At 44.3% G+C, this 57,671-nt stretch carries 61 protein-coding genes, 3 rRNA genes and 1 riboswitch (2 of these 65 running past the window's edge); of the genes, 52 read left to right on the forward strand and 12 right to left on the reverse strand.

Annotation, left to right across the window (positions count from 1 at the left end; all coding sequences use genetic code 11):
• The 6 genes from FFL34_RS15525 to FFL34_RS15550 form a co-directional block, all read left to right on the forward strand.
• On the forward strand, window positions 1–46 hold the 3' portion of the coding sequence (locus tag FFL34_RS15525; RefSeq protein WP_171046445.1) for a metal-sensing transcriptional repressor. Its footprint begins 245 nt before the window's first position; 46 of the gene's 291 nt are visible here — the last part of the coding sequence; its start codon lies off the left edge, out of view; its stop codon occupies window positions 44–46.
• Between the two features lie 11 nt (window positions 47–57).
• Window positions 58–2,439, forward strand: coding sequence for a heavy metal translocating P-type ATPase (locus tag FFL34_RS15530; RefSeq protein WP_138604236.1), 2,382 nt, complete (start codon window positions 58–60; stop codon window positions 2,437–2,439).
• 100 nt (window positions 2,440–2,539) lie between these two features.
• Window positions 2,540–2,746, forward strand: coding sequence for a copper chaperone CopZ (copZ, locus tag FFL34_RS15535; RefSeq protein WP_138604237.1), 207 nt, complete (start codon window positions 2,540–2,542; stop codon window positions 2,744–2,746).
• Window positions 2,747–2,901: 155 nt separating this feature from the next.
• The gene (locus FFL34_RS15540; RefSeq protein WP_138604238.1) at window positions 2,902–3,084 is read left to right on the forward strand and encodes a PspC domain-containing protein; all 183 of its coding nucleotides are present in this window, start codon (window positions 2,902–2,904) and stop codon (window positions 3,082–3,084) included.
• 405 nt (window positions 3,085–3,489) lie between these two features.
• Complete coding sequence (locus FFL34_RS15545) at window positions 3,490–3,903, forward strand: hypothetical protein (RefSeq protein WP_138604239.1); 414 nt, start codon at window positions 3,490–3,492, stop codon at window positions 3,901–3,903.
• 48 nt (window positions 3,904–3,951) lie between these two features.
• Window positions 3,952–4,281 carry a hypothetical protein gene (locus FFL34_RS15550; RefSeq protein WP_138604240.1) on the forward strand — a complete coding sequence of 110 codons (330 nt, stop codon included), beginning with the start codon at window positions 3,952–3,954 and terminating at the stop codon, window positions 4,279–4,281.
• A gap of 166 nt (window positions 4,282–4,447) precedes the next feature.
• On the opposite strand, the gene FFL34_RS15555 is transcribed toward FFL34_RS15550, so the two are convergent.
• Entirely contained in the window at window positions 4,448–5,008 is a 561-nt protein-coding gene (locus tag FFL34_RS15555) for a DUF3231 family protein (RefSeq protein WP_138604241.1), read from the reverse strand.
• Window positions 5,009–5,410: 402 nt separating this feature from the next.
• Between FFL34_RS15555 and FFL34_RS15560 the strand changes: the two genes are divergently transcribed.
• From FFL34_RS15560 to FFL34_RS19075, 3 genes are all read left to right on the forward strand, one after another.
• Window positions 5,411–6,475, forward strand: coding sequence for a DUF3231 family protein (locus FFL34_RS15560; RefSeq protein WP_138604242.1), 1,065 nt, complete (start codon window positions 5,411–5,413; stop codon window positions 6,473–6,475).
• 175 nt (window positions 6,476–6,650) lie between these two features.
• Complete coding sequence (locus tag FFL34_RS15565) at window positions 6,651–7,187, forward strand: CBO0543 family protein (RefSeq protein ID WP_138604243.1); 537 nt, start codon at window positions 6,651–6,653, stop codon at window positions 7,185–7,187.
• Between the two features lie 82 nt (window positions 7,188–7,269).
• The gene (locus tag FFL34_RS19075) at window positions 7,270–7,665 is read left to right on the forward strand and encodes a CBO0543 family protein (RefSeq protein WP_411712881.1); all 396 of its coding nucleotides are present in this window, start codon (window positions 7,270–7,272) and stop codon (window positions 7,663–7,665) included.
• Here FFL34_RS19075 and FFL34_RS15570 read toward each other — a convergent pair.
• Window positions 7,560–8,390, reverse strand: a complete 831-nt coding sequence (locus tag FFL34_RS15570) for a hypothetical protein (protein WP_138604244.1) — start codon at window positions 8,388–8,390, stop codon at window positions 7,560–7,562. The two genes, FFL34_RS19075 and FFL34_RS15570, sit on opposite strands and share 106 nt — an antisense overlap.
• A 320-nt stretch (window positions 8,391–8,710) precedes the next feature.
• Here FFL34_RS15570 and FFL34_RS15575 point away from each other — a divergent pair, with 320 nt between their 5' ends.
• Window positions 8,711–9,250, forward strand: a complete 540-nt coding sequence (locus tag FFL34_RS15575) for a DUF6773 family protein (RefSeq protein WP_138604245.1) — start codon at window positions 8,711–8,713, stop codon at window positions 9,248–9,250.
• On the forward strand, window positions 9,237–9,428 hold the full coding sequence (locus tag FFL34_RS15580; protein ID WP_138604246.1) for a helix-turn-helix transcriptional regulator: 192 nt from the start codon (window positions 9,237–9,239) through the stop codon (window positions 9,426–9,428). The genes FFL34_RS15575 and FFL34_RS15580 overlap by 14 nt, the downstream gene beginning before the upstream one ends.
• Before the next feature lie 151 nt (window positions 9,429–9,579).
• On the opposite strand, the gene FFL34_RS15585 is transcribed toward FFL34_RS15580, so the two are convergent.
• Complete coding sequence (locus tag FFL34_RS15585; protein ID WP_138604247.1) at window positions 9,580–11,268, reverse strand: putative bifunctional diguanylate cyclase/phosphodiesterase; 1,689 nt, start codon at window positions 11,266–11,268, stop codon at window positions 9,580–9,582.
• A gap of 128 nt (window positions 11,269–11,396) precedes the next feature.
• Between FFL34_RS15585 and FFL34_RS15590 the strand changes: the two genes are divergently transcribed.
• From FFL34_RS15590 to FFL34_RS15630, 10 genes are all read left to right on the forward strand, one after another.
• Window positions 11,397–11,861, forward strand: a complete 465-nt coding sequence (locus FFL34_RS15590; RefSeq protein WP_138604248.1) for a V4R domain-containing protein — start codon at window positions 11,397–11,399, stop codon at window positions 11,859–11,861.
• Window positions 11,862–11,944: 83 nt separating this feature from the next.
• Window positions 11,945–12,097, forward strand: a complete 153-nt coding sequence (locus FFL34_RS18370; RefSeq protein WP_171046409.1) for a hypothetical protein — start codon at window positions 11,945–11,947, stop codon at window positions 12,095–12,097.
• 270 nt (window positions 12,098–12,367) lie between these two features.
• Entirely contained in the window at window positions 12,368–12,994 is a 627-nt protein-coding gene (locus FFL34_RS15595) for a metal-dependent hydrolase (RefSeq protein WP_171046410.1), read from the forward strand.
• A gap of 174 nt (window positions 12,995–13,168) precedes the next feature.
• Window positions 13,169–13,579 (forward strand): GntR family transcriptional regulator, encoded by a 411-nt coding sequence (locus FFL34_RS15600; RefSeq protein WP_138604250.1) that lies wholly within the window; start codon window positions 13,169–13,171, stop codon window positions 13,577–13,579.
• Window positions 13,569–14,450 (forward strand): ABC transporter ATP-binding protein, encoded by an 882-nt coding sequence (locus FFL34_RS15605; protein ID WP_171046411.1) that lies wholly within the window; start codon window positions 13,569–13,571, stop codon window positions 14,448–14,450. The genes FFL34_RS15600 and FFL34_RS15605 overlap by 11 nt, the downstream gene beginning before the upstream one ends.
• Before the next feature lie 3 nt (window positions 14,451–14,453).
• Window positions 14,454–15,158 carry an ABC-2 transporter permease gene (locus FFL34_RS15610; RefSeq protein ID WP_138604252.1) on the forward strand — a complete coding sequence of 235 codons (705 nt, stop codon included), beginning with the start codon at window positions 14,454–14,456 and terminating at the stop codon, window positions 15,156–15,158.
• 33 nt (window positions 15,159–15,191) lie between these two features.
• Entirely contained in the window at window positions 15,192–15,437 is a 246-nt protein-coding gene (locus FFL34_RS15615) for a hypothetical protein (protein ID WP_138604253.1), read from the forward strand.
• A gap of 260 nt (window positions 15,438–15,697) precedes the next feature.
• On the forward strand, window positions 15,698–16,123 hold the full coding sequence (locus FFL34_RS15620) for a hypothetical protein (RefSeq protein ID WP_325053283.1): 426 nt from the start codon (window positions 15,698–15,700) through the stop codon (window positions 16,121–16,123).
• A 25-nt stretch (window positions 16,124–16,148) separates the two neighbouring features.
• Window positions 16,149–16,892 (forward strand): ABC-2 transporter permease, encoded by a 744-nt coding sequence (locus FFL34_RS15625; protein ID WP_138604255.1) that lies wholly within the window; start codon window positions 16,149–16,151, stop codon window positions 16,890–16,892.
• A gap of 1 nt (window position 16,893) precedes the next feature.
• The gene (locus FFL34_RS15630; protein WP_138604256.1) at window positions 16,894–17,592 is read left to right on the forward strand and encodes an ABC-2 transporter permease; all 699 of its coding nucleotides are present in this window, start codon (window positions 16,894–16,896) and stop codon (window positions 17,590–17,592) included.
• Window positions 17,593–17,787: 195 nt separating this feature from the next.
• Here the strand turns inward: FFL34_RS15630 and FFL34_RS15635 are convergent, their stop codons facing one another.
• Together FFL34_RS15635 and FFL34_RS15640 are read right to left on the reverse strand one after the other, a co-directional pair.
• Window positions 17,788–18,219, reverse strand: coding sequence for a hypothetical protein (locus FFL34_RS15635; RefSeq protein ID WP_138604257.1), 432 nt, complete (start codon window positions 18,217–18,219; stop codon window positions 17,788–17,790).
• Between the two features lie 158 nt (window positions 18,220–18,377).
• Window positions 18,378–19,727, reverse strand: coding sequence for an MATE family efflux transporter (locus FFL34_RS15640; protein WP_138604258.1), 1,350 nt, complete (start codon window positions 19,725–19,727; stop codon window positions 18,378–18,380).
• 133 nt (window positions 19,728–19,860) lie between these two features.
• On the opposite strand from FFL34_RS15640, the gene FFL34_RS15645 reads away from it, so the two are divergent.
• The 9 genes from FFL34_RS15645 to FFL34_RS15685 all read left to right on the forward strand — a co-directional run bounded on the left by FFL34_RS15645 (window position 19,861) and on the right by FFL34_RS15685 (window position 29,928).
• Window positions 19,861–20,199, forward strand: coding sequence for an ASCH domain-containing protein (locus FFL34_RS15645; protein ID WP_138604259.1), 339 nt, complete (start codon window positions 19,861–19,863; stop codon window positions 20,197–20,199).
• A 162-nt stretch (window positions 20,200–20,361) separates the two neighbouring features.
• Window positions 20,362–20,637 (forward strand): hypothetical protein, encoded by a 276-nt coding sequence (locus tag FFL34_RS15650; protein ID WP_138604260.1) that lies wholly within the window; start codon window positions 20,362–20,364, stop codon window positions 20,635–20,637.
• Between the two features lie 214 nt (window positions 20,638–20,851).
• Window positions 20,852–21,445, forward strand: a complete 594-nt coding sequence (locus tag FFL34_RS15655; protein WP_138604261.1) for a class I SAM-dependent methyltransferase — start codon at window positions 20,852–20,854, stop codon at window positions 21,443–21,445.
• A gap of 248 nt (window positions 21,446–21,693) precedes the next feature.
• Window positions 21,694–22,023, forward strand: a complete 330-nt coding sequence (locus FFL34_RS15660; RefSeq protein WP_138604262.1) for an ArsR/SmtB family transcription factor — start codon at window positions 21,694–21,696, stop codon at window positions 22,021–22,023.
• 24 nt (window positions 22,024–22,047) lie between these two features.
• Entirely contained in the window at window positions 22,048–23,001 is a 954-nt protein-coding gene (locus FFL34_RS15665; RefSeq protein ID WP_138604263.1) for a cation diffusion facilitator family transporter, read from the forward strand.
• Between the two features lie 989 nt (window positions 23,002–23,990).
• A 16S ribosomal RNA gene (locus FFL34_RS15670) occupies window positions 23,991–25,556 on the forward strand.
• A 239-nt stretch (window positions 25,557–25,795) separates the two neighbouring features.
• Window positions 25,796–28,714, forward strand: a 23S ribosomal RNA gene (locus FFL34_RS15675).
• Window positions 28,715–28,811: 97 nt separating this feature from the next.
• A 5S ribosomal RNA gene (rrf, locus tag FFL34_RS15680) occupies window positions 28,812–28,927 on the forward strand.
• The 16S, 23S and 5S rRNA genes sit together here, the layout of an rRNA operon.
• Before the next feature lie 566 nt (window positions 28,928–29,493).
• Window positions 29,494–29,928, forward strand: a complete 435-nt coding sequence (locus FFL34_RS15685; protein ID WP_138604264.1) for a GNAT family N-acetyltransferase — start codon at window positions 29,494–29,496, stop codon at window positions 29,926–29,928.
• 151 nt (window positions 29,929–30,079) lie between these two features.
• Here the strand turns inward: FFL34_RS15685 and FFL34_RS15690 are convergent, their stop codons facing one another.
• Complete coding sequence (locus FFL34_RS15690) at window positions 30,080–30,532, reverse strand: Hsp20/alpha crystallin family protein (protein ID WP_171046413.1); 453 nt, start codon at window positions 30,530–30,532, stop codon at window positions 30,080–30,082.
• A 671-nt stretch (window positions 30,533–31,203) separates the two neighbouring features.
• Between FFL34_RS15690 and FFL34_RS15695 the strand changes: the two genes are divergently transcribed.
• The 5 genes from FFL34_RS15695 to FFL34_RS15715 all read left to right on the forward strand — a co-directional run bounded on the left by FFL34_RS15695 (window position 31,204) and on the right by FFL34_RS15715 (window position 37,648).
• Entirely contained in the window at window positions 31,204–32,370 is a 1,167-nt protein-coding gene (locus FFL34_RS15695; RefSeq protein ID WP_138604266.1) for a hypothetical protein, read from the forward strand.
• Between the two features lie 14 nt (window positions 32,371–32,384).
• Window positions 32,385–33,629, forward strand: a complete 1,245-nt coding sequence (locus FFL34_RS15700; RefSeq protein WP_138604267.1) for a metal-dependent hydrolase family protein — start codon at window positions 32,385–32,387, stop codon at window positions 33,627–33,629.
• A 78-nt stretch (window positions 33,630–33,707) separates the two neighbouring features.
• Entirely contained in the window at window positions 33,708–34,988 is a 1,281-nt protein-coding gene (locus FFL34_RS15705; RefSeq protein WP_138604776.1) for a M20 family metallo-hydrolase, read from the forward strand.
• Between the two features lie 312 nt (window positions 34,989–35,300).
• Window positions 35,301–36,170, forward strand: a complete 870-nt coding sequence (locus tag FFL34_RS15710; RefSeq protein WP_138604268.1) for a TetR/AcrR family transcriptional regulator — start codon at window positions 35,301–35,303, stop codon at window positions 36,168–36,170.
• 2 nt (window positions 36,171–36,172) lie between these two features.
• The gene (locus FFL34_RS15715) at window positions 36,173–37,648 is read left to right on the forward strand and encodes an MDR family MFS transporter (protein ID WP_138604269.1); all 1,476 of its coding nucleotides are present in this window, start codon (window positions 36,173–36,175) and stop codon (window positions 37,646–37,648) included.
• A 78-nt stretch (window positions 37,649–37,726) separates the two neighbouring features.
• On the opposite strand, the gene FFL34_RS15720 is transcribed toward FFL34_RS15715, so the two are convergent.
• The 3 genes from FFL34_RS15720 to FFL34_RS15730 are packed head-to-tail and all read right to left on the reverse strand — an operon-like array spanning window position 37,727 to window position 38,242.
• Window positions 37,727–37,945 carry a YjcZ family sporulation protein gene (locus FFL34_RS15720; RefSeq protein WP_138604270.1) on the reverse strand — a complete coding sequence of 73 codons (219 nt, stop codon included), beginning with the start codon at window positions 37,943–37,945 and terminating at the stop codon, window positions 37,727–37,729.
• A gap of 36 nt (window positions 37,946–37,981) precedes the next feature.
• Window positions 37,982–38,086, reverse strand: a complete 105-nt coding sequence (locus FFL34_RS15725) for a YjcZ family sporulation protein (RefSeq protein WP_138604271.1) — start codon at window positions 38,084–38,086, stop codon at window positions 37,982–37,984.
• A gap of 54 nt (window positions 38,087–38,140) precedes the next feature.
• Complete coding sequence (locus tag FFL34_RS15730) at window positions 38,141–38,242, reverse strand: YjcZ family sporulation protein (RefSeq protein WP_138604272.1); 102 nt, start codon at window positions 38,240–38,242, stop codon at window positions 38,141–38,143.
• 228 nt (window positions 38,243–38,470) lie between these two features.
• On the opposite strand from FFL34_RS15730, the gene FFL34_RS18475 reads away from it, so the two are divergent.
• Window positions 38,471–38,761, forward strand: coding sequence for a hypothetical protein (locus FFL34_RS18475; protein ID WP_176961138.1), 291 nt, complete (start codon window positions 38,471–38,473; stop codon window positions 38,759–38,761).
• A 210-nt stretch (window positions 38,762–38,971) separates the two neighbouring features.
• Here the strand turns inward: FFL34_RS18475 and FFL34_RS15740 are convergent, their stop codons facing one another.
• Complete coding sequence (locus FFL34_RS15740; protein WP_138604273.1) at window positions 38,972–39,763, reverse strand: DUF2268 domain-containing putative Zn-dependent protease; 792 nt, start codon at window positions 39,761–39,763, stop codon at window positions 38,972–38,974.
• Window positions 39,764–40,393: 630 nt separating this feature from the next.
• Here FFL34_RS15740 and fdhD point away from each other — a divergent pair.
• From fdhD to dacB, 4 genes are all read left to right on the forward strand, one after another.
• Window positions 40,394–41,197 carry a formate dehydrogenase accessory sulfurtransferase FdhD gene (fdhD, locus tag FFL34_RS15745; RefSeq protein WP_138604274.1) on the forward strand — a complete coding sequence of 268 codons (804 nt, stop codon included), beginning with the start codon at window positions 40,394–40,396 and terminating at the stop codon, window positions 41,195–41,197.
• Window positions 41,198–41,328: 131 nt separating this feature from the next.
• Window positions 41,329–41,442 carry a YjcZ family sporulation protein gene (locus FFL34_RS15750; protein ID WP_138604275.1) on the forward strand — a complete coding sequence of 38 codons (114 nt, stop codon included), beginning with the start codon at window positions 41,329–41,331 and terminating at the stop codon, window positions 41,440–41,442.
• Window positions 41,443–41,637: 195 nt separating this feature from the next.
• Window positions 41,638–41,880: a stage VI sporulation protein F gene (locus FFL34_RS15755; RefSeq protein WP_138604276.1), complete on the forward strand. Its 243-nt coding sequence runs from the start codon at window positions 41,638–41,640 to the stop codon at window positions 41,878–41,880.
• Window positions 41,881–42,057: 177 nt separating this feature from the next.
• The gene (dacB, locus tag FFL34_RS15760) at window positions 42,058–43,521 is read left to right on the forward strand and encodes a D-alanyl-D-alanine carboxypeptidase/D-alanyl-D-alanine endopeptidase (protein ID WP_138604277.1); all 1,464 of its coding nucleotides are present in this window, start codon (window positions 42,058–42,060) and stop codon (window positions 43,519–43,521) included.
• A gap of 822 nt (window positions 43,522–44,343) precedes the next feature.
• Here dacB and FFL34_RS15765 read toward each other — a convergent pair.
• On the reverse strand, window positions 44,344–44,622 hold the full coding sequence (locus FFL34_RS15765; RefSeq protein ID WP_138604278.1) for a hypothetical protein: 279 nt from the start codon (window positions 44,620–44,622) through the stop codon (window positions 44,344–44,346).
• Window positions 44,623–44,837: 215 nt separating this feature from the next.
• Between FFL34_RS15765 and FFL34_RS15770 the strand changes: the two genes are divergently transcribed.
• The 3 genes from FFL34_RS15770 to FFL34_RS15780 are packed head-to-tail and all read left to right on the forward strand — an operon-like array spanning window position 44,838 to window position 48,464.
• Window positions 44,838–46,301 (forward strand): spore germination protein, encoded by a 1,464-nt coding sequence (locus FFL34_RS15770; protein ID WP_138604279.1) that lies wholly within the window; start codon window positions 44,838–44,840, stop codon window positions 46,299–46,301.
• An 11-nt stretch (window positions 46,302–46,312) separates the two neighbouring features.
• On the forward strand, window positions 46,313–47,401 hold the full coding sequence (locus FFL34_RS15775; protein ID WP_138604280.1) for a GerAB/ArcD/ProY family transporter: 1,089 nt from the start codon (window positions 46,313–46,315) through the stop codon (window positions 47,399–47,401).
• Window positions 47,391–48,464 carry a Ger(x)C family spore germination protein gene (locus FFL34_RS15780; protein ID WP_138604281.1) on the forward strand — a complete coding sequence of 358 codons (1,074 nt, stop codon included), beginning with the start codon at window positions 47,391–47,393 and terminating at the stop codon, window positions 48,462–48,464. The genes FFL34_RS15775 and FFL34_RS15780 overlap by 11 nt, the downstream gene beginning before the upstream one ends.
• Window positions 48,465–48,509: 45 nt before the next feature.
• Here the strand turns inward: FFL34_RS15780 and FFL34_RS15785 are convergent, their stop codons facing one another.
• The gene (locus FFL34_RS15785) at window positions 48,510–49,160 is read right to left on the reverse strand and encodes a DNA-3-methyladenine glycosylase family protein (RefSeq protein ID WP_171046414.1); all 651 of its coding nucleotides are present in this window, start codon (window positions 49,158–49,160) and stop codon (window positions 48,510–48,512) included.
• Between the two features lie 176 nt (window positions 49,161–49,336).
• On the opposite strand from FFL34_RS15785, the gene FFL34_RS15790 reads away from it, so the two are divergent.
• The 9 genes from FFL34_RS15790 to thiT form a co-directional block, all read left to right on the forward strand.
• Window positions 49,337–50,545, forward strand: coding sequence for an NAD(P)/FAD-dependent oxidoreductase (locus FFL34_RS15790; RefSeq protein ID WP_138604283.1), 1,209 nt, complete (start codon window positions 49,337–49,339; stop codon window positions 50,543–50,545).
• A gap of 293 nt (window positions 50,546–50,838) precedes the next feature.
• Entirely contained in the window at window positions 50,839–51,090 is a 252-nt protein-coding gene (locus FFL34_RS15795; protein WP_138604284.1) for a hypothetical protein, read from the forward strand.
• Window positions 51,091–51,165: 75 nt separating this feature from the next.
• Window positions 51,166–51,987 (forward strand): VanW family protein, encoded by an 822-nt coding sequence (locus FFL34_RS15800; protein ID WP_138604285.1) that lies wholly within the window; start codon window positions 51,166–51,168, stop codon window positions 51,985–51,987.
• A gap of 146 nt (window positions 51,988–52,133) precedes the next feature.
• Entirely contained in the window at window positions 52,134–53,252 is a 1,119-nt protein-coding gene (locus FFL34_RS15805; RefSeq protein WP_138604286.1) for a tetratricopeptide repeat protein, read from the forward strand.
• 75 nt (window positions 53,253–53,327) lie between these two features.
• Entirely contained in the window at window positions 53,328–54,338 is a 1,011-nt protein-coding gene (locus FFL34_RS15810) for an ABC transporter substrate-binding protein (protein ID WP_234031525.1), read from the forward strand.
• A gap of 4 nt (window positions 54,339–54,342) precedes the next feature.
• Window positions 54,343–56,367 (forward strand): iron ABC transporter permease, encoded by a 2,025-nt coding sequence (locus FFL34_RS15815; RefSeq protein WP_138604288.1) that lies wholly within the window; start codon window positions 54,343–54,345, stop codon window positions 56,365–56,367.
• Window positions 56,368–56,405: 38 nt separating this feature from the next.
• The gene (locus FFL34_RS15820; protein ID WP_138604289.1) at window positions 56,406–56,861 is read left to right on the forward strand and encodes a DUF6884 domain-containing protein; all 456 of its coding nucleotides are present in this window, start codon (window positions 56,406–56,408) and stop codon (window positions 56,859–56,861) included.
• 19 nt (window positions 56,862–56,880) lie between these two features.
• Window positions 56,881–57,204: a hypothetical protein gene (locus FFL34_RS15825; RefSeq protein WP_138604290.1), complete on the forward strand. Its 324-nt coding sequence runs from the start codon at window positions 56,881–56,883 to the stop codon at window positions 57,202–57,204.
• 233 nt (window positions 57,205–57,437) lie between these two features.
• A riboswitch (TPP riboswitch) is annotated at window positions 57,438–57,541 on the forward strand.
• 118 nt (window positions 57,542–57,659) lie between these two features.
• Window positions 57,660–57,671: the beginning of an energy-coupled thiamine transporter ThiT gene (thiT, locus tag FFL34_RS15830; RefSeq protein WP_138604291.1), read on the forward strand. It continues 561 nt past the right edge of the window; only the first 12 of its 573 coding nucleotides appear in the window; it begins with the start codon at window positions 57,660–57,662; the stop codon falls past the right edge of the window.

Genomic DNA, 57,671 nt, shown 5'->3' on the forward strand with positions numbered 1-57,671 from the left:
AGCGATTGATGAACTGATGGAAGTTCTAAAGCAGTTTTCCAAATAGGAGGGATAGTGATGAGTGAATCGGAACACACGACACTTGGTGTAACAGGGATGACCTGTGCAGCGTGCTCGAATCGGGTTGAAAAAGTATTAAATAAAATGGACGGTGTGGAAGCGAAAGTTAACTTAACGACAGAAAAAGCATCTGTTGACTATGATCCTTCTGCCGTTTCCGTTGATGATATATCCGCTAGAATTGAAAAGTTGGGTTATGGGGTTGAGATGGAAAAGGCGGAATTAGATATCACTGGCATGACCTGTGCCGCCTGCTCGAACCGGATTGAAAAAGTGCTGAATAAACAAAACGGTGTAAAAGTAGCCAGTGTGAATCTGGCCACCGAAAGTGCGTCTGTCGAGTACAATCCGGGACTGATGGAAGAAACTGATATTATTAATCGAATTAAAAAACTCGGCTATGGCGCGAAAGTGAAAACAGAAGAAGAAAATCAACAAAGTGCGAAAGAAAAGCAGTTAACACGAATGAAAACGAAATTGATTACATCTGCTGTGCTGGCTGCACCGCTTCTCTTAACGATGCTCGTTCATTTGTTTGATGTTAGTCTGCCGTCCATTCTGTTGAATCCGTGGTTCCAGTTTGTGCTGGCAACACCGGTTCAATTCATTATTGGTTGGCAATTCTATGTTGGTGCTTATAAAAACTTACGTAATGGTGGGGCTAACATGGATGTGCTCGTTGCCCTTGGAACAAGTGCCGCCTACTTTTACAGCCTGTATGAAGCGCTGAAAACTATTGGCAACCCGGCATATGAACCCCATCTCTACTTTGAGACGAGTGCAATTTTAATCACGTTGATCCTTTTTGGCAAATATCTGGAAACCGCGGCAAAAAGCAAAACAACAGCCGCATTATCGAAATTGCTAGATTTGCAGGCTAAACAGGCACGCGTGATTCGTAACGAAGAAGAAGTGATGATTCCAGTGGAAGATGTGGCCGTTGGGGACCGTCTGCGTGTCAAACCAGGTGAAAAATTCCCGGTTGACGGCACGGTCGTTAAGGGCAAAACATCGGTTGATGAGTCGATGATTACCGGTGAATCCATTCCTGTAGAAAAAGAAGTTCAGTCGGGTGTCATTGGTTCTACGATGAACAAAAATGGCACGGTGGAAATGGAAGCTACCAAAGTCGGCAAAGATACCGCACTCGCTTCAATTGTGAAAGTTGTGGAAGATGCGCAAGGGTCTAAGGCACCCATCCAGCGCATGGCCGATGTTATTTCCGGTTATTTCGTCCCGATTGTCGTTGGTATCGCCGTGGTCACATTTGGCATTTGGATTGCCTTCGTTTCGCCAGGTGCGTTTGAGCCAGCGCTGGTCGCCGCGATTGCCGTCTTAGTGATCGCTTGTCCATGTGCACTCGGACTCGCTACACCGACGTCAATTATGGTCGGAACAGGCAAATCCGCAGAAACCGGTATCCTTTTCAAAGGAGGTGAGCATTTAGAGCGTACCCATCAGTTAGATGCAATTATTATGGATAAAACCGGCACAATTACAAAAGGTAAGCCCGAAGTAACCGACTTCACCGGTGACACAGACACATTAAGGCTGTTGGCAAGCGCTGAAAAAGGATCTGAACACCCACTTGCTGAAGCTATTGTTGCATATGCTACGGAACAAGACGTAGAAATGACTGAAGCTGAAGCATTTGAAGCCGTACCCGGTCAAGGTATTAAGGCTGCGATTGCCGGTAAAGAAGTTCTTGTCGGAAATCGCAAACTGATGAATGAACATGATGTGCATGTTGATGCCGATGCGGATATGGAAGGCTTGGAAGCAGACGGAAAAACGGCCATGCTGATTGCAGTTAATGGCGAACATCGCGGCATTGTCGCAGTGGCCGATACGGTCAAAGATACGGCAAGTGAAGCCATTAAACAGCTGCATGATCAAGGTCTGGAAGTAGTGATGCTGACCGGTGACAACGAACGGACCGCACAAGCCATCGCGCGTCAAGTAGGCATCGATCAGGTGATTGCACAAGTGTTACCGGAAGAAAAAGCGGATAAAGTAAAAGAAGTCCAAATGCAGGATAAGAAGGTCGCTATGGTTGGCGACGGTATTAATGACGCACCTGCATTGGCTGTAGCTGATATCGGCATTGCTATCGGAACAGGTACAGAAGTCGCAATTGAAGCGGCCGACGTTACCATTCTGGGTGGCGAACTATTGCTCATTCCAAAAGCGATCAAAGCCAGTAAAGCAACGATCAGAAATATCCGTCAAAATCTGTTCTGGGCATTCGCTTACAACTCAGCAGGGATTCCGATTGCCGCAGCCGGATTGTTAGCACCATGGATTGCCGGAGGTGCAATGGCACTAAGTTCAGTAAGTGTGGTGTCGAACGCCCTTCGATTGAAGCGGGTGAAACTATAATGGTAAACTTGTCTCAAGGGACATGTTAAGCTACAAAAATGATTCGATATTGTCGGTAGAAAGGAAAACCGATAAATATATGAAAAAGGGGAGATAGATGATGCAAACAACGTTGAATGTCCAAGGGATGACATGCGGTCATTGTGAAAGTGCAGTAAAAGGTGCGCTGGAAGGTCTGGAAGGCGTACAGACTGTTGAAGTTGATCTTGACTCAGGCAAGGTAGATGTCACGTATGATGACGCAGCAGTAACCATTGCTGCTATGCGTGAAGCTGTAGAAGATCAAGGCTACGATGTCGTTGCTTAATAAAAAGGGAAAACCGGCTCTTCTTATGGGGGAGCCGGTTTTTTGTGTCAAATTCTAGTTCGATAACTTTAAAAATCTTGATATAATTATATTGTAAGCAGATTTCTTATTCCGCAATGGGAACCATTTAACGGAATAAGAAAAGGGGGATTACAATGCAAAATAAACTACGAAAGTCTGCAACAGACAAGGCTATATCTGGGGTCTGTGGTGGTATTGCTGAATATTTCGGTATATCATCTCTTGGAGTAAGAATACTTTTCATTATTTTACCAGCTAATCTGCTTATTTATATAATTCTTGCAAATACAATTCCCGATAGTCCGCCGTCATTGTAGTGATGTGTATTACATTAAACGGGCGCGATTCTTGAATAACTGTACAGACTAATCCATAAAACACGCTTTAAGGATTAGGGTTTTTGTCACTATATATTTCGGGTTCGTAAACCCAAAAGATTATACATTATACCTGAGTAACATAAATGCTCATACATTTTTAACTTAAGCAATTTATCAAAAATATTGTTTTGGAGTATTGGAAAGAAGCTGGATTATTAAAACCATCTGTTGCACGTACTTCTAAAATCACTTCCATACACGGTTCTGAATTAAAGCGTCATTTAGTTGATTTACATAACAATGGTCTTGAAAGCGTATTAGATATGTGTAAAAGATTATTTTAGAAAGCACTTATTAGCTCTACAAACGGAACAGATTGTTGAATTAGCTGGGGGTGAAGCGTTGAAAAGGCTTTTAACAGTGGCATTATCTGTTGTTTTATTTGCAACAGTATATTCTTGGATTTCTTATGTGCCTATGTCTCAGCGTGAACCTAATGTTTATTATTTTGGTTTTTTTGAAACGTTTATTCTTGTCATTATTTATGCTGGCCCCCTTTATTTTCTTGTAGGATTACCTCTTTCTATCCTTATAGACAAGTCGATTGAAAAATTTAACAGAAAGTCGAAGTTGACAAGATATTTTATTGGATTAGGTTTATATTCACTCGCCGGAGCGGTTGTAGGGCTTGTTTTTCTTATTATAGGAAGTCAAAACCTATATCGATTGGATGTTATTTCATTTTCAATATATGGATTTGTAGCATCTAATTTTTACTTTCATTTATCATTGTTAATAGCAAAGATAAAAAAATAAGTTAAAGTAAAAGCAATATTTCAACCAACGGAAGTAGGGATAGCAAAGATGAAGGAAAGTGAATCGGATGATTGCTTTGTGGCCAATAATGCTGAGGAGTTGCTTTCTGCGTTAAAGAACAAAGCACCTTATATATTAATTACCAAGTATTATAGAAAAGAATTTCAGCAAAATACAGAATTGCCAATGCCGGAAGAAAATTTCTTCTCAGGGACGCGTGTAGCAGCAGGAGTTGGAGGTAGTCCTGTTTTTCTTTTAATGAACCTATTCAGTAAAAAGGATAAACAACAAAGAAAGATAGATAGTAAAATTCAAAAATACATACTTAAAGAACACGGAGAGGATCTTCTTTTGTATTTACGTCAATTGGACTATTGAAGCAATTGGGTATAAATGGAATAAAGGTTGTACTAGAATACGAAGGGCGTAAAAGCGGAATAAAGCGTAATTTGTTACTTTCAATCGGACATGGGGATAGGCTTACTCCTCCGGTTTTGAGAAGGATAACCGGAATAAGGGCCTGTCCTCATGTCCCTTTATCAAGTCAATTTTTCGTATTAGGTGCACCAGGTGGCTGATAAAAAGGCGGAACTTTAAGCCAACCTTTTTTCTGCATCAATTCCTTTGCTTTAAAAGCTAAGGATAGTTTTTCTGTCTGAAATTTAAGAAACATGAGACCAACATCGGTACGTAGGCTTTGACTCGCGGAAGCCGCACACATATCCGATGCCACAACAAAGTTGATCAAAAGGGTGTTGGCCAGTTCATTATCTGTAAACCCAGCCCCGATGGGTACGGCATTGGGATCCGAATTGGGCTTATCCTCCGGCGCAGTGGGTAACCTTACTCCTTCCTTTCGCATAAACTCTGTTAATTGTTTTTTATGGGATCTGGCAGTGGCTAATGCGTCTTGGTATAACTCGATTACGCCAGGATCTGTCGTGGTGTTGAGTCCTACTTCTTCATAGATAATAATATTGTTTACGAAAGAAAGGTATGTCCAGCACGCCATAACTTCACCAACATGTAACGGGTTTTTCTGATTATCTGTTAAAGACTGTATAACATTTGAAGCAGTCTCAAATAGCTGCGAAATCTTTTGCATATTATTTCTCCTCCATAAAAGTCATATTCCTCCCAAGAGTATTGACCGTTATGAAGAAAGTATGCGAGGCATGAGGATAGGCTACTGTCCCACTTTCAAATCCGTCAAACAGAGAAAAGGGGGCCTGTTCCCATTGATCTGACTGTTATATTTCTACCTGAATTATTTTCCACTCGATTTAATGAATGTCACTAGCTAATTAGCGACAAATACCTGTATTTTAACTGAGTCGAATAATTTATAGAGTGCTTGGAATCCTATAGGTCATAAGTAAATTGTGACTAACGGGCGTCGTACGAAGCAAGTGGAAAACGTGCGAAAGCCATACTGGTAGCGGTATTGAATCGAACGACTGCACCATGCTAAACAATTAAAAGTAGCACTTCGAAAGGGGCAGACAAAATGGATACAAACAAACATGGGTCTGATAAAGATAAACAGCTTGAATCACAAATCGGCGAACATCAGCAGCATTCAAAACTAAACGTCTCTGAATTAAGTGACTTATGGGCCAATTATATTGGTGATTCCATGTTTTCCTGTATTTTCGAACATTTCTTGGAGGTCGTCCAGGATGAGGAAATAAAAGAGATTTTGTTATTTGACCAGGGAATTTCTAAGCGGCATGTCAATACGATTGCCGACTTGTTCACGAAAGAAGGAATCCCTGTTCCTGCCGCGTTTGGAACATCCGATGTGTATAAGGGCGCACCACGGCTATTTGAGGATACCTTTATGTTATTTTATGTACGGGAAATGGCAATCGGCGCATATGGGCAATATACACGCGCAATGGCCACCTCTATTCGGCAAGATGTTATTGATTTCTACCGGCAAGGCGTACAGGAGTTAAATGAAGTCTATGAACGGACAACCCATTTAATGTTGGAAAAAGGACTAATGATCAAATCACCAAATATACCTTATCCTAAACACGTGGAATTTGTTGACAACAAGTCGTTTAATAATTTTTTTACGGGCAAAAACCGCCCATTAGCAGGACTCGAAATCAAACATTTAGTTTTAAATATTTCCACGAATGTGTTGGGGAAAGCGTTAATGATGGGATTTGCTCAAACGGCTTCTTCACAAAAACTACGGAACTTTTTCAAAAAAGGCTGGGAACTTTCGGAAAAACAAATTAAACAGTTTGGTAACTTGTTAATCAGTGATAACATCCCGACACCAAGACTGATGGATCCGCATGTAACGGATTCTAAGGTCCCTCCATTCAGTGATAAACTGATGATGTATCACGTGCTTTTAGCGAATCAATTAGGCTTGGAAAACATAGGAACAGCAATGGCCAGAACGCTAAGACACGATATCCATGCCAAATATGCTAAGTTTATCGGTGAAATAGGGTTATATACTAATAAAGCACAGGAAATGATGATTGAACACGGCTGGCTAGAGGAACCCCCGCTGACGACAGACAGAAAGAAGGCAGTGAAGAACCCATTGTAACAGTATGATAACAAATGAAGCGTTCTGAATTGCCTGCACAGGCGCTCAGGAATGTTAGGGTGGGGATTGCATGCTTACGGCTGATCTCCACTTTTCATTTTTAATTTAAGCCATCCTTGTAGTATTACGTTTGTTCGAATACATAAAAAAATAGTTCGATTATAGGGGAATCAAGATGCATGTAATCATTCTTTTTTTCGCGCTAGCAATCGCTTGGTATTCAGTTAATTGGCGTCGTTTTTATGAATACCAAGCAACGATATTGTATATGGCTACCATGAACTTATTATATTATTTTTTAACGACGGATTATCGCTTGTGGACGTTACAATCGAATTTGGGACTACCGTCTGCAGTGATCGACCTGCTTTATACGTTTGTTTTATTTCCGTGTACGGTCTTGATCTTCTTATCCCACTACCCGCAGCAGCTCGGAAAACAAATTATCCATACGGGAAAATGGGTTATCATTTATTTTGTATTTGAATGGGTTGGCTATCTGTTCGGTGCTATTTACTATGATCATGGCTGGTCACTAGGTTGGTCAGGTTTATTTCTGGTGGTGATGTTTCCGATGCTGCGAATGCATTACAAACGGCCTATACTGGCATACGGATTATCTGTTATCGTCACTATCTTCTTGCTTTATTGGTTTAAGGTACCATGGCTAGCGTCCAATGCATTGGCTGAGGAGATGTTAACATGGAATTAATTCTTCTATGGTTATTTTTGATAACCGGAATCATATTATTTATCCGATCCTCAAAAAAACACCCTTTTCAAGAATGGTTGATATGTTATTTGCTGGCTCTCATGTTGCGGTGTTTCTGGGCCAGTTGGTGGTCAATTATGAGCTGCTGTACTACCCTGTCAAGCTGTTTCCCGAATTCGAGTCAAGTATCCTTTATGAATATTTGCTGCTGCCGATTATGTCCGTCTATTATTATTATCAGACTTCCAGCAGCAACAGTACTATATTTCGAATGTTATGGGTAGCGCTGTTCATTAGTGGTATTTTAACCGTTTTTGAAGTGGTGCTGGAAAAAAACACGAACCTTATTCAATATATCTACTGGCATGGGTATTATTCACTGATCAGCATTTTTCTCTTTCTGCTAGCTATCCGTTTTTTGATTGTACAAATCATGAAAATGGGAGAGAAAAAAAGGGAAGCAGAGGAAAAATTGTGAAAAAGCATAGGGCTTTTTTTTGCACCGCGGGGACAGGCGAACATACCGGATAGAACCAGGATAGCAGTCAACATCAACGGAATACGGAAGCGCATCAACGGAATAGCAGCCAACATCACCGGAAAACGAAGGCACATCGACGGAATAGCAGCCAACATCGACGGAAAACGAAGGCGCATCAACGGAATAGCAGCCAACATCGACGGAAAACGAAGGCGCATCAACGGAATAGCAGTCAACATCAACGGAAAACGAAGGCGCATCAACGGAATAGCAGTCAACATCAACGGAATATGGAAGCGCATCACCGGAATAGCAGCCAACATCACCGGAATAGCAGCCAACATCACCGGAAAACGAAGGCACATCACCGGAATAGCAGCCAACATCGACGGAAAACGGAGGCGCATCACCGGAATAGCAGCCAACATCAACGGAATACGGAAGCGCATCACCGGAATAGCAGCCAACATCACCGGAAAACGAAGGCACATCGACGGAATAGCAGCCAACATCGACGGAAAACGAAGGCACATCACCGGAATAGCAGCCAACATCAACGGAATATGGAAGCGCATCACCGGAATAGCAGTCGACATCAACGGAAAACGAAGGCACATCGACGGAATAGCAGTCAACATCAACGGAAAACGAAGGCACATCGACGGAATAGCAGCCAACATCAACGGAAAACGAAGGCACATCACCGGAATAGCAGTCGACATCAACGGAAAAGATGAACCGCGGGGACAGGTTCATTGGTCCAACTGGTTTTTTCTGCTTAGGAAAGGGACGTCATTGAAAAAAATGGAGAACCGATGGGCCTGCCCTTCATGGTTTGGATGCACCGCGGGGACAGGTTCGTTGGGCCAACTGATTTTTTTCTGCTTGGAAAGGGACACAATTGGAAAAAAATGAAAAATCGATGGACCTGCCTCTATGGTTTATGTGGGTTGCGGTTAATAGCATTTTGCAATTTATATATTGCAAAATGCTATTAACCAGCATATAATATTTATAAACCATATGACTGGAGGAAACCGAGATGTTTTTCCGCAAAAACCATATAAAGGACGAACGGATTGCGAATATCCGCAATAAAATTTATAAAGAGATGTACATTTTGGTGATAATCATTTGCTTGATTTCTGTAGCCATCAAGTTTTATCAAAACGGGTTCCACCTTGAGGAAGTGTACACGGAATGGTTTATTTTTATAATCACAAGTATTTATTTCTCCTACCGTTCGGCAAATCTAGGAATCTATTCGGATGAGGTGGAGCTGCATGATCGAGCGAGCGGCATGTCCAGGGAGAAGAAAAATCTTATCATTGGTATCATCATTGGAATCGTGTTTTCGGGATTCCTTGGTTTGAATAGTGCCATATCATACACCGATGGGATTGCGGATGGATTTTTTACATTTTTCCTTGTCTTTTTTACATGTATCGTTATTTATGTACCTATGCTTAGCATCATGATGATTATTAGTCATGCGATGATGAAGAGGAAAAGTGATAAAGCCGCAGCCCGACAACTGAAGGATTTGCATGAAGACGACGGTGATTCTGATGAAAAACATTAAGCTAAAAATGGCCAGGGCAGAGCATGACTTATCACAAGAGGAGCTGGCGAAACGTGTTGGTGTATCCCGACAAACCATCGGGCTGATCGAACTGGGGAAGTATAACCCAACACTTAGCCTATGCAAAGCTATCTGTAAAGCATTGTCCAAAACACTAGATGAACTATTTTGGGAGTAATGGACCGCGGGGACAGGTTCGTTGGGCCAAGTGATTTTTTCTGCTTGGGAAAGGGATGTCATTGGAAAAAAATGGAGAACCGGTGGACCTGTCCCCATGGACCACCCCCATGGACCACCTCCCTCTGGACCACCCATGGACCACCCCAATTTTACTGAGTAGGTTTACGAAATAGTTTTTCCCAATTGTGTGCTGCTGGCATTGGTTTATGAAACAGAAATCCTTGTATATCGTCAATTGACCGATGGCGCAACTGCAGAAGCTGCTGCTGGGTTTCAACGCCTTCTGCTATGACACGCATATTTAATTCGTGTCCCAGATTAATAATCGATTTCATGATAGACCGGCTGTTATCATTCGTGTCAACATCCTTCACAAAAACCCGATCTATTTTCAAGGTGTCCGCCGGGAAATGCTTCAAATACTGAAATGAAGAATACCCGGTTCCAAAGTCATCAATAGCGACTTTAACGCCCATATGCCGGATTCGTTCTACTTGCCGGGCAGATAAATCGGTATCCTGCATCACCATTGTTTCGGTAATTTCTATTTCTAATAATGTTGGATCCAGTTGTGTGTCCGCCAACACATCAGCTATTTTATTCGGAAGATTTTTTTGCATGAATTGCTGGGTAGAGATGTTGACGGAAACTTTCACTGGCTCATAACCCTTTTGTTGCCATTGGACATTTTGCCAGCAAGCTGTTCGGAGCACCCATTCGTCAATTTCTGTAATTAAACCGGATTCTTCAGCTATCGGTATAAAATCACCGGGAGAGATGATACCATATTCCGGATGTTCCCAGCGCACTAATGCTTCGACTGCATTTATCTGCCCGGTGTCAGCATTAACCTGGGGTTGATAACAAAGGACAAGCTGTTCCCCGGCGATCGCGTTGTGCAGCATGTTCTCCAGTTGCAGATGTTCGAAATGAGATGCATGTAATTCCGCCTTCGATGTTGCATAATTGTTTCTTCCTGCTTTTTTTGCCCGGTACATGGCTGAATCTGCCTGTGTCAATAGCGTTTCAAAATTATCACCGTCGTGTGGGTGGAAGCTGATACCGATACTTACTGTTACATGCAACTCGTTTTCATGCAGGGTAAACGGTCTGGAAAATGCAGCAATAATGTCCTTGGCTGTTTCGATGGCAGCTTGTTCATCATCGAGGAACGGGAGCATACATACAAACTCATCCCCGCCTAAACGGGCAATTAAGTCTGGCCGATGCAAACAAGAGCGCAATCGTTCGGCAGCATTTTTCAACAATAAATCACCACACGAATGGCCGAATGTGTCATTGATTAACTTGAAACGATCTAAATCAATGAATAATAGTGCCCCGATATGATAGGTGTTTCGATTCTCACCAAAGATTGCATGAAACGTTTTTTCAAATGAAATGCGGTTCGATAACTTTGTCAAGGGGTCATCATAGGCGAGAAAATGAACTTCTTTTCGTTTCTCCAAAGGGTCATTTGCTTGTGTCAATGTTATGGAATAATACAGATTTTCCGGTGAGGATGTGTGAAACGCCTCCACCGTCAGCCAGTACGACGACAGTTCCCCTTCCTGCCGGTTGAACCATATTTTCCCTTCCCATGAACCTGTTTCCTGAAGTGCTAATTGGATGTCCTGCTTTTTTGTATCATCAATTAAAGCCAAACTTGAAAATTGATGAAAATCGAATGTTTCATTTTGTATATTCGTAATCGTGTAAAAAGCCGTGTTAGCCATGATGATATCCCCATTATGATTGATCATGGCCAGCCCTTGTTTGGATTGATGAAAACTGTCGTATACCAACTGATGGATGTCATGTACACCAGGAAATGGCAACGTAACCACCTCTTTTCATTGTGTGACAAGGATAGCACGAAAAAGTGGTGTAAAAATTGATTTACATCAAATTTTTTACAGGTTTGTTCGTGGTACGATTATATACAATGTTGAAAGGAGGCTGGACAATGGATTTATTCACATTTAATGATATGACAAAAATAAACCGGACGGAGCTCGGAGATGAGGTGCCGCTCGAACTTTTCCGAGCAATCCGTTTAATCGGCATGTACCAAGGGTTGCCAATGGAGGGGAAAACAACAACCTTGACAGTCGGCAGGAAGATAGGTCGAAGTATACCAGCAGATACCGTCGAACAGTTTTTGGATATGTTCAAGGCATTAAAGATCGGTGCGATGACCCTGCTGGAACAAACAGATTCTTATATGCTGTTTAGGGTGTACGATTGCTTTTGCAGCGGCCTTCCCGTTAAAGGAAAAAAAGTTTGTGATCTGGAAGGAGCCATCTTGGAAGGAGCATTAAAAAGAATTCTTAATAACAACAATCTTTCTGTTTACGAATCGAAATGCAATATAAACGGGGACGACTACTGCGAGTATACCGTCCGAAAGTACAATAATATTGATGACTAGCTAAAGTGGACCGCGGGGACAAAGTGGACCGCGGGGACAGGTTCATTGGTCCAACTGGTCTTTTTGTTAGGATAGGGACGTCATTGGAAAAAAGTGGTGAACCAGTAGACCTGTCCCCATGGTTCCAGGACTATCAACGGATTAGCAGCGAACATCACCGGATGAGACAGGACTATCAACGGATTAGCGGTGCACATCAGCGGAAGGGAGCCGGATATCAACGGATTAGCAGTTAATACCAACTTTTTTGGCTAATTGCTGCTGTGTTAGCTCCATCTCCACACAGGCTACCTTTACCTTGTTTTTCACCTGTCTGAACCTCCTTACTATTAATGTTACATATTGTTTGGCGGGTATATGGGATACAGGTTTGCGACGTGAATCCGGATCAATCAGTGTACAGGCGGGTAGAACAGCGGAACTGTCTCGTGAGCCGAACTGGTGCAAAGGACTCACGTTTGGTGGTGGTTTTTTCTGTATACTGTTGTGGGGAAGGAGGCACGACCATGAAGGGAACATCACACGCACTGATTGGTGGAGCAGCAGGTTTCGGGGTGGCGGTTTATTTGGGCACGACCCCTGTAGATAGTTTCACTCTAATGAGTGCAGGAATGATTGCAGGGCTATGTCCTGATCTTGATACAAGCGGGCGATTGTCCCGCCGTATTACCATCCCGGCTGAACCGTTTAAATTATTAATGGGATTTGTAGCGGTATGGCTAATATACTACTCATTCGTGAAAGGGTCCGGTGTGGAACAGGTGACCGGAATTGGTGTTGGCGTGTTGTTGCTTGTGTTTTCTAGAAAGTTATCACCAAAATGGATGCTAACGGTTACGGGCGCGGGAATCATCGTGCTGGGAGGAGCGATGGACGTACTATGGCTGCTTTTGGTAGGTGGCTATGTGCTGCTAGCGTCGTTATTCCCGCATCGCTCCTACACGCACTCGCTGCCAGGACTTATTTTTTTCGGTTATATCAGTTATTTGTTTGCAGCCGATGTGCAGGTGGAAGGGATGTTCTATGCTTGTGTGATAGGATATGTATCCCATTTGGCAGCCGATTCACGGGTTATCCCAGGCAATAAACAAGGCGTAAAACTATTCGCCCCTGTTAGTAGATTGGAAGTGTAAGTGGAGTGCGTAAACCGCGGAGACAGGCTAATTGAACCAGTGAACCTGTCCCCGTGGACCACCGAACCAGTGAACCTGTCCCCATGGTTCGGTCTTGCGTTCGTTTCTTTTTTTATGTATACTGTGTATATAACGTATACACGGTAACTCGGATGGGTGAGGGGGTGTTCGAATGTGCTGATACATATTTCGCAGACGAGTTCGACGCCGATGTATGAGCAGGTGATTGGGGAAATCCAGCGGTTGATTGCGATGGGGCATATGGAACCGGGGGAGATGCTTCCGTCGATTCGTGAGCTGTCCAAACAATTGATGACGAGCGGGATTACCATTCGGCGTGCATATCAGGAACTGGAACAGACCGGGTTTATTTATACGCGAAAAGGCAAAGGCAGTTATGTGGCCAAACTAAGTGACGAAAGGCTGGCACAATGGAAGATGGAACAAGTGCGGGGACCATTGTCGGAATCGGTTTTGCAAGCGAAAAAGCTGCATCTGAAAGAAGAACAATTCCACGATTTGATCAGACATATGTGGCAAGAAGTGGATGAAGAAAAGCAGGAGGGAGAAGACAATGAATCATAACGGTGAACAGCCCTTATTGGATGTGCGCAACCTAACTAAAACGTATTCGGATTTTCAGTTAAAGGATGTGAATCTGGTTCTTCCCGCTGGCACGATTATGGGTTTTCTTGGCAGGAATGGTGCGGGGAAAAGTACGACCATGAAAGCGATTATGGATTTGATTAAGCGGGACGAAGGGGATATTCATATTCTTGGTATGCCGATGCCGGAAGAAGAGGTGGCCGTGAAAGAGCAAGTCGGCTACGTCGGGGATACGCCATTGTTGAATAACGCTTGGACGATGGAGAGGACATTGCAATTTGCCCGTCAGTTTTACCCAAATTGGAACGAGGAAGCGGTTGAACGACATTTGGAACGCTTCGGGATTGCTAAGGACAAAAAAATAAGCGAGTTATCTAAAGGGATGAAAGTAAAAGCATCACTCGTCCTGGCGATGGCACATGAGCCGAGACTGTTGCTTCTGGATGAGCCGACGTCCGGACTTGATCCTGTCGTGCGAACCGAGGTCCTGGAGATGTTATTGGATTTTGTTCAGGATGAAAGCCGCAGTGTGCTTTTTTCTTCGCATATTACGTCCGATGTGGAAAAAATTGCGGATTGGGTGACGGTGCTTGATGATGGGCAGATCGTTTTCAGCGAGGATAAGGAGTCGCTTCTGGATCGGTACCGGCGGATTGTTATTCCGAGTGAAAGCGGTGAACAGGCGAACGAATCGCCATTTTTGTTTCACTGTCAAACAACCGCTGGCGGGTATATTGGCTATACCGACCGTTTTCAGCAATTTCAGCGTTTCGCTAAGGGGAACTGGCACGCCGAACGCCTGACGTTGGAAGAACTGTTCGTATTGTTGACAGGACGGAAGGAGGAGTAACCGGTGAACGTGCTGATTCAACGGGAGATGGAGGGGGAAATAGCATCAGATTGGCAAGAAAGAATCATTTATCATGTCATGTACGGTGTGGTGCTGAACATTTTTATGTGGCTACTCGGTCCACGGGTGTTAGATCTGTTCAGCATAGGGGCGATGGATCAGTTTGTTTCTGTCATGGTGGTCCTGGTGGTTTCGTCTACACTTAATGAAAAATTAAAAAACGACAGCATCAACCGGCAAATGAGCTTTTTACAAACGCTGCCTGTCTCTAAAAGCCAGCTAGTCCATGCCAAATTTCTGCATATGCTATTGCTGTGGTGTATGGCATTTGTTTGGCTTTCATCGGTTATTTCTGTGAATTTGCTTTTGAATGGAGGGTGGACGTTTGATTTGTGGACCCATGTTTGGGGGTTCACGTCAGCCCTTTTATTTATCCAATCAATGGTTCTGCTGTGTTATTTTTCAAAAGGATATCAGGTGGCTCAAGCAGTCTTCTATTTGTCTGCTTTAGCATGGGCAGCAATATTTATTCCGCTGGGGTTGACACTAGAGGAGACGGGACTCTCGAAAGGTGGGCTTTGGGGAATCGCGTTAATGGCAGCTTTTATCATATATGTTATCAGCTGGTTGATGGCTATTCGGAAGGTGAATGCAAAGGGGATTCCGGAAGAAAGCTGGGATTACCTTGCCACAGATGATGTTTCGTAATGGTATTCCAGCGAAAGAAAGGAGGTCCATTTGATGGGAGCGTTAATTCGGAGAGAACTGGATGGCATGGTTACGGTTAGTTTTAAAAATAGCTTTCAAACATATTTCGTTTTAGGCCTTGTACTTATTCTGCTTATGTGGATATTGGGCCCAAATGTCACAGGATTATTTAATACGGATATGATAAGTCTGTTATTATTTATTACTGGTTTTTTATCGGCTACGGTAAACATGTTGTCCTTATTAGAGAATGATGATGCTAATAATGCGTGTTCATGAAGGAGGATAAAAAGGACCGAGGATTTCGAGGCGGCGCAGCTTTGAGTAGCGGAATGTATGCAATTTAATACATGAGCAACGGAAAAGCAAGCCAACGAAGAAATTTGATGTGTCATTTTTACCGGACTTTTTGAACAACCTCTAATCGGCAACTATCCTTTTTGCAAACACTGCCGGTGCGTAAAACAAACATTGTTCATGCAAAATTCCTAAGCAATCTTTTATTGTGCGGCTTTATATTCATTTGGACGTCTGTACTTGTGTCGGCAAATTTACTGATGAACGATGTCTGGACAATTGGATCGTGGATGATTGTGTTTCCTTTCTTAGCTGTCCTAATGTTATTGGTGAGTGGAAATCTTCTATGGTATTACTTTCAGGGGAGTTTGCATAATGGATGGATTAATTATGCCCTGGTCATTGGCGGTACAATGATTCTGCTTTACTTAGGTTTTCATAAGCCGTCGGGACAATCGCAAACCTTTTTATATTCGTTGTCACTCAGCCTGTCTGTTCTGGTTTATTTTGTTAACTGGGTAGCTGTGATCATAAAGGTGCATAAAAAAGGGTTTGCAAAAGAAGTGCCTAATCCTGAACGGGAAAAAACAAACAAACGCATAGAGGAATTGAAAAGGCGTCATGCCGAGCATCAGTCTAAAAAGAATCAACAAGGAAATGAACCATGAGGCATTGGAAAGGAGGTCCTAGCTGATGGGAGCATTAATGAAACGAGAGCTCGACAGCATGCACCTGGCTTCGCAATATCAAAATAAACTTAAGGCATTTATAGCAGTGTATGGCATTTTGGGCGTTGGGGTTCCGGTTTTCTTCTGGGTGTTCGGTCCAGGCGTTGTCGGTCTTATGAGTGGAGACATGGTGAATACATCGATTTTAGTTATTGGTTTAATTCACAGCTCGCAAGCGATCTCGCTGCATTTATTCAGGGAAGACGCCCATCGACAGTTAACATTCTTACAGATATTGCCGGTGAAAAAAACAGCTATTGTACATGCCAAATTCACAAGTGTACTGTTACTAAGCGTATTTGTTATTGGTTGGATGTTTATGGTTGCAGGTGCCAACACACTACTGAGTGACATTACAGTGAGTGATTTTTGGCTTGCAGTGGGATTCTTTTGTTCGCTGATTATTTCTACTGAGGCCGTCGTGCTTCTGACATATTTTACGCGAGGCGCTGACAGAGTAAACGTCATGTACTGGGTTTCCTTTGCTGGTTGGGCAGTTCTGTTCGTCTTGTCAGGTCTCTTCATGAAAAGTCTGGGGAAAGAACCGGATAGTTTCGTTTTTATCATTTATATATTGGTTGCCCTCTTCGTGTATCTCTTTTGCTGGTCATTGGCGGTACGAAGGGTGAACAAACGGGGATTCCCACAAGAAACCGGCTATAAGGCAAATCAAATACAAACCATTGACACAAGAGGAAAAGGGGATTGACATGAGGGCAGGTGCGATTTTCCGTTTTGTTAAAGAAGAATGGTACAGTCAGCGGCGTATGCTGTTATGGTACATGGTATGGACGCTGCTGCTTGATATAGCGCTGCTGATTTGCAGTCAGCTGGAATGGGTGCTGCAGCAGGTTCGCCAGTCCGCACTCAGTTTCGGGCAATTTTCGTTAAGCGTATTTGCTATTCTATTTATACCATATGCCATCAGTTGGGTGATCCTTGTTTATAAGGTGGATAAGGAGAAGCGGACAGGATTTTACACGTTTGTGCATACATTGCCGATCACTATAAAGGAAGTGGTTACGGCAAAATATATTTCCGTATTCCTGATGAATGGATTAATGTTCGGCTGGCTTAGTATGTTGTGGCGCCTATATGAAGTTAGTGTAAGGGATGCAGCATCATTGCAAGCGTGGACAGGGTTATGTATGGTTGGTTTCTTGATTGCTTTTGGTATGTCAGCTATTCAATTGGGGATCTTCTTTCATTGGGGCGGTACTAGTCTTGCTTTACTATTGGTGCTCATTGTTGGGAACCAATTGGATGTTGCCGACCAATTAGCTGACCAGACAATGGCGTGGATGGCAGGGACGCCGCTCTTGACGTGGGGAGTCACCCTTTTGATAGTCGGTTGTATCTGGAGCCTATGTTGGCGCTGGTCGCTAAAGGCCTACCGAAAATACGAATGAGACACCAGTCATAACGTATTGCTGGCCCGCAACTCGAGCGACAGACAATCCAACTCGAGCGAGAACCGCCCGAACTCGAGCACGTGCGGGCTAGTCTATTGGAAAAATATGGTACACCGATGAACCTGTCCCCATGGTCCCTGCAGTGCACACCAAAAAGAGGAGACAACACGTTATCTCCCCTTAACCCGCAAGCTATAATTTTTGCTTAAACGCTTCTAATTTATCTAATGTTTCAAGCGACAACGTACGTAAATTGGTTTTATTCACCTTGTCCTTTTTAGCCGTGGCAATTAGTGGATACAGACTTTCTTCAATATTTTTATAGTCTTCGGGGTGGGACGCTTCTACTTTCTTTTCGATGCTATCCCAATTTTTCTCAATTGCTTCTCCAAGCTCATTGATTTCATCCGTATTGTCTGTTCTTTCTTCTGTTAGTTTCTGTAATTCCTTCACTTTGGCGATGATACCACTAACGCCTTCCTGTATGTCTACATTACCCGGGTTCTCAGATTGCAGTTCATTGCTCTTGTCAGTGGTCGCATCTTGCTCAGCGTTGTTTGTAAATCCTGTTAAAACCGCACCCAGCAAGAGAAAAGCCCCTAAATAAAGAATAAGCTTCCGCATGGTCATTTCCTCCTTCGCTTCTACTTATTCCTACATTTCCCATGAATGGCTCATTTATACAAAGGCTTTTATCGTGGTGCGGTTCCTTACCGCGTCCCGGATTCTGTCCGAGCACTTAATGGTAAAAAATGGTGGCCCGATGAACCTGTCCCCATGGTTCAGTATCCTTGTGATTGCAGGTGGCGTTGTCTGATGCCTTTTCGTGCGACTAGGACGAGAAAGATGGCGACGAGTCCTTCTGCAGCTGGTAGTGCGAGCCAGATGCCTGTTGTGCCAAACAAGGCTGGCAATATGATGAGTGCTGCAATTAGGAGAATGAAGCCGCGAAATAGGGTGATGCCAATCGAGGGCCCGATATAAGCAATCGATTGGTAATAGGTCATATAGATAAAATTAATCCCCATAAATAGGTAGCCGATAAAAAACAACTTAATTCCTTTTATGGCCAGCTGGCGTATGGCTTCTGTTTCCACGCCGAAAATCGATACGAGGTAACCGGCACCGAAATAGCCGATAGCGAGAAAAGCGATTCCCAGCGCCAGTCCGGTAATTTCAGACACCTTGACCGTATCTTTGATGGACTCGTATTTCTTTGCACCAAAATAAAAACTGATCATTGGCTGAATAGAAGAGCCCATTCCGATAAAGGCCAAAAACATAAACGTGTGCAAATAATTGATGACGGAAAATGCCGCCAGACCGGTTGTGCCAGCATAGTAGGATAGCGCGATATTGTATCCCATGACAAAGATGCCTGTTCCTGCTTCAGCCAGGAAATTAGGGAAGCCCAGTTTACCAATTGTAACGATGTCTCTTTTTTCCCATGTTGGACGCATGAACTTTAAGCCACTATTTGCTTTGAAAAAATGAATGGAATAAACAAGGAGACCGGCAACCGTTGCTAACACCGATGCTAGCGCAGCGCCTGTTACTTCCATTCTCAATATAAAAATCATCCAGTAATTCAGGACAATATTGAGTAAGGCGGTTACTACAAGCCCCGCCATGGCAATGTTCGGGCCACCGTCGTTACGGACGAAGATGCTGAGACAGTTTTCCCAGGCGAGGACAGGCGCCCATAAAAAAATAATTTCCATATAATCCATGGCATACGGCAACGTTTCTTCATTGGCACCGAACAAACGGGCGAGCGGTTCTGCAGCTAAATAGCCGGTGATGCCGATTATTGTGATCACGATGGTTACGAGCACCAAGGCAAGGGTGAAAATCCGCTTTGCTTTCTCTGTATCATGTGCACCGGTCGCGATGGAATATAGTGTACCCCCGCCAATGCCAATCAGAAGCGAGATGGATATGACGACGGACCAGACAGGCACAGCAACATTGACACTGGCAAGCGCCACAGAGCCAACACCGTTCCCGACAAAAATGCCATCAATAACAATGTTGACAGACATGAGCATCATACCAACAAGCGTAGGAAGGAAATATTGAAAGAAACTTTTCGTGACAGACTGAGACAGCAGTTTTTGTTCAGCTAAGCCCATCATCCACCTCCTAACTTCATTTGTTATAATCATTTTACAAGTTAGGTAGGTAAAAAGCTATTGTGAGGAATTGTTCTGCTGTGTCTGTTTTATTCCAAGCAAAAAGGGAATAATACCAAAGGGAGATGATGATATGGAAATAGAGAAACATAACTGGCCGGAAAAATACGATATCAACAAACTCGTTACTATTCAGAATGATATTGACAAAATTATTAATGAAACAAAAACATCGGTACGCCGCAATGACCGATACGCCGACCCAGGTGACAGCCTCATGTTAGACGGACATAAGGTTGTTGTCGAACACGTCTACCCACAAAAACTTGGAGAAATCACCGAAGAAAATGCTCAGCAGGAAGGCTATAAAAGCTTGGAAGCATACAAAAATGGTATTACCAATATTCACGGAGAAGACGTATGGGACCCGGAACAGGTAGTCTGGGTGCACGAATTAAAGGTCGTTGGGTAAATGCGTTGATATTTCAGCGTTGATCAAAAACCACTGTTAAGAAATACGTCTAGGTGGCTGACTGTTTAATAATTTGCAGTAGCTCATGCGGATATTCTGACATATCAGAGGAATACTATATACGGATTTCTTCAATTACGAATAGAATGGAGGAGACCGTAGATGGCACAACAGAATCTGCATGAGCAGTTACAGCAAGCAAGTAAACAGATACATGATGCACAGGAATCCGCCCGCATGGGACAGGGTTCAGATCCGCAACTGATCGAGCAAGCTGAACAGCAGCTCCAGCAAGCAGAAAAACAGCTACAGCAAGCGCAAAATCAGGCGGGAAGAGAAGCAACCGAAAATCCGCAGTTTCAGCAGGCGTACGAACAGCTGCATGACACAAGGCAGCAAGTACAGGAAGCACAGCAAAATAATAATGATATTTTGTAAATAGTATCAAGCCCATACTTCTTAGGTATGGGCTTGATTTTTTTAAGTGTACAGAATGAGGCAATACAATATTCATGGCAAAGATTAGCCACGTCCACGTCCGGCTCCAGCGCCTTTATTCATAGTCATTGGCTGCAAAATCATTTATAATGAAACAAGTTGTACATGGTGATGGCAAGCCATGCAGTAAGAGATACTTTGTAGAGGTGATTCGATGGGGAATTGGTTTCCGCGTTGGTATGATACGCTGATGAAACCGTTAGAACACAAAAGATTTAGGGCAATCCGATCACAACTCGTTCAACAAGCAACGGGAAAAGTGTTGGAAATAGGTTCCGGGACAGGTGCTAATTTTCCTTATTATAGAAATGCCGTTTCGGTGGATGCTATCGAGCCAAATCCAATCATGCGGGAAAAATCGTATACAAATTGGGCGCAGTCAACCGCACCTATTCACGTATGGTCAGCATCCGCCGAGCAGTTGCCGTTCGAGGATGATACATTCGAATCGGTGGTAGCGACGCTCGTATTTTGTTCTATTCCCGATCCGGTGAAAGCACTTGACGAAATACAACGTGTCGCCAAACCCGGGGCAGCTGTATTGTTGTTTGAGCATGTCCGGGTGGATCAGACAATTATGGAACCAATACTAGACATGGCGACCCCGGTGTGGAAACGTCTGTGTGACGGCTGCCACCTTAATCGAGATACCCTTTTAGCAGTAAAACAGTCAGGCATCACCGTTGAAAGCGTTGAACGCTATTATAAAGGTATTTTTATAACCATAACCGGCAAAACGCAAGCATAGAACGCACAGAAGTAAATGATTTACATATTTCATAAAAATATGGGTGACCTTATTATAAAAACTCGGCATTCTCTATAAGACGAATGCCCGAGTTTTTTAATGACAGGAATTACGATGCACCGATGAACCTGTCCCCGCGGTCCACGGTTGACATGATTCTTTATCAAATTTAAAATATGAACATATGCTAATATATACACTTATTATAAATTAAGCTTGGTATTAAAAATATACTGGGGGGAATTTTAATGGAAGAAGGTCACGAAGATCAGGAAACTAAGTTAGATACGGATTTGGACGAAGAAACGTTATTTGTAGTATCGCAAACTTTTAAAGCGTTAGGGGATCCGACTAGAATTCGTATTTTGCATTTATTGTTTCACGATGAGTACTCGGTCAATCAAATTGCGGAAACCTTGCATCTCCGCCAGTCCACCGTGTCACACCAGCTCCGGTTTTTAAAGAATTTACGACTGGTGAAAAATCGACGTGATGGGACAACGCTATATTATTCGCATGATGATGAACACGTGATGAATTTGCTGAAACAGGCAATCGATCATGCGAATCACAGTTGATTATTGTAGAAGGAGGGATGGCAATTGGGACACAATCACGGTCATGACCATACACATGGTGCAAATAAAAAGACATTATTGATCAGTTTTATCATTATTACGGCGTACATGATTGTCGAAGCGATCGGCGGGTTTGTAACCAATAGCCTGGCTTTATTATCGGACGCCGGACACATGTTAAGTGACGCCATCTCACTCGGGGTAGGATTCTTTGCTTTTGTGGTGGGAGAAAAAGTAGCTAACTATAGTAAGACGTATGGGTATAAACGGTTTGAAATTTTAGCTGCAGTTTTTAATGGCGTCGTGCTTATAGCTATTTCACTATATATTTTTTATGAAGCATATAAGCGTTTTACAAATCCACCCGAAGTTGCATCTACGGGTATGTTAGTTATTGCTATTATTGGACTCGTTGTAAACATAGTAGTGGCAGTCATCATGATGCGCGGTGGTGATACTGAGGAAAATCTTAACTTACGAGCGGCATTTCTGCATGTACTTGGCGATTTGCTTGGTTCCGTCGGCGCTATTATTGCTGCATTATTGATTATGTTCTTCGGCTTGGGATGGGCTGATCCATTGGCAAGTGTCATCGTTGCAGTACTTGTATTGATTAGTGGATGGCGCGTCACGAAAGATGCTGTCCATGTATTAATGGAAGGCACCCCGAAAAATGTGGAGCTAGATGATATTGTGCAAACCATTGAATCCCTGCCGGAAATTGTTGATATTCACGACCTTCATGTATGGAGCATCACAAGTGGAGAAAATGCACTTTCTTGTCATGCGGTCGTTGATGGAAACATGTCGATTAATAAAAGCCAGCAGCTACTGCAAACGATTGAACACGAACTGGAACACAAGGGGATTGGCCATGTGACGATTCAGATGGAAAGCAAGTCACACCCACATGAAGATTCCGTTCTATGTCAAAATGAAAATAAGAATGAATCCCATAGCCATACCCATGATCATTAGTAATTGTCGCGTGCATTGATTAGAAGAACTAGTCAATGCACGTTTTTTCGTGTGAAGATTACTCGTGGAGTAAATTGTAAAAAATACAGTCATCATGCAGTGTTCATGAAGAAAACGGAAAATAATTCATTGACTCGTGAAAGCTATCTTACTACTAGTGGACTTCGAGGATTACAAAACTGTTAAAATTGGAGATGCTAATATAAAGATGAAACGAGAAAAATAAAACAAATAAAACAAAACGATTCTGGCAGTGCTATTACGTAATAACCCAGCATTGATGAAAAGAAATGGTGGTTAGGCTGACGAGTCGCCGCAAAGCAAATGTACTGTAATCAAGTGAACACTAGAATTTATAGGTTTCTTTCCCTATATAAGATACATAACGGATTGGGGGTTATGATGTTTTAATCATAGAATTTCCGGGAATGACTATAATTAGAATCCTCAACATGAATCTCGAGCAGATGCACAAACAAGGATTATTATCAGGAATTCATTTCCATATGGTAAATGTTAATGGTAAATGTTAAAAACATGATTGACTTTTACACCTGTGGCATGTATTATGAATCTTGCTGCTTCAAAAAAAGCACTTCAAAACAGTTAATGAATTGCTTTTGAGCAGATATGATTATTGACAGCAGGAAACAAATTCTGTTGTGATTGCAGTCGAGCTTAGATAAAACAATATAGAAAAACTATTGACTCTGATTGCAATAAATGATATATTAATAAAGTCACTTTTACGACAGAGAAAACAAATTAAAAATAACTATTGACTTCGAGATAGTTATTTGATAAAATGTAAAAGTTGACTTAAAAATAATTCGCTCTTTGAAAACTGAACAAAACAGCCAGTATGACAAAAGATGTCAGAGGTAAGAAGTCGGCAGTCGGATTGTTTTATCCGAATGAAGACTTCAATCCCTGGAATCAATTTTAAAGCTAAGACATGAAGACTGATTGGTGTCAGTCTTATCACAAACTTTTTTGAGAGTTTGATCTTGGCTCAGGACGAACGCTGGCGGCGTGCCTAATACATGCAAGTCGAGCGCGGGAAGCAGGCAATTGCCCTTCGGGGCATGCGCCTGTGGAACGAGCGGCGGACGGGTGAGTAACACGTGGGCAACCTACCTATAAGATCGGGATAACTCGCGGAAACGTGAGCTAATACCGGATGATGCTTTTTCTCGCATGGGAGAAAGCTGAAAGGCGGCTTTTAGCTGCCACTTACAGATGGGCCCGCGGCGCATTAGTTAGTTGGTGGGGTAAAGGCTCACCAAGGCGACGATGCGTAGCCGACCTGAGAGGGTGATCGGCCACACTGGGACTGAGACACGGCCCAGACTCCTACGGGAGGCAGCAGTAGGGAATCTTCCGCAATGGACGAAAGTCTGACGGAGCAACGCCGCGTGAGTGATGAAGGTCTTCGGATCGTAAAACTCTGTTGTCAGGGAAGAACAAGCATTGTTCGAATAGGGCGATGCCTTGACGGTACCTGACCAGAAAGCCCCGGCTAACTACGTGCCAGCAGCCGCGGTAATACGTAGGGGGCAAGCGTTGTCCGGAATTATTGGGCGTAAAGCGCGCGCAGGCGGTCTTTTAAGTCTGATGTGAAATCTCGTGGCTTAACCGCGAGCGGTCATTGGAAACTGGGAGGCTTGAGTGCAGAAGAGGAGAGTGGAATTCCACGTGTAGCGGTGAAATGCGTAGAGATGTGGAGGAACACCAGTGGCGAAGGCGACTCTCTGGTCTGTAACTGACGCTGAGGCGCGAAAGCGTGGGTAGCGAACAGGATTAGATACCCTGGTAGTCCACGCCGTAAACGTTGAGTGCTAGGTGTTAGGGGGTTTCCGCCCCTTTGTGCTGAAGTTAACGCATTAAGCACTCCGCCTGGGGAGTACGGCCGCAAGGCTGAAACTCAAAAGAATTGACGGGGGCCCGCACAAGCGGTGGAGCATGTGGTTTAATTCGAAGCAACGCGAAGAACCTTACCAGGTCTTGACATCCTCTGACAGCGGTAGAGATACCGTGTTCCCTTCGGGGACAGAGTGACAGGTGGTGCATGGTTGTCGTCAGCTCGTGTCGTGAGATGTTGGGTTAAGTCCCGTAACGAGCGCAACCCTTGATCTTAGTTGCCAGCATTCAGTTGGGCACTCTAAGGTGACTGCCGGTGACAAACCGGAGGAAGGCGGGGATGACGTCAAATCATCATGCCCCTTATGACCTGGGCTACACACGTGCTACAATGGATGGAACAAAGGGAAGCGAATCCGTGAGGTGAAGCAAATCCCATAAAACCATTCTCAGTTCGGATTGCAGGCTGCAACTCGCCTGTATGAAGCCGGAATCGCTAGTAATCGCGGATCAGCATGCCGCGGTGAATACGTTCCCGGGCCTTGTACACACCGCCCGTCACACCACGAGAGTTGGCAACACCCGAAGTCGGTGAGGTAACCGTTTGGAGCCAGCCGCCGAAGGTGGGGCCAATGATTGGGGTGAAGTCGTAACAAGGTAGCCGTATCGGAAGGTGCGGCTGGATCACCTCCTTTCTAAGGAATATAATAAACGGAAGCTTCTTGTCATCGATATACTATCGGTAGGCATTGAAGTTAAATTATAAAAGTCATACTCGGTTGTTTGGTTCAGTTTTGAGGGAGTGAACCCTCATTGTAGCCCACCATATATGGTGGCGTTATTTGCACCTTGAAAACTAAATAAGAGTAAAGTATTCAACGACATCAAACAAAAAGCGTAAGCGACTGTTTATAGGAGCTGAAGCTGGATTAATAGTTAAGTGATTAAGGGCGCACGGTGAATGCCTTGGCACTGGGAGCCGATGAAGGACGGGACTAACACCGATATGCCTCGGGGAGTTGTAAGCAAACTGTGATCCGGGGATTTCCGAATGGGGGAACCCGCTGTCCGTAATGGGATAGTATGCGTATCTAAATACATAGGATACGCAAGGCAAACCCGGGGAACTGAAACATCTCAGTACCCGGAGGAAGAGAAAGCAAACGCGATTTCCTGAGTAGCGGCGAGCGAAACGGAATCAGCCCAAACCGAAAAGCTTGCTTTTCGGGGTTGTAGGACACTCCATCGGAGTTATCAAGAAACTGCTTAGACGAAATGGTCTGGAATGGCCGGCCAAAGAAGGTAAGAGCCCTGTAGTCGAAAGGCAGTTTCCTCCGGAGTGGATCCTGAGTACGGCGGAACACGAGAAATTCCGTCGGAATCCGGGAGGACCATCTCCCAAGGCTAAATACTACCCAGTGACCGATAGTGAACCAGTACCGTGAGGGAAAGGTGAAAAGCACCCCGGAAGGGGAGTGAAATAGAACCTGAAACCGTGTGCCTACAAGTAGTCGGAGCCCATTTATGGGTGACGGCGTACCTTTTGTAGAATGGACCGGCGAGTTGCGTTCGTATGCAAGGTTAAGTGGAAGACACGGAGCCGCAGCGAAAGCGAGTCTGAACAGGGCGATGAAGTATACGGGCGCAGACCCGAAACCGTGTGATCTACCCATGTCCAGGGTGAAGGTCAGGTAACACTGACAGGAGGCCCGAACCCACGTATGTTGAAAAATGCGGGGATGAGGTGTGGGTAGGGGTGAAATGCCAATCGAACACGGAGATAGCTGGTTCTCTCCGAAATAGCTTTAGGGCTAGCCTCAAGGTATACGTTCTGGAGGTAGAGCACTGATTGGACGAGGGGCCCTTATCGGGTTACCGAATTCAGTCAAACTCCGAATGCCAGCAACGTGAAACCTTGGGAGTCAGACTATGGGTGATAAGGTTCATAGTCGAAAGGGAAACAGCCCGGACCGCCAGCTAAGGTCCCTAAGTATACGTTAAGTGGAAAAGGATGTGGCGTTGCCCAGACAACCAGTATGTTGGCTTAGAAGCAGCCATCATTTAAAGAGTGCGTAATAGCTCACTGGTCGAGTGACGCTGCGCCGAAAATGTACCGGGGCTAAACGTATCACCGAAGCTGCGGATTGTTCTTACGAACAATGGTAGGAGAGCGTTCCAGGTGCTGTGAAGTCAGACCGTGAGGACTGGTGGAGCGCCTGGAAGTGAGAATGCCGGTATGAGTAGCGAAAAAAGAGTGAGAATCTCTTTCACCGAATGCCTAAGGATTCCTGAGGAAGGCTCGTCCGCTCAGGGTTAGTCGGGACCTAAGCCGAGGCCGAAAGGCGTAGGCGATGGATAACAGGCAGATATTCCTGTACCACCTCGTGAGCGTTTGAACGATGGGGGGACGCAGCAGGATATGGAAAGCGCACCATTGGAAGTGTGCGTCCAAGCAGTGAGGAAGTTGGGCAGGCAAATCCGTCCAATAATTCCAAGCTGTGATGGGGAGGTCAATTGTGACCGAAGTTCCAGATTCCACACTGCCAAGAAAAGCCTCTAGTGAGTTCACAGGTGCCCGTACCGCAAACCGACACAGGTAGGCGCGGAGAATATCCGAAGGTGATCGGGAGAACTCTCGTTAAGGAACTCGGCAAAATGACCCCGTAACCTAGGGAGAAGGGGTGCTCAGGCTGAGTCTGAGCCGCAGTGAATAGGCCCAAGCGACTGTTTACCAAAAACACAGGTCTCTGCGAAGCCGAAAGGCGAAGTATAGGGGCTGACACCTGCCCGGTGCTGGAAGGTTAAGGGGATGCGTTAGCCTTCGGGCGAAGCGTTGAACCGAAGCCCCAGTAAACGGCGGCCGTAACTATAACGGTCCTAAGGTAGCGAAATTCCTTGTCGGGTAAGTTCCGACCCGCACGAAAGGTGCAACGACTTGGGCACTGTCTCAACGAGAGACCCGGTGAAATTATACTATGCGTGAAGATGCGCATTACCCGCGACAGGACGGAAAGACCCCGTGGAGCTTTACTGCACCTTGATATTGAATGTTGGTACAGCTTGTACAGGATAGGTGGGAGCCGTCGAAGCGTGAGCGCTAGCTTACGCGGAGGCACCCGTGGGATACCACCCTGGCTGTACGAACATTCTAACCCAGGGCCGTTATCCGGCCCGGAGACAGTTTCAGGCAGGCAGTTTGACTGGGGCGGTCACCTCCCAAAAAGTAACGGAGGCGCCCAAAGGTTCCCTCAGAATGGTTGGAAATCATTCATGGCGTGTAAAGGCACAAGGGAGCTTGACTGCGAGACCTACAAGTCGAGCAGGGACGAAAGTCGGGCTTAGTGATCCGGTGGTTCCGCATGGAAGGGCCATCGCTCAACGGATAAAAGCTACCCCGGGGATAACAGGCTTATCTCCCCCAAGAGTTCACATCGACGGGGAGGTTTGGCACCTCGATGTCGGCTCATCGCATCCTGGGGCTGTAGTCGGTCCCAAGGGTTGGGCTGTTCGCCCATTAAAGCGGTACGCGAGCTGGGTTCAGAACGTCGTGAGACAGTTCGGTCCCTATCCGTCGTGGGCGCTGGAAGTTTGAGAGGAGCTGTCCTTAGTACGAGAGGACCGGGATGGACACACCGCTGGTGTACCAGTTGTTCCGCCAGGAGCACAGCTGGGTAGCTACGTGTGGTAAGGATAAGTGCTGAAAGCATCTAAGCATGAAGCCCCCCTCAAGATGAAACTTCCCATCACTTCGAGTGAGTAAGATCCCTCAGAGACGATGAGGTGGATAGGTCCGAGGTGGAAGCGTGGTGACACGTGAAGCTGACGGATACTAATCGATCGAGGACTTAACTACTACTATGGTCGTTGAATCACACTCTTATTTAGTTTTTAGGGTGTAAATTTCAAATTCACCCTTGATTTTTTCAAAAAAAACCATTCATAATTTTGAGTCTGGTGGCGATGGCGGAGAGGACACACCTGTTCCCATGCCGAACACAGCAGTTTAGCTCTCCAGCGCCGATGGTAGTTGGGGCCTTGCCCCTGCAAGCGTAGGACGCTGCCAGGCAAAAGAAAAGCCAATGTACGAAAATATTCGTACATTGGCTTTTTTCTTTTATAATATTGTACCGGACGATTAGTGTTACTTTTTACTTGAGCAATAATCACCGGATGGAATGTAATCCCGTTAGGAACAACAAAGTTACGCGACTCAGGCTGAAACTCGCGCGGCCCAAGCCCAAACTCGCGTGAAAACCAGAAAAGTCGCGCGACCCGGCTCGAAACTCGCGCGAGCCGGTTTCCTTTTTGTGATTCATTCGTGTAACGTACCGGGTAATCCCTCATAAAATAGAAAACAGGCAGCAATCGGAGGGGTGGCGATGTCACGCATTAACGAACCTGTTATACCTCCATCTCTAAACGTGAGTAAACCAACAACGTGGAGGTGGGGGTTAAACAGCTCTGCCGGTAATACCGTGACTTTTCCGTGCTTATCGGCAATAGCACATACTATGTGTGTCTAGACTAATTTCGTCAGTCCTGTGATAATGTTTGCACTAGCACGTGTGTACGTCGACACTTCCACTGATTGAAGTTTCACTTTATACGTTTCTTTATCGGGAGGTGAACTGAGTGGGCATCAGAAAGGCTGGTCCGGATGACTTAAAGATGATATATGAGCATGCGCATAATGTCAGGAATGAAGCAGTGTCAGGAGGTATTAGCCCGGATGAAGTTGAACCAGTCACGCCATCTGATATTATAGATGGTGGGGGATATTACTTGGTCTTTGATGATGAGCAAGGTATGAAGGGCTGGATTGGTGTTGGAAGGATCATCAATCATAAAGCAGGTTGGATAACCGGTATCATCCCGGAAGTTTTTGTGTTTCCGTTATATCGAAGTCAAGGTATTGGGCGACAACTTTGTGAGGCGGCATGCAGACAGCTGAAACGTGAAGGCTGTAAAAAGGTGCAACTCAATGTGTTTAAAGGTAATCATGCGAAAGAACTCTATGAAAAATTGGGATTTTATGAGGTTTCTTCATTGATGGAAAAGTATTTGTAGCTTTTACTTAACGACTGTGGAAAAAAGCCGGCAATTCAGCATTACTGGATTACCGGCTTTTTTTGCAGTTACTAAAATTGTGTTCAATTGCGTCTAAATATCCAGATAGCAGTCTGTATCGGTTTCATCGACGCACTGTGGCATACTTGGTTCATTCATCGATATTTATATATTTTCTTCGGTTATCGATTTTAGGGATGGTTACCTTCAATTCACCATCATGAAAGGAAGCGTTGGTTTCATTTTTTGGGATTTCGAATGGCAATGTAATCGTGCGGTCCATTTGCTGATGAGTTTGCTGCTTGTATTGGCTGCCCTTTTTATGGTCAATCGCATCCTTTTCGGTATTGTTTTGGACGATAATTCGTAATTGGTTTCCAAATGTCTCTAGCTGGATCTGATTTCGTTTATAGCCTTGTAAGTTTGCTTTCACGATTATTTCGGAGTCATTTTCGTCCACGTCAATCCAAAATGGCCGGAATCCAAAGAGTGGGTTCATCTGCTTGAATGATTGGTTGAAAAAAGTATCCATTCGTTGCATAAAATCTCTAAAGGGGGACATGTCGACATCAAACGGTCTTGGTTTGTTGTTATTGTTATTCAATATTTCTCCTCCTTTCAATAATGTGTTCATACTTAAAATATGCAAGCATTTGCAAATAGTAATGGGCAATCGGCCAGTAGTAGTATGATTATTTAACCATATACAATAGTCGTGTTCCCACGCCATACATTGCACTATCTGAATCAGCTGACGGCAAATCGTTCTGATTCAACAGGTCCTTATCATTTTTATCACGCATTAACGTGCAGTCACACCTTCCCCTCTAAACGTGCGAGCCAGAAACGTTAAGGTGGGATAAACAGCTCTGCAGGTAATACCGCGACATCTCCGTGCTTATTGGCACTAGCATGTCCTGCGCGTCTGCAGGCTAAATTCGTCACGTCCTGTGACAACGCCGCATTAGCACGTCCCAGTGGACACTCTCACTAATTGAACTCTCACTCACTTCACCTCCCTTTAACAGGCAAGCAGCTTCCACCTTATAAAATTTTCATTCAATGAAATAACGATTGTAAACGATTACATATATCGATTTTAGAAAACGCTTTCTCTATTGACATAACAATGTTGACTGCGTTTGTATCTCTTTTCTTTTGGAAAAAGTCACTTAACTATAAATAATGCCACTTAACAAAAAAGTCTAAAAATAATATGGACATTCGACAAAAATCGTGATACTATTTGATTATATTTTCGAGGAGGGGAACATCATGATAAGCAATCCACTAATTGCCACTGTACTTGTTTTTGCCCTAATCGCATTGGGGGAATGGATTTCCATTATCTCAAGGGCGAGAGTTCCAATGCTACTTACTGCAATGATTGGATTTCTGGTTTTGTCATGGACCGGCATTTTTCCTGAGGATATTCTGGAAAAGTCGACATTCGCAGCACTTGGGAGCATTTTGATTGGTCCAGCTATTCTTCATATGGGCACGATGATTCCCTTGTCGATTCTGAAGAGTCAATATAAAGCGGTGTTGATTGCCTTAGGTGGGGTAGTTAGTTCTGGTGTGCTGGTTTTAACCATTGTTCCACTGGTGTTTGATTATCCGACAGCTGTTGCCGGAGTAGGACCTATCAGTGGCGGGGTGATTGCATTGATTGTCACTTCTGAAGGGTTGAAAGAAATTGGACTGGCTGCAACTGTTGTTATACCTGCACTGATAGTTGCCTTCCAAGGCGTCATGGGAATGCCGCTGGCGCTAAATTTTATGCGACGATATGCCAGAAAAATGATTCAACAAATCGATGATGAATCGTTTATTCCCGTCGGTGATGTGGATGAGATTGCTGCAACGACCGAAAGAGGAAAAAAGTCAGCAATCCAATCCAGCGCAACATTAAAGCTGTTTTTTGTATTTGTTGGTGCAGCGGTTGGTGTTGCACTTGGGGAATTAACACCGATTCATTATAGTCTCTGGTGCCTGGGTATCGGAATCACCGGTTTAAAACTGGGCTTGTTTGAAGCAAAAGCACTGGAACGTTCAAATTCATTCACGATAACAATGATTGGCATTATATTTGTTGTTATTGGCACAATGGCTGACGTTACACCACAACAAGTGCTGGCTAATTTGCCGGCGATTATATTAGTTCTCATTCTTGGTACGGCAGGTATCACGATTGGGGGTTATCTCGTTTCTAAACTTGTTAAATGGCACCCGTATAAAGGTATGCCGGTAGCATTGACGGCATTGTTCGGGTTTCCAGGTGATTATATTCTTTGTGATGAGGTTAGCAGAAGTGTTGCCAGAAATGAACAGGAAGAGAAAACTATTTTCAATGAATTGCTGGCACCGATGCTGATTGGCGGTTTTACAACGGTAACGATTGCATCTGTCGTTGTAGCCGGAATTTTAATTAACACACTTTAAGGAGGAACTTAACGATGACAAAACAATTAATTAAAAATGGAACACTGATTGATGGAAATGGCGGTAAACCGCAGTCCGATGCAGTTGTCGTCACTGATGGCAACCGTATCGTTTATGCGGGGCCGGCAAATGGGTATACAGCCACAGGTGAGGAAACAGTCATTGATGCACAAGGCGGAACTATATTGCCTGGGCTCATCGATTCGCACGTGCATATGATGATGGAGTATACACCGATTTCGGAAAAACTAACAACGCCTTTTTCATTCATGTATTATCAAGCGCAGCAATACATGCAGGCGACACTAAACGCAGGCATTACCACGGTCCGGGATGCCCTTGGTACGGATCGTGGCGTGAAAAAAGCCGTTAATGATGGACTAGTGCCCGGTCCGCGTATGCAACTGAGCATCAATGCATTGACGACAACCGGCGGACATGGTGATGGTTATCAGGTTTCGGGCGATGTGATGGATATTCTGCCGTCCGGATATCGCGGCATGCCTGATGGACGCTGTGACGGTGTGGAAGAAGTCCGCAAGAAGACACGTGAAATGCTCAGAGCCGGTGCGGAGGTCATTAAAGTTCATGCAACTGGTGGTGTGTTGAGTCCTACAGACCATCCGGAATTCACGCAATTTTCCCAGCGTGAACTGGAAGTGATTGTGGAAGAAGGACAGTTCCGCAAAGGTGTGAAAGTGATGGCGCATGCACAAGGAGCAGAAGGAATCAAAAATGCTGTACGGGCAGGCATCCATTCGATTGAGCATGGTATTTTCCTCGATGATGAAGCGATTGCCCTGATGATTGAAAATGGAACTTATCTCGTCCCGACATTGCTCGCACCAGTAGCAGTATTGGAATCTGCCGATGAAAAAGGAATGCCGCAAACCGCTGTTGAAAAGTCCAAAGAAGTCATCGAACAACATAAAGAAAGTATCGCTAAAGCATATAAAGCCGGTGTCAAAATTGCCATGGGAACCGACGCCGGGGTGATGAAGCATGGTACCAATTTGCGCGAACTTGGTTTAATGGCGGATATCGGCATGTCCCCAATGGAAACGATTGTAGCGTCAACCAAAACGGCTGCTGCATGTCTTGGCTGGGACGAGCATGTCGGCACACTTGAGGCAGGCAAGTTAGCTGATGTCGTTGTTGTCCAAGGCAACCCGCTTGAAGATATTCATTCGCTTGCAAATAATGATACGATCCAAGTGGTTATGAAGGATGGAAAAGTCGAAAAAGACACACTAGCCTAAACTATACTAATCATTTGTAACTATGTTATCATCTTTAATAGATGACAATCGATTTCAAGGGAGAGAAGTAGCGTGGGAATGTTATATGACCAACTAATAGCGGGATTGGACACTGTTCATAACACAGATGGTATTTCTGGTGAACGGTTGGCGGAGCGGTTTGATGCGCTATCCGAAATCGGGCTGACGGAGGATAATGGCTCGAATCGTCCGGGCTTTTCCAAAGAAGAGAAGGCAGCAAAAGAATTAATAGCTACGTGGATGCGTGAAGCTGGACTGGACGTGAGCGAAGACGGTGCAGGTAACATCTTCGGCCGAATGGCTGGTAAACAGGATGACCTCCCGGCTGTTGTGAGTGGCTCGCATGTGGATAGTGTGCCAAATGGCGGGCATTTTGATGGCGTATTAGGTGTCCTTGCCGCCCTGGAGGTAGCCCAAGCATGGAAACAAACTGGCTACCAGCCGGAAAAACCGTATGAAGTTGCTGTGTTTACCGATGAAGAAGGTGCCAGGTTTAATGGCGGATTGCTAGGCAGTGAGGCAGTTGCCGGCAAGGGAGATGTACAAGAAAAATTAAAACTTATCGATCAGGACGGCATGACATTCACAGAGGTGCTGGCGGATGTCGGTCTTACCGTTGACGGCTATACGGCAGCCGAGCGTGACGCGGACGAAATAGAAATGCTTGTTGAAGTGCATATCGAACAAGGAAAACGCCTTGAACAACAAAATCTGCCGTGCGGTATTGTCACCGGTATTGCCGGACCGTGCTGGATGGAATTTACGTTTACCGGGGAAGCGGGACACGCCGGAAATACACCGATGACGGACCGCAAAGATGCGCTTGCTGCAGCAGGTGCATTTGCAGCAGAAGTGCCGAAACTTCCGAAAACGGTCAGTGATTCTGCGGTTGCAACCATTGGTAAATTGGATGTTCACCCCAATGGTGTCAATGTCATCCCTGGCAGTGTCACGCTTTACGTGGATATTCGGGATATTTACGCAGAAACGCGTGATGCACTGGTTGACAAGGTTCTGGATCTGGCTGAACAGACCGCAGCGAGTCATCAAATCAAAGTGGAACACGTGGAGAAAATGCGTGTCGCCCCGGTACCGATTGATGAGGAAAAACAGGAGCTGCTTGCGGCATCCTTCCGCGAGAAAAATATAGAACCATACCGGCTTCCAAGTGGTGCAGGTCATGATGCGATGATTATTGGTGACAAATGGCCTGTCGCGATGCTGTTTACCCGGAGTAAAGACGGCATCAGCCATAACCCGGATGAATGGTCTGAGTTGAACGACTGTGTGCAGACGGTACATGTACTGAAAGATTTTTTGGAGAAAGTTCAGCAATAACTCCATACGAAATGAAACATACGAATGCTTGGGCTAACACTGTGTAGCGCCCAAGCATTTTTGTGTGGCGTTTTTCTAATACGAGTTGGGCTGGCGCAGTTGAACAACTTGACAGATCTAAATGACAGGCGGATTCATTTTATAAATCTACTAGTTGCATCATTCGTGATTCAATGCTATTATGTTTTGGTGACTTTTTATTTACTATATGTAAACTACCGGTCATAAAATGAGGTCCCCCTGGTCTCATCTCATGAGTTTGAAGTGGGGGCTTACTGTTAGTTACATGAGGGCTAAAAGGAGAGGCTTTTCATGGCACAACGGCACAAGGATTTGTTGAATGCAGCGGTACGATTGTTTCAGCAGCATGGTTTTCACGCGACCTCAATAGAGGATATCACTCGTTCGTGCGGTATATCAAAAGGTGCGTTTTATAAGCATTTTGATTCCAAAGAGGCGATGATTCTGGAGCTACTGCAGCGCTATTATGATGAGATATTTACGGAAGCAGACCGTTATGCAGAAGCGCTCACACATGCACCGCTTTTGAAACTGAAGAAAAAAATCACCATAGAACTGGAAAAATCTATGGAATATCAATCGTTTTTATATGCGTTGATGACGGAATTTCCGCCACATGAAAAGGGAGCGATTCCTGAACTTTTAAACCGAATTTATCATGATCATCATAAGTGGCACGTCAACGCAATTCTGGAAGCGTTCGGATCTGATGCCAAAAAATATACTAAAGACTTGACCATTATGATGGAAGGAATTATCCATAGTTATATGATGGCCATCATTTGGCGCGGCGCGGACTTGTCACCGGAAAAATTGGGAGCATTCGTCGTAGATTGTCTCTATGTGATTGTTGCTAATCGTGAACAGTTGTTGCCTGTTATGCCTGTTTATTCGAATAGTAAACACCATCAGGAGACAATGTTAGCCGATATGAAACATGAATTGGATACTTTATGCTTGGAATTAAATAATAAAACGGAAAAAACGATTGCTGAGACAAAGGATATACAGGCGCTGGAGATGCTGATAGATGAGCTTGAACAGGGGTATCCGAGGGAATTTCTCATAGATGCATTACTTCAGCAGCTTTACCGCCGGCCTAATCTTAAAAACCGGCTCAGAAAGACATTAACGGCATGGGAAATGTGGAAAGGAGATTGAACATGAGTGAAACGGAAACTTCTTGGGATTTACCGCCCAAACAAAAAGGATTAATGATCGCTGCTTTATTGATAGGCGCTTTTATGGGAATTATTAATGAAACATTGCTGGCGACGGCACTTCCGTCGATTCAGGATGCATTTTCCATATCGCAGGCTAAAGTGCAGTGGATGACGACCGCATTTTTAATGACGAACGGTGTAATGATTCCAGTATCTGCGTTTTTAATTGACCGGTTTACTACACGGGGATTGTTTTTAACGGCAATTGGGCTATTTGGTGGGGGAACCGCTATAGCGGCTATTGCACCCGTTTATCCTGTTCTTTTGTTAGGACGGGTAGTACAGGCGGCTGGTTCCGGTATCATGCTTCCATTGCTGATGACCGTTTTATTGGCGGTCATCCCCGTTGAACGGCGCGGAACGGCAATGGGAATGATTGGGATCGTCATCGCTTTTGGTCCAGCAATCGGCCCGACACTATCCGGCTGGCTTCTGGAACATTACAACTGGCGGGCACTGTTTTTGACGGTATTGCCAATTGTAATTGTGACGATTACGATTGCGTTCCTATTCTTACGGAATGTGACTGATTTGCGTAAGCCTAAGATAGATGTCCTATCGATTATTCTGTCATCTGTCGGTTTCGGTCTGTTTCTGTACGGCTTCAGTATCGCTTCTGAAAAAGATTGGGGAAGTACGATTGTTCTCACGTCGATTATTATTGGTACGGCTGTCATAGGATTGTTTATTTGGCGTCAACTTGTTCTTCATACACCGATGCTTGAATTCCGCGTGTTTCAGTTCCGTATGTTTACCCTAGCAATCATTATAACGATGACAGTCCTTGTTTCACTGATTGGGGCGGAAACGTTGCTGCCGCTATTTATGCAGAACGTTCTCGACTTTTCACCATTAAAATCCGGGCTTATGCTCTTACCCGGTGCTGTTGTGATTGGAATTATGTCGCCGCTTACGGGTCGTCTGTTTGATAAATTTGGTGCGAAGTGGTTAGCGCTAATCGGACTTAGCATTGTATCGGCCACCACATTTATGTTTACCAGGCTGTCGCTTGATACATCGTTCACCTATCTTACAGTTATATACGCGATTCGTATGTTCGGCCTGTCCTTTACGCTGATGCCGGTTATGACATCGGCATTAAATCAGCTCCCGCCGAAATGGTATGCACACGGTTCAGCGATGGCGAATACGTTGCAGCAGATTTCAGCATCGATTGGAACGGCTATTCTTGTCACACTCGTCGCAATGGGGGCGAAAAGTTTTACACCCCAAGAAGCTGCTGCACCCGAACTGATTGAGCAGCAGGCACAGGTAACAGGCTTTGAGTGGGCCTTCATGGGCAGCACGGTGCTGTCAGCTATGGCCCTAGTACTTGCCTTGTTCCTTCATCCACCGAAAAAGGAAAAGGAAATTGTCCGTCAGATTCACGGAGAAACCCAGATGCGTGAAATCTGACACAATAAGATTGGATAAAAAGACTGCCGGCTACCCGGCAGTCTTTTCTTCCTAGAAATGCTGTTGGTAGGTGACTGATTAAAACCAAGCTGCACCAACAATGATAAGCAAAATGAACAGCACGACGATCAGTGCGAATCCGCCGCCTGCACCGTGGCAACCATAGCCGCCATAGCCACCCTGGCCATATCCGGCACCGGCGACAGGTCCGCCGTATCCACAGCCGTGGCCACCATAACCGGCACCTGCAACTGGTCCGCCGTATCCATATCCGCCGCATTTAGATCCAAAACCCATTTGAATTCCTCCTTAAAAATAGTGTGTTACTTTTATTTAATATCCGACGTAAGCAACGCCGACAATAATCAACAGAATGAAAAGGACTACGATCAGTGAGAAACCTCCACCGTAGCATGCTCCACCTGCATATTCGCTCATTCGAATACACCTCCATCAATGCTTCGTTTGTTACTGTTTTGTTTTTTTCTTGCTTTAATATCCGACGTAAGCAACGCCAACAATAATCAACAGAATAAATAGGACTACGATTAAGGAGAAACCTCCACCGTATCCTGCGCCGCCATATTCACTCATTCATAAACACCTCCATAATCGTTTGTTAACAATGTATGTATATAAATGCCGTTTGGTATGGGTTCATTCCCATATGGGCGAAAATTAGGCTCAGGCATCAACCCCTTACAATCTATATGCTATGGTGCTATCGAGAATCCGCGGCTTCCCTAATACAGTTATCCATTGCTTCATAAGTGTTCCAAACATAGGATGGTGTATGCTGCATATGAAGATGGAGGTGAAAGAATGTCAGCCAGTCATTTTTACGATGTATGCTGCAGGCACAAAGGAAAACCAGTCCGTATAAGAACGCGTGATGGATGCGTTCATAAAGGAACTATCCGTAATGTCGACAGGAATCAGGTATTTTTACAGCCGATGGGTCGTTCTGCCGGGTTAGGCGGCTTCGGTTACGGATTCTTTGGTCCGGGCTTTGGCGGCTATGGCTACGGTGGGTACGGATATGGCTATGGTGCTTACGGAATTGCATTAGGAGCTATTACTGCACTGGCACTCTTGCCATTTTTCTTCTGGTAACGAGTGGGAAAAGGTACAAATTGTTAAATGCTAAAGTTCACCATTTCATTCAATGAAACCATAAAAAGCAACTTGGCTTCTCAGGCCAAGTTGCCTATGAATCCTTATGATTTAACGCTTGGAAGCATAACCATAACGTCCAAACGCTTTTCGCAGGTCGCGGGAAAACAGCTGGCTTTCCTATATGCCCAATGATTCCTCCATTAAGGGTTATGGCTTATCAATTCCTTCAATCATTGTTTCCGGTTCAATGGTTAATAAATCGGCCGTCGTTGCGTTTGTGGCATCCATGTATTTCCGAACGATATAATAGCCAACACAATACCCGGTCATTTTTGGACAAAAACCGTGGCCATACAGTATTTCTTGATGAATGCGGCTGGATATAGGGGAGCTCTTATTTGGATATACGAATTGCCTCCATAGTTTCTCAAGATCTACATCAGTGTAGTACGCTGTCCAGTCAGCAGTATATGCGTTGCCGAGCCTTTCTCGGACGGCATTTTCTGCTACTCCCTCCAGTACAACCGTATCAAGCAGCTGGTAATCGTTTATGTTTTTTTTGTAGCTATTCAGCCGACAAATGTGGTTGTATTCATGGGTGAACAATGCTCGTATTTCATTTTCAGCGTTTTCCTCTGATATAAACAGAAAGAGTTTGTCTGGAAATGCCAGTCCGGATTTTCCGTTCTGATCCTGCCAAAGCTTACGGTTATATGGATCGGATGGAAAAATGAAAATAGGAACATCCGGTCCATTCCATAATTTTTTCAGTTCTTGTTCTTCTTTCCGTACAAGCCGCCAAATACCCAAATCACGAAGTTGGTCAATCCATTCATCGCCAAGCTTGGGTGGATGGCGGTACATACCGTGTGCTGACAGGTGCTGATGAATCTCGGAAGGGCGGACATCGTCATGAAATTGGGCTTTTAGTTTTTGACAAAGTTTGACTGGATTTTCACAGTAATCTAAAAGCCACTTATCGGTTCGAATGACAGTCATTGTTTGTGCTCCTCATTCCAATAGTTCATCCAATAACCTATGCGGTGATGTATGAGAATGTTACAAAGCTTTTCGTTCCATATAGACAAATACCTTTTCATTCATTTTTCCATTTGAATAAGATGTAATAAATAGGAATGAGGGAGGTGATTCTTACTATGTTTCCACAAAAGCCAAGACGTCCAATGCCGCCTCCGCATCCATTTATGGGTCGACCAAGACCACCAGTAGAGCAGCAGCCGGCTCCCATGAAACAACAATTGATCAATCAATTCCGTGATCAGAAGGAAACATTGATATTGACAAGATCACTAATACAGCACAGCAGGTTGGAAAGCTTTATAGTCAAGTAAGTCCTTTGTTTACGAAATTCATGAAGAAGTAAAGGAACACAGAAGCATTGTTCTAGTGTATTACTTCCGGCAGCCGCCATTGCTGCCGGAAGAAGTGGATATGCGTATGATTTGTCTTGAATAGCGATTATTGAAATGGCAGCGGATTCATGATAAAGTTAAATGACAGAATAAAGTGAATTAACAGAAGGGAATCTCTGCGCAACGTATTCGTGTAGAGCAGAGCAGCAGTATGTGCCAGGCACCGTGTAACCGAATAAAGTCAGAAGGTGATGACATGGGTAATACCAAAGACTATGCCTGGGAAGTGGTCCAATTTCATGGAACAGAATCCGCTGTCATGGATGATGAGATTGCCAGTGAATGGCCGCTTACGGTTATGTTGAACGGGGATGAGTTTGCAACGATGGTATGTTCCCCGACAGATTTAGACGATTTATTGATTGGATTTCTCGCCGCAGAAGGTATGATCCGCTCCTATGATGAGGTGATTAGCATATCCGTTGATGAATATAAAGGGTTTGCCTATATTACCGTCAGAAATGAGCTGGAAACGATGCACCAAGATCACTCCAAACGTTTTATAGGGTCATGTTGCGGGAAAAGCCGACAATTTTATTTAAAAAATGATGCTAAAACTGCCAAAACAGTGTACAGCAGCATTAGCATTTCCGTTGAGCAATGTTATGTATTGATGGAAGAATTGCAATGTCAATCGGAGCAATTCATGCGAACTGGCGGTGTTCATAATGCTGCGCTCGCCGAACCGGATGGTGTGTTTACCGTTCGGACGGATATCGGACGGCATAATGCGCTTGATAAAATTTACGGTCATATGTTGCGTAATCGGATCCCTGTCAAGAATAAGCTTATCGTCTTCAGTGGCCGATTGTCGTCTGAAGTAGTGCTGAAAATCGCTAAAATTGGTGCTGGTATTATTCTTTCCAAATCCGCACCGACAGACTTGGCGCTCCGTTTGGCTAATGATTTGCGACTTACCGTGATTGGGTTTGCCAGAGGTTCCAAGATGAACGTTTATACCCATCCACACCGGATTGTAGAAGCACAAAAGAATAACTAGTAAATAAAACCGGCATTCTGCTTTAGAATAGCCGGTTTTTTTCATGCGCACATTTTGCGCGACCGTGACATGCGCCTTGTCCCTTTTGATTTTACATACATAGGATAACGAAGAAAGGGGTGACAGTGTATATGAGTTACGCAGGCGGCTATGGAAACAATGGATTTGTATTGCTTGTTGTTCTGTTCATTCTGCTGATCATTGTCGGCAGCAGCTATGCAATGGGCGGCGGCTACGGTTATTAACAAGCCGCCATGAATCTTGAATCCCTTTGCATGAGTAAGCCTTCTCCATGCAGACGGAGAATATTAGCCAACTAATCCTACTGCTGCCGCTTTAATAGGCTGATAAATCTTCCTGATACAGAAGGTTTAGATGAGGTAATTAGCGGCATGCAGATTGATTTAAAGACAATAAGCGTTCATGAGGAGGTGGATGGAATGGACGATATGCTAAAAAAAGCGGAACAGAAGACAGGTGTCAACAGTAATGATATTAAAAAACTTGCCCAATCCGTAAATAGCATGGATTTAACCAATGAGAAAGATATACGCAGACTCGTCAAACAAGTAGCGAAAGTAGCAAACAAACCCGTTTCCAAGCGTACAGAAGATATGATTGTTGATACACTAACAAAGAAAAAAGGTAAAATTGATCCGTCAACGATTAAAAAAATGATGTAAATGAGACGCTATTAAAAAAGTCATCCATATGGGTGACTTTTTTTGTTCACAGATGTATATGATTTGGATAGGCTTATAACAAGGGAAAGCCAAAACCAACGCTTATTATTCGTGCAAAGGATTTTGCTGGTCCATGCCGAAATTATTAACACAGACAGCCTGAATGAGGTGATAGAAATGAAAGTAACATATCGATTTGGAATACTTCTTGTATGTCTAGCCATCGTTATCATAGGATCAGCCGCTATATCGAAATCAAAACAGGAGAGAGGGGAGCAACAAACCATGAAAGAGAAATTGGATCAGTTTATCAAAGAAGATTCGCAACTCAAGGGGGCAATCGCAGGTATTAGCGTACGGGATGCAACGACAGGTAAAAAAATTTACGATCATATGGGAGATGTTCGACTGCGGCCTGCTTCGAATATGAAACTGTTGACCGCGGCCGCAGCGCTTTCCGTACTTGGCGACGACTATACGTTCTCAACAAGCGTATTAGCAAGTGGTACGGTTAAAGATAATCAACTGAATGGGAATCTTTATTTGCAAGGAAAAGGGGACCCGACACTGTTGTCCGAGGATTTTGACACATTTGCCAAAAAAGTAAAGGCAAACGGAATTGATGTCATTGAAGGGGATATTGTCGGGGATGACACTAGGTATGATGACGTTCGTTTATCACCTGATTTGATATGGAGTGACGAGCATTGGTATTATGGTGCGCAAATTTCTGCACTGACTGCATCGCCTGATCGGGATTATGATGCTGGAACGGTTATTGTGGAGGTGCGCCCGCGCGATGTCGGGGAAAAGCCAGCCGTCACTGTTACCCCGGAGACGGAATACGTACAAGTGGAAAATACTGCGAAGACGGTTGCCGGCAAGGGCGAGGCAGATTTGACGCTGGAGCGGATACACGGTGAAAATACACTCACGGTAGAAGGGACAATTCCCAAGGATGCAGCCAATGTCAAGGAATGGATGGCTGTATGGGAACCGACTGGGTATGCGCTGGATTTATTCCGACAATCACTGAAAAAGCAGGGAATCACCTGGACCGGAGAGATGACAACCGGCGCTGCCCCAGCACAGGCGAAAACGTTATACGAGCATGAATCAATGCCACTTTCTGAACTGCTCGTGCCATTTATGAAGTTAAGCAACAACACGCATGCGGAAATGCTAGTAAAAGAAATGGGCAGGGTGGTTCATGGTGAAGGCAGCTGGGAAAAAGGATTGGAAGTAGTTGAGGAGGAAATGGACAAGCTCGGAATGAATACAGAAACTTGTTTAATTAGGGATGGATCAGGCATTTCCCATGTCAATCTACTCCCGCCGGACGAGATTTCAACGTTATTGTATAACGCTCAACATCAGGATTGGTTTGAAGCATATGTGCATGCACTGCCTGAAACCGGGAAGTCTGACCGGATGGCGGGCGGTACACTGAGATACCGGATGAAAGATCAAACTGTCCAGGCGAAAACCGGAACCATTTACGGTGTTAGTACACTTTCGGGATATGTCAAAACGAGTAGTGGAGACAAACTTATTTTTTCCATCATGCTCAATAATTTATTAGATGAAGAGGAAGGACCTGCTATAGAGGATAAGATAGTAGAAATGATTGCAAGTCAATAAGGTAGAAGTGAAATCGCCAGAGTTGGCCGTTTTAGTTATGTACAACGCGTGACTTTCATCATTCAATAGCTGCCTTTAAAATACGAACGATTAGGTGACCACTTCAGGCGGGCGCTTTCACTACTCCGGGTACCAGTCAGGTCGAGGCTTACTCATGAAAGCTTACTTTTTGCTAACGCCCTCTCAGGAGGGGGGCTCAAGACCCTTTCGCCTGGAGTCAAGTGTCGTTTTGGTCTCGAGAAGGGCACTCGAAACCTTTTCGGCCGTAATCAAGAGCTGTTTTGGTCTCGAGAAGGGCTGTCGAGACCTTTTCAGCCGTAAACAAGCTCCGTTTTGGTCTCGAGAAGGGCACTCGAGACCTTTTCAACCGTAAACAAGAGCCGTTTTGGTCTCGAGAAGGGCACTCAAGACCCTTTCGGCCGTAATCGAGAGTCGTTTTGGTCTCGAGAAGGGCACTCAAGACCTTTTCAGCCGTAAACAAGAGCCGTTTTGGTCTCGAGAAGGGCACTCGAGACCTTTTCAGCCGTAATCAAGCTCCGTTTTGGTCTCGAGAAAGCCTCTCGAAACCTTTTCGGCCGTAATCAAGAGCTGTATTGGTCTCGAGAAGGCTGCTCGAAACCTTTTCGGCCGTAAACAAGCTCCGTTTTCGCCTCGATACGGGCGCTCGATTCCCTTTTAGCAGTTTTCGAAGCTCCCCACCAATCTATGAAATTCATTCTCAGCCTCTAAATTTTCGGATAACTTGATTATAAAAAACTCGGCATCCGTTTAAGGCGAATGCCGAGTTTTTCTAATAGAGACACATACAAGTAGTACAGTTGTTTACTGCATATTATTATTTTGCTGTGCTTGCTGTGCCTGTTGTTGAGCTTGCTGCAGCTGCTGTTGAGCCTGCTGAACCTGAGGGTCTTGCTGTGCAGCGGCACCAGCTTGTGTCTGTGCATTTTGCAACTGCTGCTGTGCTTGCTGAACTTGCTGCTGCGCTTGCTGCAGCTGCTGCGGATCAGCACTAGCTTGAGCTTGCTGAACAGCTTGCTGTGCCTGCTGTGCTTGTTGTACTGCCTGTTGCAGTTGTTGTTGCTGTTGATTTTGTTGTGCCATTACAAATAACCTCCAACATTTAAATTTTTGAGCTGTTTTGCTCGCTTTATATAGCATGACCCTATTGATCGATATATATGTATTTATTTGGCAAAAAAATTTCCTGCTATGATTTAGTGAGGTTAATAGCTATATCTCTGCCTATGAATAACTGCTACGTTACTTTCTCATACTACCTATGATGAGGATGGTATTGTTTCGAAAAGGATGTTTTTATGAATAAAAAAATGTCACAGAAAAAAATAGAACGGGATTTCGAAAAATTATTATCGACATTAAAGCAGAAAGATGGTTTTATCAATTACCAGCTTGACCATAACGGTAGTGTTGTACATCTCGGCTATTTAAAAACATCCGTTGATCCGCAAAAGCTGGAAAAGTATATTCTGCCCCGTTTGCAGGAGTATTTGTACCATGATTTGAACGAGTTGAAAAGTTACATACCAATTACGAAAACCGAATTAACCGATAACGCAGACAGCATACAGGAAAAATTGGTTAGTGGTCATCTATTTATTTATATGGAGAAGAGTAGTCCGTCGTATTTGCTTATTCCTATTCCGCTTGATGAAAAACGGGATGTAGGCGTACCGGAAGTAGAGTTCAGCGTCGTTGGACCGAAAGAAGCATTTGTGGAGGATATCGATACAAATCTGAATTTAATCCGGAAACGCTTGGACATTCCGGAATTAAAGGTCAACAAGCTCAAAGTTGGCACAATCACGAAAACAGAGGTTGCAGTGATGTCCATCGAAGGGATTGCCGATGAGGAAAATGTTAATACGGCGATTCAGCGGATCCAAGACGTTGATATCGACCAAGTGATTGATAGCTCGTATATTCAGCAGGTAATTGCTGATAATAAAAATTCCCCATTTCCACAACTGTTGGATACAGAACGGCCAGACCGGATTGCGGCGGTTTTAGCGGAGGGGAAAGTTGTGATTGTCGTCGATGGATCGCCACATGTACTGCTGGGACCGACAACATTGATTGAATTTTTCTCTGCATTTGAAGACTATTTTTTAAATTGGATGGTGGCATCGGCGTTTCGTTTGATTCGTTTATTAGCTGTATTCTTCTCCATATTGATATCGCCGCTGTATGTTGCGATAATAACTCATCATTTTGAAATGATACCGAATACATTGCTTGGAACCTTAGTTAGTTCCAGAACCCAGGTACCGTTTCCGCCTATTTTGGAGGCAATTTTACTAGAACTGGCGATTGAGCTGTTGCGTGAAGCTGGGGCCAGACTTCCGACAAAGGTTGGTCAGACAATCGGTATCGTCGGTGGTATCGTGATTGGTACTGCCTCGGTTGAAGCGGGACTAACCAGTAACGTATTGCTGATTGTTGTCGGTGTTGCTGCACTTGGTTCCTTTACAACACCGGTATATAAGATGAGTAATACGATTCGTTTAATTCGGTTTCCGTTACTGCTGGTTGCTCATGTCTATGGTTTGCTTGGCTTGGCCGTAAGTATTGCCTATGTCATGGTCCATTTGCTGCTATTAACATCACTGGGAAGACCGTTTATGGAACCAATCTTTCCTTTCCGGTTCAAGGATTTCAAAGATGCACTGATCCGCTTGCCATTTGATAAACAGGATAAGCGTCCATATGCAGTACGCCCGAATAAAGTTGTTCGACCTTCCGGAAAAGACAAAAATGCGTAGAGGGATAGTAAATGATCTCATTAAAAGATAAAGTGTCAGGTTCAATGGTATTCTTTCTCATTACAGCGTCACAGGTAGGCGTTGGCGTTTTAGGTTTTCAAAGCGCCATCAATAAATATGCCGAGCAGGACGCGTGGATGTCGCTAATTGTTGCTGGAGGAGCTATCAGTGTCATTATATGGTTCATGTACGGAATGCTCTCCAATAATGCTGAAGGCGATATTGCTGCCATTCACGAGTTTACGTATGGTAAATGGATCGGTGCTTTTTTTACGATTCTATTTTCTGCTTACTTATTGTTAATGGCATTAGTTGTGCTGCGTACGTATATCGAGATTATCCAAGTATGGATGTTTCCACATGTGAAGGTATGGGCACTGCTTTTGCTAATTATTCCGCTCATTTATTATACCACCGCGGATAAATTTCGAGCGGTTGTCGGTGTATGTTTCCTGGGAGTCGTTTATCCACTTTTTCTCATTTTGTCATTTCTATTTCCACTTAGATATGCACGGCTAACGAATATACTACCGGTTATGGATCATTCGTTTATGGAAATTATGCAATCATCGTCAATAGCGATACTGGAGTTTATGGGGTTGGCGGCATTGATGGTTTTTTACCCGTTTATTCGTGAAGCCAGGCATTCCCAGAAGTTCGCTCATTTCGGGAATCTTTCTACAACCGCTTTATACCTGTTGATTTGTGTTATATCTTATCTTTACTATAATCAGAGCGAAATGGAAAATCTCATTTGGGGAACATTAAACCTCTGGAAAATTATTGAGCTGCCATTCATGGATCGCTTTGAGTATTTCGGTATTGCGACATTGTTTTTTTCAATCCTGCCAAACGTTGCACTGTTCGTATGGGCATCTGCCAGGTCGTTAAACAGAGTATTCGGCCTTGCTCAGGCAAAGATGACCGGCATTTTACTGTTTATTTTGTTTATTACATGTCTTGTTTCCGGTGGACGTCAAGGTATCAACTTCCTAAATGATATAGCCGGAACAATCGGTTTATGGTTTTTGTTCGCATATATACCGGTATTATTTTTCATCAACTTTATTCGCAGGAAGGTGCAGAAGGATGGCAGTTAAGCACACAATCTTTATTATCTTCATTCTTATTAGTCTGGTTGCAAATTTCGACCTTCCAAAAAAAGTGATTGACGAGATTCATTTCATTACAGCTGTTGGTTATGACCAGGCTGAAAAAGATTCCATTAGAAGTACCATAGTCACGCCGGTTTTTACAAAGGAAGGGGAATTGGAGGATTTACAGTATACAGATACCAGTTCAACGGTATACGGCACACTTGTCAAACTTAACACACAATCATCCGAGCAGCTGCTAAACGGAAAAATTGAAGTTGCTTTATATAGCAAAGAATTGGCGGCTCAGGGGCTTGATGATTATGTTGATTATCTGTTGCGGGATCCGTCGGTAGATGCCAATTTATTTCCAGTAGTAGTTGACGGGAAAACATCGAATTTTTTGCAGCAGATAAAAAGTAAAAAGGGAATCGGAATTTATTTAAAGGATTTATTGGAACATAATATTCAGCACGGGAACTTGCCAACCATCAATTTAAAACAGTTTGATTCTGCTTTGCAATCCAAAACGATGGATGCGTTTCTGCCAATGTTAGGCATGAAGAAAGATGATGCGGCTTTACAGAAACTGGCCTTCTTTGACGATGATCAATTTACCGACAGCATACCAATAAAGAAAGCAGCCGTTTTCCGAATGCTATATGAAAACGTAGAGGATGGACAGTACGGTTTTAAAAAAGAAGCGTATAGAGTATCTATCCAAAATATTGAGTCCGTAAGAAATATCATCCCGGCGAAGAAGAATGGAAGAACGAAGGTAACGATTAACATTCAGCTTCGCGGCGTGATTAGAGAATATACTGGTAATAAACAAGTGACCAGTCGATTACGCAAGCTTGAAAAAGATATGCAAAAGGACTTCGAGAAAAAGGCTGAAACGCTTATTAAACGGTTTCAGAAGAAAGGCATTGACCCGCTGAACATTGAAGGACACGTGAAAGCCCGCAACCGGAGTTATGATCCAAAACAATTTGAAAAAGCCTACCCGGAGCTCCCGGTCTCTGTTAATGTAGATGTATCTCTTAAAGAAACCGGTACAAAACGCTGACTGCTATGAAGGAAGGAAGGTGTTTTTGGCGATCTTACTTAATCATTAAATATCATCAATCGACGCAAATCTCCGTTCAAAGTCGAGATGCACAATTTCCCATAAATAAAAAGAGGCGATCGTTAGATGAGGGCTCCATATTGGCTTTTTTTCAATTAAAAGATTTCGCCGCTCTGATTGGTCAACACCGTACAGCCATTTTGCCCCGCGCTGGATACCGATGTCATCAACAGCGAGTACATTCATTCTAGCAAGTGAGAAAATAAGAAACATCTCTGCTGTCCATTTTCCGATTCCTTTAATGCTTGTCAATTGTTTGATGACCGTCTCATTGTCAAGATCGTGTAATTGGTCAAGGGAAACATCGTCGCTGTCCACTTTCGCAGCCAAGTCACGCAAATACGTCACCTTTCTTCTTGACAGGCCAATCGCTCGTAATTGCTCATCAGTGGCACCATTGACTGATTCCGCTGTGATGCGTTTGTCCAGCAGTACGTCCAATCGACCGAAAATGGCATCTGCAGCTTGGACGGAGATTTGCTGACCGATCATAGAGCGTACGAGTGAACGGAAAAAGTCCGGACGCATAGTTACTTCTAAATCGCCAATCACATTGATTAGTTTGTTCATTATGGGATCGTTCTGTCCTAGTTCAATAACAGCTTGGTCATATTGTCTTATTGTTAATATTTCCATAATCCACCTCATAACCAGTTTAAATGGTTATGAGGGACATGGCAAAATAAACGGTGAAAAAAACGGGGAATTGTAGCCTAAAATTGAAATCTTTGATATGATAAACATGATATCAATAGATGAATCCTAATCGTTGGATCATGCAGCGCTATTATAATTAAGAGAGGTGGATATCTATGAGTAAACCAAAGATAGTTGTTCTCGGCGCCGGGTATGCCGGAATGATGACAACGAAGCGACTAACGCAGAAGCTGCGCCCGGAAGAAGCTGAGTTAGTGCTTGTTAATAAGCATAACTACCATTATCAGACAACGTGGCTACATCAAGTAGCAGCGGGTACTGTTAATCAGAATCAGGCACGTATGATGATTAGTGATGTTATCAATCCTAACCGCGTTAACCTGATTTATGATGAAGTTGTTGAAGTGAAAAAAGAAGAAAACCGCGTTGTTTTGAAAAACAGTGAAATTACATATGATTACCTGGTGATTTCGCTAGGGTTTGAAACAAACACGTTTGGCATCAAGGGAATGGAGAAGAATGCGTTCTCCATTACGGATATCGAATCAAGCCGTATGATTCGCGAGCATATCGAATATCAATTTGCCAAATACAGTACAGCCGAGAAGCCAAACGAGGACGATTTAGCTATTCTTGTTGGCGGTGGCGGCTTCACCGGTATCGAATTTGTCGGTGAGCTTGCGGAAAAAGTCCCAGAGCTTTGCAAAAAATATGATATCGACCGCAGCAAAGTACGCATTATTAATGTAGAGGCAGCACCACGCATCATGCCTGGATTTGACGACGAGCTTGTCGCCTATGCCAAGCGTTCGCTTGAAGACCGGGGTGTTGAATTCCGGGAAGGTGCCAAAATTAATGAATGTAAGAAGAACAGCTTTGTAATCGGTGATGACAATGAGGAGATTAAAGCCGGCACCATTGTATGGACCGGTGGCGTAACCGGAAGTTCCATCCTCTCCAAATCCGGATTTGAAATTACAAAAGGTAAAGTAACCGTAGATGGTGACATGCGAGCACCAGGCGAAGAGAACATTTTCATCCTTGGTGACTGTGCATGGGTGATGAACGAAGCGGAAGGCAAGCCATTCCCGCCGACTGCACAGGCGGCTATGCAGCATGCTGAAACTTGTTCTGATAACCTAAAAGCCCTGTTGCATCATGAACCAATGAAGAAATTTGTATTTGATGATAAGGGTACGGTGGCCTCACTTGGCGAAACAGACGCCATGGGAACGGTATTCAATGACAATAAGCTGTACGGCAAACCGGCTGTATCGATGAAAAAAGTGGTTGACAACCGTTATCTATTCTTGCTTGGCGGACCAAAACTTATCCTGAAAAAAGGCAAATTACGCATGCTTTAAAAATTGAGGAGGGTCATGTTTATGAAAAACGGTATATTGTATATGTTCCTGCTGGCGATTGCGGCTATTGTTGGGTACACCGCAGCGACACGCACCATGGAGGATACACGGGATTTCCGTTAAAAAACAGCCATCCTGTCTATAAGGCAGGATGGCTGTTTCATAACCTTAGAAAGTATAACGTTGTCTTATGTAACTAGCATGAGCGATAATCAATTTTTATCCATTGTGATGTTTATCACTGTTTCCATCATGATTATAGTGTAAAATGGAAGTATGGGGGAGGGATTTCCATGACGATGGGACTTATCATCTTATTGACCGTTCTTTTTATAGCAGCATTGGCCGGAACGTTTTATGCATTTAAACAAGAAGAGAAAAAAATGAAAAAATATGAAGAAGAAGGGGATACGGTAGAAGATCAACTGCGGCGCTCGCATGAGTATGAAACATCATCCCTGAAATCAAATGTGCCGCTGCAGTTAGCAATTTACGGTGTTACAATTGTGGTATCATTGTTCGTCTTTGTATTTTATGTGTTTTAAAAGTTTGGCGCCAAATCAGTCCGGTATTCATATTTTCACGGCTATGCCGGATACTAACAGACAGGAGGTGGTTATATGCTGACCGTTCTCTTGTCTTTTTTATTGGCTTCAGTTCCGTTATCGGTTGTCGATGATGGAGAGACGGTTGACAAATTTGTGAAAGAAGACTTCGAGCTAACCTTAGTCGATCAGTTGCTTATTGATCACACAAAATTGGATATCCAGATGGAAGTGTTAAACGAAAAGATATATCAGGAGCCGGTGGATGCTAAGTTAGCCGATGATGGCGATATTATCCAGGAACAGCCTGGAGTTGCACTAGACCGGGTGCAATTTCGCAAACAGTTTTATGATTATTTTTACAATGGACACCCGACTGAACTAAGCCCTCCCGAACGTGTTGTTTATCCGCGTGTGGACAGTGAACTGCTGTCAGAAATTCGGGAAGAGGTGATCGGAAGTTATCAGACGAGTTTCCGTCCAAATAACAAAGAACGTACACGCAACATTGAAATAGCGGCAGAAGCGATTGACAGCCATGTCGTATTCCCTGGTGAGTCTTTTTCATTTAACGGAGTAGTGGGCAAGCGTACCAAAGAAAAAGGGTATAAACGTGCCCCCGTAATTGTCAGAGGAGAGCTGACCGAGGGGATTGGCGGTGGCATTTGCCAAGTTTCCTCCACCTTGTATAATGCTGTAGACATAAACGGCATTGAAATTGTGGAGAGGTATTCACACAGCCGAAGTGTACCTTATGTCCCTCCTGGGCGGGATGCAACGGTCAGTTGGCATGGACCTGACTTTGTCTTTAAAAACAAACATAATAGGCCGGTTCTCATTCGTGCTTCAGCAAAACGTGGAAATATGACGATTCAGATTTTATCTTCCAAATCATAATGATTCATGTACCATAAGGGTGCTTTATTAAGACAATTTATGTCCTAAAACAGTGGCTATCATAAGAAATGATCATTTTCCTACCTTCCAGCTTTATTTTGTTGAATAATTTGGTTAGACTTTAAATGGGAAGGAAGGTGTTTCGTATGGATATACTTAATCTTGATGACCATTTCAAACATGATATGCCGACAACGTACAGAAGCCGGCTTGAGGAAGTGCTCGAAGAATTTAAACGCGGTCACTATCCGAATGTATTGAATAAATCCGCAGAGCTGCGAAAAGAGCCGGATTTGGATAAAGAACTTGCCGATAAGCTGCGTATGGTTGAGGCGATATGCCACTCGGAAATAGGTGAGGTAAAAAGCGCGACTTCTATTATATCGGAGCTGTTTTACGAATCAGACATTGATCATATGCTGCTTGGTGAGCTTGCGTACATGTGTGATTTCAAACTGGCGCGCCGGATTTTGAGTACCGCTGTTAAACAAATGGAAGAAGATGAAGAAACGGACCGTCTCACACTGGCACGAGGGTATTTGGTGCTGGCTGAAGCGGAGGAGAATCTGGAAAAATACGTCAGGGCCATTAAGTATTTTAAAAAAGGGCTTTCCTACTTTCAATCGGATGACAAGAAAGATCAGCATATGATCCTATACTTGCATTTCAAAATTGGCATGATGTATTCCATGAAAAATGACCCGGAAGAATCACTCGCTTATCTCGGCAAGGTCATTGATATGGCTGGGGATAATGATACCGGGCTGAAAATAAACAGTCTAGTCACCATTGCCAAGACATACGGTAGCAAGGATGAAAATGAAAAAGCGTACCCATATTTAGAGGAATCACTGAAACTTTTGGAAGGATCGGACCAAGAACAAACGCTGACCCATGCCGAAGCGTTGACAGAGATGGCTTTTTACCACTTTCATAAATCTGCGTTTGCACAAGCTGTCCCGTACTATAGTAAAGCAGTTGCTATTTATGAGAAATTGCCACAGACGTCCCATCGGAAATTGGGTATGATTTATATGCAATATGCCTACTGCCTGGAACATATGGAAGAAAATGATATTCGTCAGGCGGGGAACATTTATGAAAAAGCGGTGGACAGGTTAGAGAAGATAAAGGACCGTGAATTGTTGGAAAATGCACTAGGTGATGTGATTGCCTTTTTCGACCGCACCGGCAATGACAAGAAAAAACGCCAATATGAAAACAAATTCGTTAAGATGACAAACAATGCGTCATTCTCTTCTTGACAGGGTGATACAAGTACCGTAGTATGTTGAGTGAAAATGATAATCTCTATCAATTACATAGGTTCGGAGGCTGGAATGATGAAAAAGTTAGCGATAATTAGTTTCCTATTGCTCATCGCTTTCCTCGCTGCATGCGGTGGCAATAACAACGATGAGGAAAAGACGAACAGCAATACGGAAGATTCCGGTGAACAAGAACAACGGACGGTAACGATTGAAGATGCCAGAGGGGAACAGACCGTTAAAGGCACACCAGAAAATATCGTTGCACTCGAATGGTCATATGCAGAAAATCTGCTTGCTCTTGGCGTGCAGCCGGCCGGGGTGGCTGATTTGGACGGCTTCAATAAATGGTTAAACATTGACAAAGAATTTGCGGACAGTGTGGAAGATGTGGGGACACGGTCGGAACCAAACCTGGAAGCAATCAAGCGCCAGGATCCGGATCTGATTATCGCCGTTAAATTCCGCCATGAACAGTATTTGGATCAACTGGAAAAGATTGCACCGGTCGTCATGTTTGCTCCTTATGGTGATCAAGCGATACAGGATCACTACGGAAACATGATTGACGAAATGAAGAAACTGGCTAAAATAGTTGATAAAAAAGACAAAGGTAAACAGGCGATAGCTGATTTGAATGCCTTGATCGATGAACAGAAGCAGCGTGTGGCCGATGCTGGATTGGAAGGCTCACCGTACCTTGCCACTCAGGCATTTACAGCACAGAATACCCCGACGATCCGCTTGTTCACGGATAATTCTATGGTCGGCAAACTTATGAAAAAATTTGGCTTTGACAATGCCTATTCGACAGAGGAGCCGGAAGTTTACGGCTATACTGAAGTGACCCTTGAAGCGCTGCAAAATTACCAGGATCAAGCAGACTTACAATTCCTGTATATTGCCCAGGATGATGACAATATTTTTGAGACGGCGTACAAAGATAATCCGGCCTGGAAGAATTTAAGCTTTGTTAAGAATGGAAATACACACCGACTACCTGGTGATACATGGACATTCGGTGGCGTCCTTTCCAATCAAGTACTGGCGAAACAGCTTGTTGATGCTATGGTAAAAGAGTGATTGGATGAATAGTAGACTTCGCAATTTCATGACTGCGGTTCTCACCTTTGGGGGTGGAACCGCGCTTTTATGCATACTTGTATTTATACATATTAATCAGGGAAGTGTATCGATTTCCATTGGCACTGTCATCGATGCGATTATTGCCCCTGAAGATAACTTGGCACACCATACTGTCCGCATGCTTCGTCTGCCGCGGGCGGTGTTGGGGATTATCGCCGGCGGAGCATTGGCCGTTTCCGGTACGGTGCTGCAAACCGTGACCAAAAATCCACTATCCTCAGCAAGCACGCTTGGTATTCATTCCGGAACATACTTTGCGGTTGTACTAAGCACGGTCTTCTTCCCGGTGGTCATGGTCGGGAATGGGATTATCGCTGCATTTGTTGGCGGAATTCTGACGTTTCTCATTGTCTTTGTCTTGTCAGGCGGGAGCAAGGCATCACCTGTACGAATGGTTCTTGCCGGCATGATTGTGACCTTTCTGTTTTCATCGCTAACAAGTGTGCTGCAGATATTCTATGAAAATGAAACGGCCGGCTTATTTTTGTGGGGATCCGGCACGCTTGTCCAAAATGACTGGAACGGTGTTACGTTTTCCTTGCCGATTGTAGCGGTTGGATTGCTCATCCTTTTGGTTATGTCGTTTAAGATGGACACGCTTACGCTTGGCGATGATGTAGCTGTGGCACTCGGGCAAAATGTCAATCTCGTTAAATTTATTTCGATAACTGCTGCTGTTCTGCTCACCTCAGTTACGGTTAGTGTTGCTGGTCCGATAGGTTTTGTCGGACTTGTTGCACCGCACATTATCAAACTGATCGGCTACCGTAAACATTTACCATTAATCATTGCGTCATTTATTTGGGGTGGGAATGTCTTATTACTTGCTGATGTGCTGGCACGAGTGATTGATCCGTCTTTTTCCGAACTGCCTGTCGGTGCAATCACCGCACTTATCGGTGCCCCGTGGCTAATCTATTTAGTGCTGCGCATGAAGCGGTCGACATATGGGGACGAGAACACATCGGTTATTGCCGGAAAAGCTTCAGTACACGCACCGCTTAAGGCTGTGATTCCGATTTTAATCTTCGTGATAGCGGTGACGGTGTTTGTTAGTTTGGCGTCGGGGAATTACGGGTTTGAGCCTGTCTTATTATGGAATACATTTTTCGGGGATGCGAATGATTTCATGCTCGGTCTCGTTATGGATTTGCGCTTGCCTCGTGCACTTGTCGCCTTGATTAGCGGCATGGTGCTCGCTGTCAGTGGACTCGTTTTCCAAGGTGTCTTGCGTAACCCACTGGCAGACCCATCCGTCATTGGCATCACTTCCGGGGCCGGGGTTGGTGCGCTTTTGACCATGTATGTGTTTGGTGTGTCAGCTGCTTGGATACCTGTTGGTGCCATGATTGGTTCGCTTGTCTTTTTCATCGCGGTCATGGTGCTGGCCATCCGGGCACAGTTCCAGCCGACGATTCTGGCGTTACTCGGGATAGGCATTTCCGCGTTCGGGTCAGCCATTATTCAGATTCTTGTTGTACAGGCAGATTTGGGTGTAGCATCTGCACTAACCTGGCTGTCAGGAACCACCTATGCGAGAGGTTGGGCGGAACTTGTCCGTTTCCTGATTTGGCCTGTTCTCATTTTGTTCCCGCTGTTAATGATCAGGATCCGTGTTCTTGATACACTGTCCTTAGGCGATGATACCGCAAAAGGGCTTGGTCTGCGGGTGATGTCCGCCCGATTCCAGCTGGCGTTAATAGCAACCCTCCTGGCAGCATTCAGTGTAGCGGCAGTCGGTTCCATCGGGTTTATTGGTTTAATTGCCCCGCACTTGTCCCGTCTGTTGGTCGGGCCGGCGAACCAGCGTTTGTTGCCGGTGACGATGCTTGTCGGTGGAGCAATGCTGGTCGTTGCCGATGTATTAAGCCGCACACTGCTTGCACCAAGTGAAATTCCGTCCGGCATACTGGTAGCGATTATTGGTGCACCGTACTTTCTCTGGCTGATGCGCAAACGGGCCTAAGGAAAAGCTGGATATGACAGGAAAAGGGGTAGCGTATCGTGAAAGATTTGAGTATTATTCCGTGTGGGCGCAAGAAAATTTGGACTAACCATCCGGAATATGGTGCGGTGCCAGCTAAAGATGCCTATATTGGCACCTTGCATAACCGTTGCCGGCAATATGCGGAATACTTTACAGATGGATGGGTAGTTCTATCGGCCAAGCATGGGTTTTTGTTTCCGGATGAGCTGGTTGACGGGCCGTATGATGTGACGTTTGGCCAGAAGAATGCTGATATCATTACGATTGACAAACTGCAGGAACAGGTGATGGCGAAACGGCTGGATCAATTCGACAGGCTGATTGTGCTTACCGGTAAAAAATATAACCCTATCATCAAGGACGTTTTTCATAGCCGTGTGCCACAGCTATTTCCGCTTCAGGCCTATACTGGCATCGGTTACATGCTGCAGGCACTGAAGCAATCGGTTGCAACAGGTATACCGATTCATTGACAAGAGGAGAAGACAGATCATGACCAGATTATTATTAATCATACTTATATTATTTGCCTATATTTTATATGCCGCGTTTAAGCATAAAGCAACGTGGCGACAATTAACGGTCCTTCAGCTCGTAGGCGTACTACTGACGTTTATTGCTGTTACCGGATCCGGAGCGATCATCCTTTACTATGGTGTGCGCTCGTTGGTGGCATTGATCGACAACGGCTTCATCCGCATCATTATTCAATTTGTTACGGCAATTATTGTTGTCATTGTTGGAACAGTCGTTTTTAATAAAGCTGTTCACAAAATAACGAACGGTATACTGCCGATGGAGCGAAAGCGTAAATAAAAATAGGAATTATCCCGTATGACTTAAGCACGCTGCAAGATATACCAGAGTAAAAATGTGTTGATACACGAAGCGGAATGTATACGGGCTGCGGGTAAGGTACAACCAGCTTCACATCAAATGACAACGTTCAAGGAGAACGCTCCACAAAAAATTGACGCACTTTTTGTGAAAAAAGTTTGTCAATCCCACGAGACTAGGTTATAATAGTATTAGCAAAAAAAGCATAGATGAAAGCCTTTAGGGGGAGCCAAATGGCTGAGAGTGAACAGATTTATGTTCAGACCCTTTGAACCTGTTAGTTAGTACTAGCGTAGGGATAGTGGCTTTTTTGATGGAATAGAAAGCAATGTGAGCGGATTTCCCCATCAGGAAGCTTCCCCTTGGCATTGCTTTTTTTGCGTGGAAAAATTTGGTGGATACATGCGTTTCCGCCAGTAAAGGGGAGGATTTTCATGGGTTCGAAA

This window comes from Lentibacillus cibarius, from assembly GCF_005887555.1.
Classification (GTDB): domain Bacteria; phylum Bacillota; class Bacilli; order Bacillales; family Amphibacillaceae; genus Lentibacillus; species Lentibacillus cibarius.

Bases quoted from the DNA above. Each gene is read 5' to 3' on its own strand.
- FFL34_RS15615 (WP_138604253.1), top strand. From the start codon at position 15,192: ATGGGAGCGTTAATTCGGAGAGAACTGGATGGCATGGTTACGGTTAGT.
- FFL34_RS15575 (WP_138604245.1), top strand. From the start codon at position 8,711: ATGTTTTTCCGCAAAAACCATATAAAGGACGAACGGATTGCGAATATC.
- FFL34_RS15630 (WP_138604256.1), top strand. From the start codon at position 16,894: ATGAGGGCAGGTGCGATTTTCCGTTTTGTTAAAGAAGAATGGTACAGT.
- FFL34_RS15635 (WP_138604257.1), bottom strand. From the start codon at position 18,219: ATGCGGAAGCTTATTCTTTATTTAGGGGCTTTTCTCTTGCTGGGTGCG.
- FFL34_RS15645 (WP_138604259.1), top strand. From the start codon at position 19,861: ATGGAAATAGAGAAACATAACTGGCCGGAAAAATACGATATCAACAAA.
- FFL34_RS15780 (WP_138604281.1), top strand. From the start codon at position 47,391: ATGGCAGTTAAGCACACAATCTTTATTATCTTCATTCTTATTAGTCTG.
- FFL34_RS15595 (WP_171046410.1), top strand. From the start codon at position 12,368: ATGAAGGGAACATCACACGCACTGATTGGTGGAGCAGCAGGTTTCGGG.
- FFL34_RS15705 (WP_138604776.1), top strand. From the start codon at position 33,708: ATGTTATATGACCAACTAATAGCGGGATTGGACACTGTTCATAACACA.
- FFL34_RS15815 (WP_138604288.1), top strand. From the start codon at position 54,343: ATGAATAGTAGACTTCGCAATTTCATGACTGCGGTTCTCACCTTTGGG.
- FFL34_RS15800 (WP_138604285.1), top strand. From the start codon at position 51,166: ATGCTGACCGTTCTCTTGTCTTTTTTATTGGCTTCAGTTCCGTTATCG.
- FFL34_RS15625 (WP_138604255.1), top strand. From the start codon at position 16,149: ATGGGAGCATTAATGAAACGAGAGCTCGACAGCATGCACCTGGCTTCG.
- FFL34_RS15555 (WP_138604241.1), bottom strand. From the start codon at position 5,008: ATGCAAAAGATTTCGCAGCTATTTGAGACTGCTTCAAATGTTATACAG.
- FFL34_RS15570 (WP_138604244.1), bottom strand. From the start codon at position 8,390: ATGTCGACTGCTATTCCGGTGATGTGCCTTCGTTTTCCGTTGATGTTG.
- FFL34_RS15660 (WP_138604262.1), top strand. From the start codon at position 21,694: ATGGAAGAAGGTCACGAAGATCAGGAAACTAAGTTAGATACGGATTTG.
- FFL34_RS18475 (WP_176961138.1), top strand. From the start codon at position 38,471: ATGTCAGCCAGTCATTTTTACGATGTATGCTGCAGGCACAAAGGAAAA.
- FFL34_RS15695 (WP_138604266.1), top strand. From the start codon at position 31,204: ATGATAAGCAATCCACTAATTGCCACTGTACTTGTTTTTGCCCTAATC.
- FFL34_RS15740 (WP_138604273.1), bottom strand. From the start codon at position 39,763: ATGACTGTCATTCGAACCGATAAGTGGCTTTTAGATTACTGTGAAAAT.
- FFL34_RS15805 (WP_138604286.1), top strand. From the start codon at position 52,134: ATGGATATACTTAATCTTGATGACCATTTCAAACATGATATGCCGACA.
- FFL34_RS15765 (WP_138604278.1), bottom strand. From the start codon at position 44,622: ATGGCACAACAAAATCAACAGCAACAACAACTGCAACAGGCAGTACAA.
- FFL34_RS15710 (WP_138604268.1), top strand. From the start codon at position 35,301: ATGGCACAACGGCACAAGGATTTGTTGAATGCAGCGGTACGATTGTTT.
- FFL34_RS15795 (WP_138604284.1), top strand. From the start codon at position 50,839: ATGACGATGGGACTTATCATCTTATTGACCGTTCTTTTTATAGCAGCA.
- FFL34_RS15540 (WP_138604238.1), top strand. From the start codon at position 2,902: ATGCAAAATAAACTACGAAAGTCTGCAACAGACAAGGCTATATCTGGG.
- FFL34_RS15770 (WP_138604279.1), top strand. From the start codon at position 44,838: ATGAATAAAAAAATGTCACAGAAAAAAATAGAACGGGATTTCGAAAAA.
- FFL34_RS15640 (WP_138604258.1), bottom strand. From the start codon at position 19,727: ATGGGCTTAGCTGAACAAAAACTGCTGTCTCAGTCTGTCACGAAAAGT.
- FFL34_RS19075 (WP_411712881.1), top strand. From the start codon at position 7,270: ATGTTATTTGCTGGCTCTCATGTTGCGGTGTTTCTGGGCCAGTTGGTG.
- FFL34_RS15655 (WP_138604261.1), top strand. From the start codon at position 20,852: ATGGGGAATTGGTTTCCGCGTTGGTATGATACGCTGATGAAACCGTTA.
- FFL34_RS15730 (WP_138604272.1), bottom strand. From the start codon at position 38,242: ATGAGTGAATATGGCGGCGCAGGATACGGTGGAGGTTTCTCCTTAATC.
- FFL34_RS15605 (WP_171046411.1), top strand. From the start codon at position 13,569: ATGAATCATAACGGTGAACAGCCCTTATTGGATGTGCGCAACCTAACT.
- FFL34_RS15790 (WP_138604283.1), top strand. From the start codon at position 49,337: ATGAGTAAACCAAAGATAGTTGTTCTCGGCGCCGGGTATGCCGGAATG.
- FFL34_RS15725 (WP_138604271.1), bottom strand. From the start codon at position 38,086: ATGAGCGAATATGCAGGTGGAGCATGCTACGGTGGAGGTTTCTCACTG.
- fdhD (WP_138604274.1), top strand. From the start codon at position 40,394: ATGGGTAATACCAAAGACTATGCCTGGGAAGTGGTCCAATTTCATGGA.
- FFL34_RS15590 (WP_138604248.1), top strand. From the start codon at position 11,397: ATGGATTTATTCACATTTAATGATATGACAAAAATAAACCGGACGGAG.
- FFL34_RS15720 (WP_138604270.1), bottom strand. From the start codon at position 37,945: ATGGGTTTTGGATCTAAATGCGGCGGATATGGATACGGCGGACCAGTT.
- FFL34_RS15810 (WP_234031525.1), top strand. From the start codon at position 53,328: ATGATGAAAAAGTTAGCGATAATTAGTTTCCTATTGCTCATCGCTTTC.
- FFL34_RS15650 (WP_138604260.1), top strand. From the start codon at position 20,362: ATGGCACAACAGAATCTGCATGAGCAGTTACAGCAAGCAAGTAAACAG.
- FFL34_RS15700 (WP_138604267.1), top strand. From the start codon at position 32,385: ATGACAAAACAATTAATTAAAAATGGAACACTGATTGATGGAAATGGC.
- FFL34_RS15560 (WP_138604242.1), top strand. From the start codon at position 5,411: ATGGATACAAACAAACATGGGTCTGATAAAGATAAACAGCTTGAATCA.
- FFL34_RS15825 (WP_138604290.1), top strand. From the start codon at position 56,881: ATGACCAGATTATTATTAATCATACTTATATTATTTGCCTATATTTTA.
- FFL34_RS15775 (WP_138604280.1), top strand. From the start codon at position 46,313: ATGATCTCATTAAAAGATAAAGTGTCAGGTTCAATGGTATTCTTTCTC.
- FFL34_RS15580 (WP_138604246.1), top strand. From the start codon at position 9,237: ATGAAAAACATTAAGCTAAAAATGGCCAGGGCAGAGCATGACTTATCA.
- copZ (WP_138604237.1), top strand. From the start codon at position 2,540: ATGCAAACAACGTTGAATGTCCAAGGGATGACATGCGGTCATTGTGAA.
- FFL34_RS15550 (WP_138604240.1), top strand. From the start codon at position 3,952: ATGAAGGAAAGTGAATCGGATGATTGCTTTGTGGCCAATAATGCTGAG.
- FFL34_RS15715 (WP_138604269.1), top strand. From the start codon at position 36,173: ATGAGTGAAACGGAAACTTCTTGGGATTTACCGCCCAAACAAAAAGGA.
- FFL34_RS15785 (WP_171046414.1), bottom strand. From the start codon at position 49,160: ATGGAAATATTAACAATAAGACAATATGACCAAGCTGTTATTGAACTA.
- FFL34_RS15755 (WP_138604276.1), top strand. From the start codon at position 41,638: ATGGACGATATGCTAAAAAAAGCGGAACAGAAGACAGGTGTCAACAGT.
- dacB (WP_138604277.1), top strand. From the start codon at position 42,058: ATGAAAGTAACATATCGATTTGGAATACTTCTTGTATGTCTAGCCATC.
- FFL34_RS15565 (WP_138604243.1), top strand. From the start codon at position 6,651: ATGCATGTAATCATTCTTTTTTTCGCGCTAGCAATCGCTTGGTATTCA.
- FFL34_RS15530 (WP_138604236.1), top strand. From the start codon at position 58: ATGAGTGAATCGGAACACACGACACTTGGTGTAACAGGGATGACCTGT.
- FFL34_RS15750 (WP_138604275.1), top strand. From the start codon at position 41,329: ATGAGTTACGCAGGCGGCTATGGAAACAATGGATTTGTATTGCTTGTT.